At 66.1% G+C, this 56183-nt stretch carries 55 protein-coding genes and 1 pseudogene (2 of these 56 running past the window's edge); 25 read left to right on the top strand and 31 right to left on the bottom strand.

The genetic code is table 11. The features are described 5' to 3' along the window. On the top strand, positions 1-43 hold the final stretch of the coding sequence (locus ACW173_RS18585; RefSeq protein WP_492081572.1) for a carboxylesterase/lipase family protein. Its footprint begins 1625 nt before the window's first position; 43 of the gene's 1668 nt are visible here — the last part of the coding sequence; the start codon falls outside the window, past its left edge; the stop codon is at positions 41-43. 121 nt (positions 44-164) lie between these two features. Beyond that, positions 165-821 (top strand): hypothetical protein, encoded by a 657-nt coding sequence (locus ACW173_RS18580; RefSeq protein WP_492081571.1) that lies wholly within the window; start codon positions 165-167, stop codon positions 819-821. Positions 822-1419: 598 nt separating this feature from the next. Here the strand turns inward: ACW173_RS18580 and ACW173_RS18575 are convergent. The 5 genes from ACW173_RS18575 to ACW173_RS18555 all read right to left on the bottom strand — a co-directional run bounded on the left by ACW173_RS18575 (position 1420) and on the right by ACW173_RS18555 (position 8648). Further along, positions 1420-2913, bottom strand: coding sequence for a CehA/McbA family metallohydrolase domain-containing protein (locus ACW173_RS18575; protein ID WP_492081570.1), 1494 nt, complete (start codon positions 2911-2913; stop codon positions 1420-1422). Between the two features lie 140 nt (positions 2914-3053). Then, positions 3054-5945 (bottom strand): TonB-dependent receptor, encoded by a 2892-nt coding sequence (locus ACW173_RS18570; protein ID WP_492081569.1) that lies wholly within the window; start codon positions 5943-5945, stop codon positions 3054-3056. 121 nt (positions 5946-6066) lie between these two features. Next, on the bottom strand, positions 6067-6993 hold the full coding sequence (locus tag ACW173_RS18565) for a FecR family protein (protein ID WP_492081568.1): 927 nt from the start codon (positions 6991-6993) through the stop codon (positions 6067-6069). Next, complete coding sequence (locus ACW173_RS18560) at positions 6990-7493, bottom strand: RNA polymerase sigma factor (protein WP_492081567.1); 504 nt, start codon at positions 7491-7493, stop codon at positions 6990-6992. The genes ACW173_RS18565 and ACW173_RS18560 overlap by 4 nt, the downstream gene beginning before the upstream one ends. Before the next feature lie 600 nt (positions 7494-8093). Continuing rightward, positions 8094-8648, bottom strand: a complete 555-nt coding sequence (locus ACW173_RS18555; RefSeq protein ID WP_492081566.1) for a glycerophosphodiester phosphodiesterase family protein — start codon at positions 8646-8648, stop codon at positions 8094-8096. Here ACW173_RS18555 and ACW173_RS18550 point away from each other — a divergent pair. Continuing rightward, on the top strand, positions 8631-10460 hold the full coding sequence (locus tag ACW173_RS18550) for a TonB-dependent receptor (RefSeq protein WP_492081565.1): 1830 nt from the start codon (positions 8631-8633) through the stop codon (positions 10458-10460). The genes ACW173_RS18555 and ACW173_RS18550 overlap by 18 nt on opposite strands. A 97-nt stretch (positions 10461-10557) precedes the next feature. On the opposite strand, the gene ACW173_RS18545 is transcribed toward ACW173_RS18550, so the two are convergent. Further along, complete coding sequence (locus ACW173_RS18545; RefSeq protein WP_492081564.1) at positions 10558-11682, bottom strand: alpha/beta hydrolase family protein; 1125 nt, start codon at positions 11680-11682, stop codon at positions 10558-10560. Positions 11683-11789: 107 nt separating this feature from the next. Further along, positions 11790-12683 (bottom strand): LysR family transcriptional regulator, encoded by an 894-nt coding sequence (locus tag ACW173_RS18540; RefSeq protein ID WP_492081563.1) that lies wholly within the window; start codon positions 12681-12683, stop codon positions 11790-11792. Positions 12684-12808: 125 nt separating this feature from the next. Here ACW173_RS18540 and ACW173_RS18535 point away from each other — a divergent pair, with 125 nt between their 5' ends. The 5 genes and pseudogenes from ACW173_RS18535 to ACW173_RS18515 all read left to right on the top strand — a co-directional run. Beyond that, the gene (locus tag ACW173_RS18535; protein ID WP_492081562.1) at positions 12809-13405 is read left to right on the top strand and encodes a flavodoxin; all 597 of its coding nucleotides are present in this window, start codon (positions 12809-12811) and stop codon (positions 13403-13405) included. A 22-nt stretch (positions 13406-13427) separates the two neighbouring features. Continuing rightward, positions 13428-14426, top strand: a complete 999-nt coding sequence (locus ACW173_RS18530) for an aldo/keto reductase (RefSeq protein ID WP_492081561.1) — start codon at positions 13428-13430, stop codon at positions 14424-14426. Between the two features lie 12 nt (positions 14427-14438). Further along, entirely contained in the window at positions 14439-15563 is a 1125-nt protein-coding gene (locus ACW173_RS18525) for an aldo/keto reductase (protein WP_492081560.1), read from the top strand. Between the two features lie 28 nt (positions 15564-15591). Next, positions 15592-16776 carry a (R)-mandelonitrile lyase gene (locus ACW173_RS18520; RefSeq protein ID WP_492081559.1) on the top strand — a complete coding sequence of 395 codons (1185 nt, stop codon included), beginning with the start codon at positions 15592-15594 and terminating at the stop codon, positions 16774-16776. Positions 16777-17040: 264 nt separating this feature from the next. After that, positions 17041-17408: pseudogene (locus ACW173_RS18515) on the top strand (transposase); the annotation flags it as partial. A gap of 115 nt (positions 17409-17523) precedes the next feature. On the opposite strand, the gene ssb reads toward ACW173_RS18515, so the two are convergent. From ssb to flbT, 11 genes are all read right to left on the bottom strand, one after another. After that, positions 17524-18033, bottom strand: coding sequence for a single-stranded DNA-binding protein (ssb, locus tag ACW173_RS18510; RefSeq protein ID WP_492081558.1), 510 nt, complete (start codon positions 18031-18033; stop codon positions 17524-17526). A 159-nt stretch (positions 18034-18192) separates the two neighbouring features. After that, a complete protein-coding gene (locus tag ACW173_RS18505) occupies positions 18193-18594 on the bottom strand; it encodes a hypothetical protein (RefSeq protein WP_492081557.1) in 402 nt (133 codons plus the stop codon). Between the two features lie 21 nt (positions 18595-18615). Continuing rightward, positions 18616-19302 (bottom strand): hypothetical protein, encoded by a 687-nt coding sequence (locus ACW173_RS18500; protein ID WP_492081556.1) that lies wholly within the window; start codon positions 19300-19302, stop codon positions 18616-18618. Between the two features lie 57 nt (positions 19303-19359). Next, positions 19360-22224, bottom strand: a complete 2865-nt coding sequence (locus tag ACW173_RS18495; protein WP_492081555.1) for a hypothetical protein — start codon at positions 22222-22224, stop codon at positions 19360-19362. 79 nt (positions 22225-22303) lie between these two features. Then, positions 22304-22858: a UDP-4-amino-4,6-dideoxy-N-acetyl-beta-L-altrosamine N-acetyltransferase gene (pseH, locus tag ACW173_RS18490; RefSeq protein WP_492081554.1), complete on the bottom strand. Its 555-nt coding sequence runs from the start codon at positions 22856-22858 to the stop codon at positions 22304-22306. 65 nt (positions 22859-22923) lie between these two features. Continuing rightward, entirely contained in the window at positions 22924-23760 is an 837-nt protein-coding gene (locus tag ACW173_RS18485) for a flagellin (RefSeq protein WP_492081553.1), read from the bottom strand. A gap of 184 nt (positions 23761-23944) precedes the next feature. Next, positions 23945-24301 (bottom strand): flagellar protein FlaG, encoded by a 357-nt coding sequence (locus tag ACW173_RS18480; RefSeq protein WP_492081552.1) that lies wholly within the window; start codon positions 24299-24301, stop codon positions 23945-23947. A 113-nt stretch (positions 24302-24414) separates the two neighbouring features. Next, complete coding sequence (locus ACW173_RS18475; protein WP_492081551.1) at positions 24415-25236, bottom strand: flagellin; 822 nt, start codon at positions 25234-25236, stop codon at positions 24415-24417. 276 nt (positions 25237-25512) lie between these two features. Next, complete coding sequence (locus tag ACW173_RS18470; protein WP_492081550.1) at positions 25513-26334, bottom strand: flagellin; 822 nt, start codon at positions 26332-26334, stop codon at positions 25513-25515. 248 nt (positions 26335-26582) lie between these two features. Beyond that, positions 26583-26945, bottom strand: a complete 363-nt coding sequence (gene flaF / locus ACW173_RS18465) for a flagellar biosynthesis regulator FlaF (protein ID WP_295106582.1) — start codon at positions 26943-26945, stop codon at positions 26583-26585. Further along, complete coding sequence (gene flbT, locus ACW173_RS18460; RefSeq protein ID WP_492081549.1) at positions 26905-27330, bottom strand: flagellar biosynthesis repressor FlbT; 426 nt, start codon at positions 27328-27330, stop codon at positions 26905-26907. Before flbT ends, flaF begins: the two co-directional genes overlap by 41 nt. 200 nt (positions 27331-27530) lie before the next feature. Between flbT and ACW173_RS18455 the strand changes: the two genes are divergently transcribed. From ACW173_RS18455 to ACW173_RS18440, 4 genes are all read left to right on the top strand, one after another. Continuing rightward, on the top strand, positions 27531-29324 hold the full coding sequence (locus ACW173_RS18455; protein WP_492081548.1) for a tetratricopeptide repeat protein: 1794 nt from the start codon (positions 27531-27533) through the stop codon (positions 29322-29324). A 126-nt stretch (positions 29325-29450) separates the two neighbouring features. Further along, complete coding sequence (gene pseH, locus ACW173_RS18450; RefSeq protein ID WP_492081547.1) at positions 29451-30038, top strand: UDP-4-amino-4,6-dideoxy-N-acetyl-beta-L-altrosamine N-acetyltransferase; 588 nt, start codon at positions 29451-29453, stop codon at positions 30036-30038. Between the two features lie 93 nt (positions 30039-30131). Further along, positions 30132-31001 carry an AAA family ATPase gene (locus ACW173_RS18445; RefSeq protein ID WP_492081546.1) on the top strand — a complete coding sequence of 290 codons (870 nt, stop codon included), beginning with the start codon at positions 30132-30134 and terminating at the stop codon, positions 30999-31001. A 120-nt stretch (positions 31002-31121) separates the two neighbouring features. Further along, on the top strand, positions 31122-31937 hold the full coding sequence (locus ACW173_RS18440; protein ID WP_492081545.1) for a hypothetical protein: 816 nt from the start codon (positions 31122-31124) through the stop codon (positions 31935-31937). 10 nt (positions 31938-31947) lie between these two features. On the opposite strand, the gene ACW173_RS18435 is transcribed toward ACW173_RS18440, so the two are convergent. Next, on the bottom strand, positions 31948-32325 hold the full coding sequence (locus ACW173_RS18435) for a hypothetical protein (protein ID WP_492081544.1): 378 nt from the start codon (positions 32323-32325) through the stop codon (positions 31948-31950). 34 nt (positions 32326-32359) lie between these two features. Further along, positions 32360-33172, bottom strand: coding sequence for a universal stress protein (locus tag ACW173_RS18430; protein ID WP_492081543.1), 813 nt, complete (start codon positions 33170-33172; stop codon positions 32360-32362). Positions 33173-33276: 104 nt separating this feature from the next. Between ACW173_RS18430 and ACW173_RS18425 the strand changes: the two genes are divergently transcribed. Both ACW173_RS18425 and ACW173_RS18420 read left to right on the top strand, forming a co-directional pair. Continuing rightward, positions 33277-33921 (top strand): YfbR-like 5'-deoxynucleotidase, encoded by a 645-nt coding sequence (locus tag ACW173_RS18425; protein ID WP_492081542.1) that lies wholly within the window; start codon positions 33277-33279, stop codon positions 33919-33921. After that, entirely contained in the window at positions 33918-34898 is a 981-nt protein-coding gene (locus ACW173_RS18420) for an NUDIX hydrolase (RefSeq protein ID WP_492081541.1), read from the top strand. Before ACW173_RS18425 ends, ACW173_RS18420 begins: the two co-directional genes overlap by 4 nt. A 6-nt stretch (positions 34899-34904) precedes the next feature. Here ACW173_RS18420 and ACW173_RS18415 read toward each other — a convergent pair whose 3' ends face one another. The 3 genes from ACW173_RS18415 to ACW173_RS18405 all read right to left on the bottom strand — a co-directional run bounded on the left by ACW173_RS18415 (position 34905) and on the right by ACW173_RS18405 (position 36980). Beyond that, positions 34905-35924 (bottom strand): sterol desaturase family protein, encoded by a 1020-nt coding sequence (locus tag ACW173_RS18415; RefSeq protein WP_492081540.1) that lies wholly within the window; start codon positions 35922-35924, stop codon positions 34905-34907. Next, entirely contained in the window at positions 35924-36307 is a 384-nt protein-coding gene (locus ACW173_RS18410) for a hypothetical protein (protein WP_492081539.1), read from the bottom strand. The genes ACW173_RS18415 and ACW173_RS18410 overlap by 1 nt, the downstream gene beginning before the upstream one ends. Before the next feature lie 139 nt (positions 36308-36446). After that, the gene (locus tag ACW173_RS18405) at positions 36447-36980 is read right to left on the bottom strand and encodes a porin family protein (protein ID WP_492081538.1); all 534 of its coding nucleotides are present in this window, start codon (positions 36978-36980) and stop codon (positions 36447-36449) included. Positions 36981-37219: 239 nt separating this feature from the next. On the opposite strand from ACW173_RS18405, the gene ACW173_RS18400 reads away from it, so the two are divergent. Continuing rightward, on the top strand, positions 37220-38335 hold the full coding sequence (locus tag ACW173_RS18400; RefSeq protein ID WP_492081537.1) for a beta-ketoacyl-ACP synthase III: 1116 nt from the start codon (positions 37220-37222) through the stop codon (positions 38333-38335). Here ACW173_RS18400 and ACW173_RS18395 read toward each other — a convergent pair. Then, on the bottom strand, positions 38332-38796 hold the full coding sequence (locus tag ACW173_RS18395; protein ID WP_492081536.1) for an SRPBCC domain-containing protein: 465 nt from the start codon (positions 38794-38796) through the stop codon (positions 38332-38334). The genes ACW173_RS18400 and ACW173_RS18395 overlap by 4 nt on opposite strands. 43 nt (positions 38797-38839) lie before the next feature. Beyond that, complete coding sequence (locus ACW173_RS18390; protein WP_492081535.1) at positions 38840-40033, bottom strand: M48 family metallopeptidase; 1194 nt, start codon at positions 40031-40033, stop codon at positions 38840-38842. A 169-nt stretch (positions 40034-40202) separates the two neighbouring features. On the opposite strand from ACW173_RS18390, the gene tcyJ reads away from it, so the two are divergent. The 5 genes from tcyJ (at position 40203) to recG (ending at position 44958) form a co-directional block, all read left to right on the top strand. Further along, positions 40203-40985, top strand: a complete 783-nt coding sequence (tcyJ, locus tag ACW173_RS18385) for a cystine ABC transporter substrate-binding protein (RefSeq protein WP_492081534.1) — start codon at positions 40203-40205, stop codon at positions 40983-40985. A gap of 6 nt (positions 40986-40991) precedes the next feature. After that, positions 40992-41651, top strand: coding sequence for a cystine ABC transporter permease (tcyL, locus tag ACW173_RS18380; RefSeq protein ID WP_492081533.1), 660 nt, complete (start codon positions 40992-40994; stop codon positions 41649-41651). Then, complete coding sequence (locus ACW173_RS18375; RefSeq protein WP_492081532.1) at positions 41648-42385, top strand: amino acid ABC transporter ATP-binding protein; 738 nt, start codon at positions 41648-41650, stop codon at positions 42383-42385. The genes tcyL and ACW173_RS18375 overlap by 4 nt, the downstream gene beginning before the upstream one ends. Positions 42386-42533: 148 nt before the next feature. Continuing rightward, positions 42534-42836, top strand: a complete 303-nt coding sequence (locus tag ACW173_RS18370) for a hypothetical protein (protein WP_492081531.1) — start codon at positions 42534-42536, stop codon at positions 42834-42836. Between the two features lie 40 nt (positions 42837-42876). Further along, positions 42877-44958, top strand: coding sequence for an ATP-dependent DNA helicase RecG (recG, locus tag ACW173_RS18365; protein ID WP_492081530.1), 2082 nt, complete (start codon positions 42877-42879; stop codon positions 44956-44958). Here recG and ACW173_RS18360 read toward each other — a convergent pair. Beyond that, positions 44955-45902, bottom strand: a complete 948-nt coding sequence (locus ACW173_RS18360) for a DUF808 domain-containing protein (protein WP_492081529.1) — start codon at positions 45900-45902, stop codon at positions 44955-44957. The genes recG and ACW173_RS18360 overlap by 4 nt on opposite strands. A gap of 106 nt (positions 45903-46008) precedes the next feature. Here ACW173_RS18360 and ACW173_RS18355 point away from each other — a divergent pair, with 106 nt between their 5' ends. Further along, entirely contained in the window at positions 46009-46974 is a 966-nt protein-coding gene (locus ACW173_RS18355) for a phosphotransferase family protein (RefSeq protein WP_492081528.1), read from the top strand. Next, entirely contained in the window at positions 46971-47345 is a 375-nt protein-coding gene (locus ACW173_RS18350; protein WP_492081527.1) for a DUF6285 domain-containing protein, read from the top strand. Before ACW173_RS18355 ends, ACW173_RS18350 begins: the two co-directional genes overlap by 4 nt. Here the strand turns inward: ACW173_RS18350 and ACW173_RS18345 are convergent. The 5 genes from ACW173_RS18345 to kdsA form a co-directional block, all read right to left on the bottom strand. Beyond that, positions 47316-48458 (bottom strand): DUF3089 domain-containing protein, encoded by a 1143-nt coding sequence (locus ACW173_RS18345; RefSeq protein ID WP_492081526.1) that lies wholly within the window; start codon positions 48456-48458, stop codon positions 47316-47318. The two genes, ACW173_RS18350 and ACW173_RS18345, sit on opposite strands and share 30 nt — an antisense overlap. Before the next feature lie 61 nt (positions 48459-48519). After that, a complete protein-coding gene (locus tag ACW173_RS18340) occupies positions 48520-49722 on the bottom strand; it encodes an acetyl-CoA acetyltransferase (protein WP_492081525.1) in 1203 nt (400 codons plus the stop codon). 9 nt (positions 49723-49731) lie between these two features. Then, complete coding sequence (locus tag ACW173_RS18335; RefSeq protein WP_492081524.1) at positions 49732-51198, bottom strand: OB-fold domain-containing protein; 1467 nt, start codon at positions 51196-51198, stop codon at positions 49732-49734. Positions 51199-51284: 86 nt separating this feature from the next. Then, entirely contained in the window at positions 51285-52286 is a 1002-nt protein-coding gene (rfaD, locus tag ACW173_RS18330) for an ADP-glyceromanno-heptose 6-epimerase (protein ID WP_492081523.1), read from the bottom strand. Positions 52287-52289: 3 nt separating this feature from the next. Continuing rightward, positions 52290-53153: a 3-deoxy-8-phosphooctulonate synthase gene (kdsA, locus tag ACW173_RS18325; RefSeq protein WP_492081522.1), complete on the bottom strand. Its 864-nt coding sequence runs from the start codon at positions 53151-53153 to the stop codon at positions 52290-52292. 60 nt (positions 53154-53213) lie between these two features. Between kdsA and ACW173_RS18320 the strand changes: the two genes are divergently transcribed. The 3 genes from ACW173_RS18320 to ACW173_RS18310 form a co-directional block, all read left to right on the top strand. Next, complete coding sequence (locus tag ACW173_RS18320) at positions 53214-54653, top strand: cryptochrome/photolyase family protein (RefSeq protein WP_492081521.1); 1440 nt, start codon at positions 53214-53216, stop codon at positions 54651-54653. Positions 54654-54692: 39 nt separating this feature from the next. Beyond that, on the top strand, positions 54693-55934 hold the full coding sequence (locus ACW173_RS18315) for a class I SAM-dependent methyltransferase (RefSeq protein WP_492086010.1): 1242 nt from the start codon (positions 54693-54695) through the stop codon (positions 55932-55934). A 173-nt stretch (positions 55935-56107) separates the two neighbouring features. Next, positions 56108-56183, top strand: the 5' end (the start) of a protein-coding gene (locus ACW173_RS18310) for a cysteine synthase A (protein WP_492081520.1). The gene runs 923 nt beyond the window's last position; only the first 76 of its 999 coding nucleotides appear in the window; its start codon is at positions 56108-56110; its stop codon lies beyond the right edge, outside the window.

Genomic DNA, 56183 nt, shown 5'->3' with positions numbered 1-56183 from the left:
CGCCTTATGGACGCGCTTCTTCGCGACGAACGACGCCTGGTGACGGCGACGCCATCGGATACGACACACTGGTTGGAAATGCGAAGAATCGGAACCAAGCATTCTTCAGCGTCCTGCTTGGCGAGTACCGCACTCTGTTCGAGCGTCGCGCGGCGCTGCAGATCATGACCCGCATGGCCAAGGCGATGGACAGTCGAGCCTACGCTCAGGTGACGTCATATCCCGAACATGGCCTGCGGAAGGGCGTGCTCCGTCGTCTGATCCAACTTCTGAAGGTGCATCGCGACCACTTCTTCGCGAACAAGGACGCTGCGCTTCCGCCGCTTTCGATTATCATCACAACACTAGCTATGCAGGTCTACGAGCACTGCGTAACTTCCTATCCCTACGATAACGAGCTCGACTTAGTGTGCGACACAATCAGGCTGATGCCGGTGTTCATCGAGCGAGCAGTTTCCCAGGGGCGCGTGATCTTCATCATCACCAACGAGACCACCACAGGTGAGAACTTCGCGGAACGCTGGAACCAAGATGCTCGGCTGGCACCGGCATTCTATGCTTGGCAAGAGCGCGCCCTCGCGGACTTCGAGGCAGTGGCGCAATCCGAAGGCCTGGACCAGCTGCAGAAATCGGTGGGCGACGCGATCGGCGAAGCGCCCGTACGTAGAGCCGCTGATGACGTGATCGACAGCTTCGCTCGTGCGCGGTCAACAGGCCTACTCGGCGTTGGCGCTGACTTCGCCCCCGCTCAACGCGGCGCATTGCTTTCCTATTGCCGATTGCAACGGCCGTCCGCGTTTATAATGCAACGGCGAAATTAGGCCCTAAGAGAAAATTTCCCTTGCTGGGCTTATACTTGTTGGCTGCAACACTCGGCGAACATGCAGTTTCGGAAGAAAGATGCGCTGCCTGTCAGGTGTCTTCTGCTGTTGTCACGGATCATATTTGATGACGCGGTTGTCCTTGATCAGGGGATCGGGGCGCCATCACTCCCCTCCCCCAAAGGCGCCGCCCCAATCGGCGTCATCATGGTCAGGTCGAACCGGCGTGGAGCGCCCTATCCACTGCCCCAGCCGCGGCTCGCGCGATAGACAGCCGTTCGAGCTGACGCGCCGCCTGCGTCGATCGCCCCGCGGCATCCTGAATGATCCGCTCGGCCTGCGCGGTGGCGTGTTGAAGGGTCTCGCGGTGAGGGCGGTTCTTGCCCGCCTCCCCCCGCCCCGCGGCGCGAGGCACTATACAGCCACAGCGTCAGGGGCGGCCCCTCGCGAAAACGGCTCAGCGGGACCGTGACATAGCCGCGCCCTCCAATACGGACATAGAGGTGGGAAGGTCGCGCGGATCGTACTTGGCCTTGATCTCGCGCGTCCCGGCGATGAATGCCTCGGCGAGCCCCACCGGGCCCGCCGAGCATCGTCCTCACTTCACGGCGATGAAGATCGGGTTGGCGTAGAACCACAGGTCCGACCAGGGATCCTCGCCCAGCGGATCGGGCTGTGGCTCGACCTCCGAACCGCTGGCGCCGCGCAGGCGAACATATGTCGAGTGGCGCACGTCCTTGAGCACATAGACCATCGACAGCACCTCGCCTTCGCGCACCCAACTGGCGGGCGTGAAGCTACGGATGACGCGGGTGGTCGGGTTGGCGTCCAGGGTGCGGTCCACCGCCGTTCCGACGATGTCGCCCTGGATCAGGTCGATCCGCGCCACCTGCGGCGATTGTCCGCCGAAATTCTTGCCGGCCGGATCACGCACGCGGATGACCACGGTGACGTCGCCGCCAGCCGGAACCTCTAGTAGTCCGCCGATTTCGGCCTTGCGCGCGCCGTCGGCGGTCATGGCGGTGACATCGACTTCCGAAACCAGGTCGCCCAGAGTCACGAACACCCGCCCGTTGCGCAGGCCGTCCAGCACGTCGTCGTAGGTCTTCGCGGCTTTGACATAGGTCTTGGAATATTCGCCAGGCCAGAAGTCGCTGCCGCCGTCGGTATAGTGGCGGTGAGAGTCCGAGGTCGAGGTGATCCACCAGCGACGTCCCTCGCCCAGCATGGCGTCCCAGAACCCGCCGACGCGCGCGGTCATCTGGTCGAAACCGCCCATTGTCGGCGCACGCGAATAGCCGCCGCGGTCGCCCTTGGGATCCAGGGTCCCGTCGCGCTTCAGGCTCGACGCCTGATGGCCGGGCGCGCCTTCCATGCCGACGGCGACGTCGGGCGCGGTGTCGTTCCAGTTCCGAAGTTCCGACGGCGAGACCAGGCCATACTTCCCCACCTCGGTCGCCGTGCGCGACGGGTGGTTGGCGATGACCACTGGCGGCCGAGGCAGCGCCTTCATGTGGCGCAGCGCCTCCAGCATGAAGACTTCTTCGTCGCGCGCGGGATCGGCCGGCCAGGGCTCGCGGCGATTATACCGGCTCTCGATGCCGAACAGCGCGTCGCGCTCGGCCGCCGAGCGCGGCAGGATCACGCTGGAATGCTCGGCCGCCGGCGTGTCCAGCTCCATGCCCCAGAACTGCAGCAAGCCGGGCGTCTGCCGCCGCGAGCGTACGAGTTCGGGATAGGCCTCGTCGCGGTTCAGCTTGGAATGATTGGGGCCGCCGTGGTCGGTGGCGACCATCCAAGCCAGACCATGCTTCGCGGCCTGCTGGGCGTTGGTGGTGATCGGGTTGCTGGCGTCCCCGGCCTTGACCAGCACCGGCGGTTGTCCGGGTTGGTCCGAGGGCTTTACCGAGACGCTGAACCAGCTGTGCACATGGTGGTCGCCCGCCAGCCAGCGCCGCTCCGACGGCTTGGCCAGACGGGCCGGGCCATGCTTGGGCGCGACCGGCTGAATGGCGTGGCCCGGATGGGCCGACGCGACGGAGGCCAGGCCGAAGGCGGCGATGAGGGCGGTGAGCGATGAGGTTCTGCGCATGGTCAAAGGCCCTAAAGGCGAATTGCGACACTTCCGTCTCGAGCCCCGCCTGGCGAGCGGTCGGATCTATCCGTGACCGGAAGAAAAAGCGACCCGCGCGACGGCGCCGCGCGGATCAGTCTAGGGAATAGAGGAAGGTTTTAGAACTTGGCGCGCAAGCCGACGCTCACGGTGCGCCCGTACTTGGTGTAGCCGCCGAACCAGCCGCCTTTGACGAACTGCCACTGGGCCGCATCGGTCAGGTTCTGGGCCTCGACCGCCGCCGTGATCTGGGGCGTGATCTTGTAGCTGACGCTGGCGTCCAGCGAGCCGAAGGCGCTGTCGTTCAGCGCCGACAGGCCCGCCCCGCCCACGTCCTGCAGCACGTCGTCGACCCAGCTGTAGCTGGCCCGGGCCGCGAAGCGATCCTTCTCGTAGAAGCCGGTGACGTTGAAGCTGTTCTTGGCGACGTTGACCATCTCGTCCTTGAGGGTCGGCGAGTAGGTCGCTTCGGTGTCGGTGTAAGTATAGTTGGCCAGGAAGCCCAGACCGTCGAACGGCGCGGGCAAGCCCTTGAACAGGTGCTGATAGGCCAGCTCCACGCCCTTGATCGTCGCCTTGCCGCCATTGGTCGGCGAGGTCAGTTGATAGGTCTGGCCGTCGACCACGATGTTGGTCTTCTGGCTGTAAACGAAGGTTGTGATGTCCTTGTAGAACGCGCCCGCGATCAGGGCGCTGCCCGGGGCGAAGTACCACTCCACGGTGGCGTCGTACTGCCAGGCCTCGAACGGCTGGAGCTCGGGATTGCCGCCGACCGCGGTCAGAACCGTGCCTGACGAGTTCAAGGTCAGGCGCGGCGCCAGGTCGGCTAAGGATGGCCGGGTGATGACCTTGGCCGCCGCGACGTGGGCCTGCAGGGTGTCCGACATCTCCAGCACGAAGTTGGCCGTCGGCAGGACGTCGCTATAGGTCTTCTCGTAACGCACCGGGATCGCCGCCGTGCCGTTGTCGGCATGGCCGGCCGAGACCTGCCTGGTCTGCGCCAGACGCATGCCGACCTGGCCCCGCAACCCCGCGCCGAACAGGTGGGACTCGATGTCGGTCAGGGCGTAGGCCGCGCCGATGTCCTCCGACACATGGTAGGAATTGCGCTGGTCGGCGCGCGCCGTGCCCTTCTGGGTCTTGTCGGCCAAGGCCCAGAACGCGGCCGGATCGGGCATGGCCCAGGTCGTCGGCAGGGTCCCGTCGACATCGCCCAGGAAGTCGCTGACCGGGAAGGCGTCGAAATACTCGGCGCCGAAGGTCTTGTTGGCGAGGTTCGTGGTGAAGTTGATGTCGGCGCGATTGTAGTCGCGCGAGCGCTCGCGGTACTTCACGCCGAACCGCAAGCGGGTCAGCGGCCCCCACGACACCGGGCGCTCGGCGTCGAACTGGATGGCGGTTTCATCATCGGTGGAGTCGTTGACGCGCCATTCGATGCGGCGGAACGGCAGCAGCGACGGATTGTTGAGATCGGTGGTCAGCAGCTTGACGCTGGGCGCGGCGTCGTCGTCGGCCTTGGTCATCGCGAAGGTCGTCTGGCCGATCGGCCCCAGCAGGCGGGTGCGGGTGATCGGGTTGGACGTCTCCGAATAGGCCCGGGCATAGGCGACGTCGGCGGTCAGGGTCCAGTCATCCAGCTTCTGGCGGATCTTGCCGGCGACCATCAGGTTGTCGTGCGCCAGATCGCTGACCTCGCGGCCGATCTGGCTGGTCGAGGTCACCGTGCCGCCGACCAGCGTGCCGTCCTTGATCACCGCCGAGCCGGGAACCAGCGTGCTGACGGTCTGATCGACCGAATAGGTCAGCTCGTCATAGTGGTCGTCCAGCTTGGTGTAGATGGCGTCGAAGGTCACTTCGGTCTCTTCGGTCGGACGATACTGGGCCGACAGGACCACGCCCCTGCGCTCGCGGTCCTCGCGCTCGAGGGTCGGGCGGATGGCGGTGGGATAGAGGTTGATCCCCTGGGCGATCAGGCTCTTGCCCAAGGCCGTGGCCGGGTCCGAATAGCTCCAGCCCACCCCGGTGATACGGTCCTGGCGCAGGGTGCGCTGGTCGTAGACCGCCGCGGCCAGCACGCCGAACGTTTCGGCCTGGTTGGTCCAGCTGATCAGGCCCGAAACACGCGGATCGGTCTTGTCGGCCAGTTGCGGCATGCTGGCCGTGGCCGACAGGGCCACGGTGCTGCGGCCCAGCTCCAGCGGGCGGAAGGTCTTGATATCGACCACGCCGCCGATCGCGCCTTCGTCCAACGAGGCCAGCGGCGTCTTGCCCACCGTGACGCCGGCGACCAGTTCGGACGGCAGGGTGTCGAAGCGGAACTGGCGGCCGCTCTGGCCGCTGTCGCGCATGTTCTCGTTCACCGCCGCGCTGCGCCCGTTCAGGGTGACGATCTGGAAGTTGGGACCCAGGCCCCGGACGCGCACGAACAACCCCTCGCCCCGGTCGCGGGTGATGGCCACGCCCGGCACGCGCTGCAGGGCCTCGGCGATGTTGTTGGACGGGAACTTGCCGATGTCCTCGGCCGAAATGCCATCGACCACATTGGTGGCCTTGCGCTTGTCCGATAGCGCCCGGGCCAGCGAGTTGGCGAAGCCGCCGGTGACCACGATCTCCTCGACGGTGCTGGCCGCCTCCCGCGGCGCGTCGGCGACCAGCGCGGCCAATTCGGCGCGGGGCGAGGGCGCGGTCGAGATCTTCTGGGCGGCCGGGCGCAGGATGGCCGCGCCGCCGCTGCGCACATAGGTCAGGCCCGTGCCGCGCAGCAGCTGGGTCAGTCCGGTATCGACGTTCAGCTCGCCGGTGACGCCGCCGGCGCGCTTGCCCGCCAGCAGGGCCGGATCGGCCAGAACCTGCATGCCGGTGGCGCGCGAGAACGCCGGCAGGGCCGAGGCTAGGTCACCCGCCGGAATGGCCAGGACAGGCTTGGGGGGCGGAGCCGCCAGTGCGGGCGCGGCGGTCAGCAGGGCGACGGCGGACGCCGCGCCAAGCCAGGCAAAGGTTTTGGAGGTCATCGTCATCCCCGAATTCGCGCGGCGCGTTCGCCGGCTTCGGCGGGGAAGACGTCGGTCAACGCCTTTCCAGGACAGAGAATTTTGTGAAGTTTCCGCGACGTCCCAATCCTCGGCGAGGTGGTCAGCGAGACAACGCCAAGCTTCCGGCCTCTTCGCGCACCTGAAAGCCGTGGACCAGCGCCAGATTGCGAACCAGGGCCTCGGGCTCGTCGAGGCGGAACCGTCCCGCCACGCGCCGACGGCCCAGGGCGGGATCCTCGATGACGATCGACCTCGTCGAGGCGCGGTTGAGCCGCTCGACCAACCGCGCCAGCGTCACGCCGTCGGTCTCCAGCCAGCCCGAGCGCCAGTCGTCCGCCGACGGATCAAAGACGCGCGGACGCGAAAGACGGCCTTCCTTGGCGAAGGCCTTCTGACCCAGCGTGAGGTCGGCGGTGCGCCGGATCAGGCCCGCCGGCGCCAGGCGCACCTTGCCGCGATGCACCGACAGCTCCAGCTTGCCGTCGCCGCGCTCCAGATCGAAGGCCGTACCCAGCACCCGGGCCGAGCCCTCCGGCGCGCTGACGGTGAAGGGCCGCGCGGGGTCGTGGGCGACATCGAAATAGGCTTCGCCGTCCACTAGGCGCACCTCGCGGCGGTGCGAGCCCAGCCGCGCCTCGAGCCGGCTGGCGCCGTCCAGGGTCACCTTCGAGCCGTCGGCCAGGGCTACGGTGCGGATCTGACCCGGCTTCGTCTGGAAGGTCACCGGCTCCACGGTCATCAGCTGCAACCGCGGCCAGGCAAGGACCAGGGCGACGGCGCAGGTCGCCAGGCCACCGGCCAGGGCCGCGATCGGCGCCCAGGCCGGTCGCCGGACGGAGCGGCGCTGAACATCGAGGGCCATGGCCTCGATCAGCGCCGCGTCCTGCGCCGTGGTCCACATCTGGTCGAAAGCCGCGCTGTTGCCGGCGCCGGCCGCGCGCCAGGCCTCGAAGTCGCGGTCGTCGCGATCCTGACGGTCCAGGCGACGCGCGACCCAGACGGCTGCCTCTTGCCGGGCCCGGCTCATGGACGGCCTCCCGCGCGACGCTCGGCCTTGGCCATCTCGCGATGCAGCTGCTCCAGCGCCCGCACCACATGCTTTTCGACCGCCGCCTCATTCATGTTTAGCTCGGCCGCGATCTGGCGGGTGGAGTGACCGTGCAACCGCCGCCGAATGAAGACGTCGCGCCGCAGCGGCGGCATGGCGTCCAGCACCTTTCCGAACACCTCGACCTTTTGGCGATGCATCAGGATCTGCTCCGCGGCGGGGGCCTCGCAGGGAATGTCGTCGGCGAGAGCCTCGACGGGCCGGCGACTGCGGTGACGGAAGTGGTCGCGGACCAGGTTCAGCGCGATCTGGTAGCCCAAAGCCGCCCGATCGACGACAGTCCGCGCGCGCTCGTAGGTCATCAGGCGCAGAAGCGTTTCCTGCGCCAAATCATCGGCGGCGGCCGGGTCGCGCGTGCGGCGGACGATGAAGTGGTAGAGGTCGTGACGCTGGGCGCGCAGGCTGGCGAGGTCGCTCATCCGCGCCCGCCGCGAGCGCCCGGGTCGAGAATAACAAAGCTACGCGCGCGCATTGCGATCATCGGGCGGCGCTAACACGCCTTGATGACGGTTTTGCGCACGGCCATTGCTTTCACGCGGCCGCATAGGCCCGAACAGGCAACCCCGCGCGCCATAAAACGCGACAGCATTCGCGTGCCCAGCGGAGCCCCCAAGGGTCACGCTTTTTCCTCAGCCGCCTTGTCGGCCGACACTCGCCGTCCGCTCGCCTGATCTTCGCGGATTATGTTGGGGTTTTGCTGGCAGGAAAGCTCTGTTCGCAGACCCCGCTGTCGGAGGCTAAGGCGACCGCGCATAACACACGCGCCGCACTAGACTGGTGACCAACACTTCACAGGTCGATCCGCTCGGACACCTCCAGCGCGTCGTCGACCTCAATGCCAAGTTATCGGACCGTACTCTTGAGCTTCCTGTGTCCGAGTAGAAGTTGGCTGGCGCGTAGAAGCGGCAGGTCGAAGATAATGTTGGAGCCGCGGCGATCGGGCGCCGGACAGCGCGGTCATATCAGAGTGGCCGATCAACGACGTGGGCCGGGCGTCGCGGGGTGAAAGACCGAAAAATTCAGCCCGCTTTGGCCAACGGACACGACCGCGGCGAGGTCGATCCCGCCGCCCATGCCTCTAGCCCCTCGGACCGCACCTTTACCAGCATGTCCGGCGCATCGCTGAACGCGCCGTCGATCCCCGCCGCGAACAGCCGGCAGGCCTCGGTTTCGACGTCGCCCAGTTGGTGATCGAAGCTTGCCTTGCCCGGATCGCCGCAGCGCAGATCGAGCGGCAGGTCCAGGTTTTCCGGATTGACGCTCCAGACATGGACTTTCAGCCCTGCCGCGTGGGCGTCGGCCACGAAGGCGCTGGGCGGCAGGCTACGACCTTCTGCGTCGCGCGGCAGGATGATCTGGGTCTCGGGCCCGACAATGTCGGCGAAGGCGGCTTGGCCCTCGAACCCGTACGCCCGCGCCGTGCCGGCGTTGGTGGTCACGAAGGTCGAGCCGCGCTGCTCGCGGGTCTGGAAGTTGTCGTAGTCGTAGTAGTAGAGCGAGCCGTCCTGGGCGACGGCAAGCCCGGCCTGCGCCTCTACGACCTGGACCACATCGAAGTGCTCAAGGGTCCGCAAGGCACCCTGTTCGGCTCCAGCTCGATGAGCGGCACCCTGCGCGTCATCACCACCAAGCCCGACCTGAACGATTTCGGCGGCCGCATCTCGGTTGGCGCGGCCTCGGTCAAGTCCGGCAACCCCTACTATGACGGCAACGCCTCGCTGAACGTGCCGATCATCGATGACAAGCTGGCCCTGCGGGTCACCGGCTGGTCGGAAAGCGGCGGCGGCTATGTCGACCAGACGGTCAATGGCGTCCTGCACAAGAACAACGACGCCCACGTGAAGGGCGGCCGCGCCATCCTGCTGTTCGAACCCACTGACCGCCTGACAATCACCGCCACGGCGACCCACCAGGAGATCGATGTCGACGGCACCCAGGCCTGGCACACCGCCAAGGGTCCGTACAACAACCCCTCCCCGACGATCGAATTCTACCGAGACAACTACAACCTCTACAACGTGGTGGGCGAGTACGACCTGGGCTTCGGCACGGTCACGGCGTCCAGCTCGTATACCAACCAGCGGGTCGTGAACCCCAAGGACAGCACCCCGACCGCCAACGGCTTCGGCCTGACCGGTTCGACCCTGTTCGTCCCGACCGCCGAGTTCAAGGACTGGGTCTCGGAACTGCGCTTCTCGTCGAAGTGGGACAGCCCGTTCCAGATCGTCGCCGGCGGCTACTACGAGAACAGCCAGTCAGTCTACCAGACCAACTCGGTAGTCGCGACCAGCACCGGCGAGGCGCTATGCTACACCTACAGCGAATGCGTCGCCAAGGGCCTGCACAACCCCGGCCGCGGCAACAGCGTCTACGAGTTCGGCACCAACACCAAGCGCAGCGTCGGCCAGTACGCCCTGTACGCCCAGGCTGACTACACGATCACCGACACCCTGACGGCGACCCTGGGCCTGCGCTACTTCAAGGCCCAGATCCACGACGTCATCACCAACCTGCAGACGGTCTATCCGGACTTCATCTTCGGCCGCGTCACCACACCGTCGAAGACCGGCGACAGCCGCGGCAGCAACGACAAGCCCAGCTTCAACGTCGCCCTGATGTGGAAGACGACGCCGGACATCAGCGTCTATGCCCGCGCCGCCTCGGGCTTCCGCATCGGCGGCGTTAACACCGCCACTTCGCTCGCCCAGCAGGCTGGCGTCGTTTTCCCGGGCACTTACAAGCCCGACAGCCTGTGGAACTACGAACTGGGCGTGAAGAGTTACTGGCTCGACCGCAAGCTGTTCGTCGACGCGGCCCTCTATCACATCGACTGGAACGGCCAGCAGCTGTCGGCCCAGGCGCCCGGCGCCTTCGCCTACACGATCAACGCCGGCAAGACCGAGGTGAACGGCGTCGAGGTCAACTCGACCTTCAAGCCGCTGCCGGGGCTCAGCATCAGCGGCAGCGTCAACTATGTCGACGCCAAGCTTGCCGCGGACCTGCCGGCCGACGTGATCGCGGCTGGCACCTTCGGCTACGATGGCGACCGCGTGCCGCTGACGCCGAAGTGGGCCATGAGCCTGCAAGCCGAGTACGAGACAGACCTAACCGCCGACGTCCGGGGCTATGCCCAGGCGGGCATCAACTACCGGGGCGGTTCGACTACCTCGTTCAACAACCGCAACACCTATAACACCAAGCTGCCGGCCTTCTACATGATCAGCGCCAAGCTGGGCGTGCGGAAGGATGCCTGGGACCTCAGCCTGTTCGGCGACAACTTGACCAACAAGGCCGCCTATCTGGGCGTGGTCGAGTCGCTGGACGGCATCCGGGTCTTCTCGCCCCGTCCGCGCACCGTCGGCGTACGGATCAGCAGCACCTTCTAGCGCCGCCAGGCGGTCTCGAGGCAGGCTCCGGACGAACGTCCGGAGCCTTTCTCATTTGGGCAGATGCCCAGTACCAAATCCGCACGCCGGTGTTGCGCTAGTTGGACCGCTTTACCTGTTCCTCGATCCATTTGAGGACGATATCAGCGATCTGAAGGTTGTTCTTATCCTGCATCAGCATGTGGCTGTTGCCCCGGATGCCAAGGTCCCCCGTCGCGACAATGTCCGCTCGCCCGCCGGCCGCCTTGATACGAGCTGCGTAAGCCCGGCAGCCGTCGAGCCTGTTTTGCCACGTCATCGCGCCCAACCCCGTGGGAGCCGCGAGGTTGTCGCCGAACACCACGAGAGTGGGGACCTTCGCCAGTCTAGCGATCTGCTCGTCGGTGTAGCTCGCCCGGCAGGCTCCCGGCTCGAGAGCGACAATCCCGGCGACGCCCTTCGGCTCGATCAGCGCCGCGTCCATGGGAAACGGACCAGACTGCGAGTGACTGATCAGGACCGCGCCGTCCAGGTCGGTCGCCAGATCCGACAGCGCCTTGAAGGTCGGATTGGGCGACGGAACCTGCGAGGTCAGGTCGGGGATGGCCTGCTTGGAAAGCTCGCCGACAGCATCCACCGGGAACTGCTCTCCTGGGAACGCCTCGCCGAACTTCGGCCCGAAGCGGAAATTGGTCCAGACGCCGACGCGGTCGCCGAAGCGGAACGCGCCCTGCCCCATCGCTGTCGGCGCGCCAGGCGCGGTCGGCGTGACAGACCCCAAAGGCGCGCTGCTTGCGCCGGAGAGCCGGTTGTTGATCGTGGCCTGATTGAACCCCGAGCGCGCGCGACCGACCTGATCGACGACGTAGGTCGGATGGGCCTCGCGGACGAAATATTCGAACCAGCCCATGCGGCCGTCGGGCGTGGTGTCGTAACTCTTGCCGCTAAGACCCGCGCCGTGGATCAGCACTACCGGAACCTTGGCCTGGCCGGTCGGGACCATGTACTCGACGTACATCTGATCGACGGTGACGCTGTCGTCGGGCCCCAGCAGGATTTCACCGGCTTTCTGCTCGACCGATCGACCGCCGACGAAGAAGCTGCCTCGAGCCTTGAGGACCAGAGGCTTGTCCGGGATCTGGATGGACTTGAGGGTCTGCGCCGATGCCGGGCTCGCGAAGGCGAAGATCCCGCAGAGCGCCATGACGGTGGCGCGGGACGAAAAGCTGGCGGTCAGGCCCATGATGCATATCCCTTCGTTATCGAAGGCAGACTATCGCGACGCCAGACCCTCGATTAGCGGGTGGAAACGACTTGGTCCTTTTAGCGGGCCTAATAAATAGACTCGGATCAGCGATCCTTGAACCGCAGCGCCTCGATCAGCAGCGAGAATGCCGGCGAGGCGTGGCGGCGGCTGGGATAGTAGAGGTGGTAGCCCGAAAAAGGCGGACACCAATCCTCCAGCACCCGGACCAGTTCCCCCGACGCGATACAGGGCGCGGCGACGTCCTCGGGCATATAGGCCAAGCCCAGACCCCGCAGCGCGGAGTCCAGCCGCTGGCGGATGGTGTTGAAGATCAACTGGCCGTCGACCCGCACCTTCACCTCGCGGTCGTCCTTTTCGAACTCCCAGGGAAACAGCCCGCCATAGGTGGGCAGGCGCATGTTGATGCAGTTGTGGTCGGTCAGATCCTGCGGGCTCAGCGGCTTGTCTCGCTTGGCGAAATAGGCCGGCGAACCGACCACGGCCATGCGCATGTCGGGGCCGATGCGCAGGGCGATCATGTCCTTGGCCACCTGCTCGCCCAGGCGCACGCCGGCGTCGAAACCCTCCGACACGATATCGACCAGGCCGTAGTCGACGACGATCTCGACACGGATGTCGGGATAGTTCGGCAGCAGCCTGGCCAGGCCCGGTTGCAAGACCGAGCGCGCGGCATGCTCGCCGGCGGTGATGCGGATCGTGCCGGCCGGCCGCTCACGTGTCTCGGCCAAGGCGACCAGCGCCTGCTCGATTTCCTCGAAACGCGGAGCCACCGTCTGCAACAGGCGCTCGCCGGCCTCGGTCGGCGCGACGCTGCGGGTCGTGCGCGTCAGAAGGCGCACGCCCAGCCGGCCTTCCAGACCCTTGATCGTCTGGCTCAGCGCGGAGGGCGACACGCCAAGCTTGGCGCCCGCGCGCGTAAAGCTGCGCTCCTTGGCCACGGCGGCGAAGGCGGCCAGTTCGTCGAAACCTTGAGCCATTTGTTAGCCCTACTAAAAGCGACATCGCGATTATGGGGCCTAATCGCTGGAACGAGCCAGGCCTATCTTGCTGACCATGCGAAGGCGCTGGGGGCTCCGCGTTCGCGAAACGTGAGGAGCACCGTATGGAAAAGCGCACGTCGGCCATGTCGCGCCGCACCGCCCTCGGGGCGCCCGCCGCAATGGTGCTGTCCGCCGGCGCCAGCGCCTGCGCGGCCGAGGATCAGAAGACGACACGCGGCGGTTCCCGCACGCTGATCGCCTATTTCACCCGCTCGGGAAACACCCGCGTTATCGCTGCCCAGCTGCATAGGGAACTGAAGGCCGATCTCTTCGAGGTCCTGCCTGCCAGACCCTACCCCGAGGACTACGAGGAGACGGTCGAGCAGGCCCGTCAGGAACGCGACGCCGGCGTCCGGCCGCCGCTGAAGGCGACGGTTCCGAACATCGCCGCCTACGACACCGTGTTTCTGTGCTTTCCGATTTGGGGCGAGACCGCCCCGCCGATCATCCGCGCCTTCCTGGCCGCGCACGACCTGTCGAGCAAGACCATCCGGCCAGTGATCACGCACGGTGGCTACGGCCTCGGCGACAGCCTGGCCATCCTCAAAGGCCACGCCCCGAACGCGCGACTGGCCCCGGCGTTCTCGATGGAAGCCGACCAGGAACGCCGCACCATGACCCAGGTCCGCGACTGGCTAGGCGCCATCGCTCGCACCTGACGCCATTCCCAGGAGAACAAGTATGCAAAAGCGCAAACTCGGCCAGGCCGGCTTGGAGGTCTCCGCCCTCGGCTACGGCTGCATGGGCCTGAGCGCCGCCTACGGTCCGGCGACGCCTCATGACGAGGCGGTGGAGGTCATCCACGCGGCCTTCGACGGCGGCGTCACCCTCTTCGACACGGCCGAGGCCTACGGCCCGTTCGCCAACGAGACGCTGCTGGGCGAGGCCGTCGCGCCGTTCCGCGACCAGATCGTGATCGCCACCAAGTTCGGATTCGACATCGACCTAGCGACCGGGGCCCGGACCGGCGGCCTGAACAGCCGCCCCGACCACATCAAGGCGGTCGCCGAGGCCCAGCTCAAGCGCCTGCGCACCGACCACATCGATCTGCTTTATCAGCACCGGGTCGATCCGGCCGTGCCGATGGAAGACGTCGCTGGGGCCGTGAAGGACCTGATCGCGGCCGGCAAGGTCAAGCACTTCGGGCTCTCGGAGCCGAGCCTGGACTCGCTGCGCCGCGCCCACGCCGTGCAGCCGGTCACCGCGCTGCAGAACGAGTATTCGCTGTGGACGCGCGATGTGGAGCACAACGGCGTCCTGGCCGCCTGCGAAGAATTGGGCATCGGCTTCGTCCCGTTCAGCCCGCTGGGCGCGGGTTTCCTGACTGGCAAGATCGACGAGACCACCAAGCTGGATCCGACCGACTTCCGCTCGATCTCGCCACGCTTCGCCGCCGACGCCCGCGCCGCCAACATGGCGCTGGTCGAACTGCTCAAGGCCATCGCCGAGCGCAAGCAGGCCACGCCGGCCCAGATCGCTCTGGCCTGGCTGCTGGCCCAGAAGCCCTGGATCGTGCCGATCCCCGGCACCACCAAGCGTCCTCGCCTCGCCGAGAACCTGGGCGCGGTCAGCGTCGAGCTGACGCTCGAGGACCTCGCGGCGATCGAAGCGGCCGCCGCGAAGATTCCGATTCAAGGGGCGCGCCTGCCCGAGGCCGTGCTGGCCCAAACTGGCCGCTAGGAGAAGACGACCATGCGCGACCAACCGAGCAGCGGCATCGATCGCCGCAACCTCCTGGCGCTGGGCCTGGCCCTGCCCGCCGCAGCCGCGGCCCAAGGCGCCCAGGCCCAAACCAAGACCACGGCGCCCGGCAAGCGCCGCCTCGGCAAGCTGGAAGTCTCCAGCGTCGGCCTTGGCGTCCAGAACATGAGCCGCACCTACCAGACCACGGTCCCGTACCGGCCGGAGATGATCAACATCATCCGAGCGGCGCACGATCGCGGCGTGACCTTCTTCGACGCGGCCGAGGCCTATGGCCCGCATGAGGTTGAACGCATCCTGGGCGAAGGCGTGGCCCCCATCCGCGACAAGGTGGTGATCGCCAGCAAATTCGGCTGGAACATCGACCTGGAGACCGGCAAACGCGGCCCGGGCCTCAACAGCAAGCCCGAGCACATCAAGCTGGCGGTCGAAGGCATGCTCAAGCGCCTGCGCACCGATCGCATCGACCTGCTCTACCAGCACCGGGTCGACCCGGCCGTGCCGATCGAAGACGTCGCCGGCGCCATCAAGGACCTGAAGGCGCAAGGCAAGGTGCTACACTGGGGCCTCTGCGAGATGGGCCAGCAGACCTTGCGCCGCGCCCATGCCGAGCTGCCGGTCACCGCCGTCCAGAACGAATATTCGCTGCTGTGGCGCGGTCCGGAAAAGTGGGTCGTCCCCACCTGCGAGGAACTGGGCATTGGTCTGGTTTGCTGGAGCCCGCTGGGCGTCGGCTTCTTGAACGGCGCGATCGACGCGGGCACCCGCTACGCCGACGGCGATATCCGCAAGATGGAGGGCCGTTTCGCGCCGGAGAACATCCAGAACAACCTGGCTTTGGTCGCCCTACTCAAGACCTGGGCCGAACGAAAGCAGGCCACGCCGGGTCAGATCGCCCTGGCCTGGCTGATGGCCCAGAAGCCCTGGATCGTTCCGATCCCGGGCACGACCCAGATGGCGCACATGGTCGAGAACACCGGCGCGGCCGACATCCGCTTCACGCCCGGCGAACTCGTCGAACTAGCCGCCGCCGTCTCGGCGATTCAGATCCAGGGCCTGCGGCTGCCGCCGGGCGTCCTGGCCTTCTCCGAAGTCGAAGCGCCCCCGAAGACCTGACGCCCATCCCTCCTGGAAGGAGTTTCCCATGAAGCCCGTTGTCGCAGCCATGGCGGCCCTGAGCCTGACGACCCCGGTCGAGGCGCAGGAGCGCAAGTCGGTCGCGCCCAAGGCCATGCAGGCGGTCGCTCCCCGCCTTGCCGGTTACACCGACGATGTCCTGTTCGGCGATGTCTGGGTCAGCCCCGCGCTGAGCCCGCGTGATCGCAGCCTGGTGACGGTGTCGGTGCTGATCGCGACCGGCAAGACGGCCCAGCTGACGGGGCACTTGGGTCGCGCGCTCGACAATGGCGTCAGGCCCGCCGAGATCGCCGGCGCCGTCACCCATCTGGCCTTCTACACCGGCTGGCCCAATGCGGTGTCGTCGCTGGAGGTCATCGAGAAGGTGTTCAACGACCGCGGCGTCGACATGGCCGCCCTGCGCGCGCCGACGGCGGCGAGCCTGCCCCTCCCTGCCTCGGACCCCGCTCGGGCACAGGCGGTGACGACGACGGTTGGTCCCGTGGCGCCCAAGTTGGCGGCGCTGACCAACGACGTGCTGTTCGGCGATCTGTGGCGGCGACCTGACCTCAGCCCCCGCGACCGCGGCCTGGTGACCATCGCGGCGCTGGCCGCGAACGGCGATGAGGGCGGCCTAGCCTTCCACATCCAACTGGGCCTGCGAAATGGCCTTACGCGGGCGCAGATCGGCGACGCCCTGACCCACCTTGCCTTCTATGCCGGCTGGCCCAAGGCGATGGGCGCGGTCGCCGTGGCCGACAAGGCGTTCAAGGGCCTGGACGCTGCGACCGCGTCACCCTCCGCGGAAGGCGTCAAGCTCACCTCGCCAGGCGTGCAACCGACCCCCGGGCCAGCCACGAACTTCACCGGATCAGTCATGGTGACCTCGCCGTTCAAGGGCAGCGGGGAAGCGCGGCTGGGCGGCGCCACCGTCACCTTCCAGCCGGGCGCCCGGTCCAACTGGCACACCCATCCGCTCGGCCAGCTGCTGATCGTCACGGCGGGCGAAGGCCTGGTCCAGGCGCGGGGCGAACCCGTCCGGCGGGTCAAGCCCGGCGACGTTGTCTGGACCCCACCTGGCGTCAAGCACTGGCACGGCGCGACGCCCGCCAGCGCCATGACCCACGTGGCCGTGGCCGAGGCCCTGGAAGGTGCGAGCGTGGCCTGGCTGGACCCGGTGACCGACGCCGAGTATCGCGCGCCGTCCCAATAGCGGGGCCCTCGAACCCACCCTCGGGGCGACGACATAGCCCCAGTCCACGATGGTGTTCCCGATGACCAGCGGCGGCATCGGCAAAAGGGGGCGGCAGTTCCTTGGCGCTTCGGCGCTCGTCCTTTCAGGCTCAGTCCTCGGAGTTTCGGCAATGAGCACGACCTCCGCCGCGGCGGCGGCCGAAACCGGCAATCCCTTCACCCTGATCTACCCCTGATTTTTTCCTCCACGCGGAGCTAGAGTCCGCCTCTTGAGAGGACGGACATGAAGCGAGCGAGATTTACGGATGAGCAGATCATCGGGATCCTCCGGGAGAACGAGGCCGGGGCGAAGGCGGGTGATTTGGCCCGCAAGCACGGCGTGTCGGAGGGCGCCATCCACGCCAGGAAGGCCAAGTTCGGCGGGATGAGCGTGTCGGAGGCCTAGCGGCTGAGGGCGCTAGAAGACGAGAACCGGCGGCTCAAATCGCCGTTGACCGGCGCCATGCTCGACAGGGCGGCGTTGAACGAGCCGCTCAAAAAATGGTAGGGCCCGCCGCCATGCGCGAAGGCGTCGCCCATCCGCGGACGGTGTTCGAGATCAGCGAGCGACGGACCTGCTCCATCGTCAAGGCGGACCGCAAGGTGGTGCGCTCTTGGTGGATTTTCCCCACGTTATCGCGGTCGATCTCGAGGCGGCGGATGCAATAAAAAACGGCCGGCTCCAAAGGGAACCGACCGCTATTTACAATTCTAGCCTTGTTCGGCTCTAGAACGGGATTTCGTCGTCCAGGTCAGCCGAGAAGCTCTCGCGCGGACCGCTGGGCTGGCTGCGCTGGCCGCCGCCTCCGAAGCTGGAACCGCCGCCGCCCGAATAGCCACCGCCGTACTCGTCACCGCCGCCGGCCGAGGCGCCCGCGCTGTCGCCGCGACCGCCAAGCATCGTCAGTTCGCCACGGAACTTCTGCAGCACGATCTCGGTCGAGTACTTCTCGACGCCGGTGTTGTCGGTCCACTTGCGGGTCTGGATCGCGCCCTCGATGTAGACCGTCGAGCCCTTGCGCAGGTACTGCTCGGCCACCTTCACCAGGTTGTCGTTGAAGATCACCACGCGGTGCCACTCGGTCTTTTCCTTGCGCTCGCCGCTGGTGCGGTCGCGCCAGGTTTCCGACGTCGCGATGCGGAGATTAGCGACGCGGTCGCCCGAACCGAGGCTGCGGATCTCGGGATCGGCCCCGAGATTGCCCACCAGAATGACCTTGTTGACGCTGCCAGCCATCGCTCGCCCTTGCTCTCGCCCGGCGACCCTCGCGCCGGAATCTGAGGGCGGACGTTAACGAGAGCTTACTTCGGACGCAAGTTTTGTTCTTGCAACGTTCTTGTGGACGGGAAAAAGGACTGTGGAAGGACAAAGCGTCCCTGCCCTCTCGCTCAGGCTCTACTGGGCAGGCTCGCGGCGGATGGCGCCCGGCACGGCCAGGCGGCCGTCGCCAGTGCGCACCAGCGACATGAAGCGCGGGCCCTCATAGGTCTGGCCGACGTAGATGCCTTCTTTTTCGAGGAAGAGGAACGAGCCTTGATAGGCGCCGACCATGCCCTGGCTGTTGGACTGGCCCATGCGGACGAAGCGCATGCGCATTCCCTCCAAGGCGGCGGCGCACAGCTCCATCTGAGCCACGTTACGTTCCACAGGATTGTAGCGGAGCGTGCCGTCCTTGTTGGTGGCCACCTGGAAGCAGACACCCTGCTCGAACGGCGCCTTGGTCTGCTTCTCGCATCCCACGAGCGCGAGGCTGGAGACGGTCAGGATGGCGGCGGCGGCGAGGACGGCGTGCTTCATGGATTACACTTATAAAACCTATCAGCCGTTCGGGATAGAGCAGTTGGGGCCCTGATCAAACGCGGTGTGGAAGCTGCGGTTGTCCGACGAGATCTCGACGCGCCCAGGCACCAGGCGCAGGGTTTCCTCGCCCCAGCGGCCATACGTGGCGCCGCCCGACCGCTCGCAGCGGCCGCCGAACAGCTGCTGGGCGCAGGCGTTCAGGGTGATGTCGCCTGGCAGCCGTCGCCACTCGTTGCCGGCATAGCGCCAGCAGGCGGCGAGCGGGGTGTTGCTCGAGACGTTCGTCGGGTTCGATGGCGCGGACGGGTTCGACGGCGTGGCTACCGGCGGCGCGCTGACGGTCGGGGCCGGCGGCAGCGGGGTCAGAACGGTGCCGGCCTGGTCGGCGGCCGCCAGGGCGCCGGTCTCGTCGACGCCGACGTCCAGGGCGCCGGTGGCGACACCGTTCTTCTTGGCGCATTCGGCCAGGGTGATCTCGCCCGCGAAGGTCCCGCCCACGAAGCAGCGCAGCGGGCGCGCCGGGTCCAGCTTGGAGTCGTCGTCGCGTCCGGTCTCGACGATCAGGCCGCCGCGCGAGGCCGGCGGCTCCTCGGCCGGCTTCTTGTCGTGGCCTGACATCAGGGCCACGGCGATGCCAAGACCGGCCAGCAGCGCGAGCGTCGCGCCGCCGCCGATGATGATCCGTCGATCTTTCAGAAAGTCCATGGTCCCTGGCTACGACGCGTCGATGACGCTTTCAAGCTCGGCGACCTCGGAAAAGGATTAGCCACCGCCCGTTAGGCGGCTCAGGGCTGCTTGATAGTTCGAGATCTGGGCGGTCAGATAGGCCGGCACCGTGCCGTTCGTCTTGCCCGAGCTCGAGCCGTCGTCGCTCTTGATGCCCATGGCGGCGTCGGCGATCTCACGATAGGCGCTGCGGATCGCCGACATGGCGCGGGTGATCACGACATTGGCGTTCTTTCGCCCCGCGTCAGAGGTCAGGTCCAGCTCCGGCGGCAGTTGCAGGCCATACATCGGGCCGCTGCCGTCGGCCGAAACGGTCTTGCCGTCATCGGTCTTGGTGGCGCGCACGACCCCGCCGACCAGACCGATCGACTTCAGCACGTCGGTGCCGCCCTTGCCCGCCACGACCTCGATCGTCGAGGTGTTCGAGGCGGGGCTAATCTTCAGCACGCGGCTGTTGCCGTTCGACACGACCTCGACCTTGGCGCGGTAGCCCGAAGCCTTCTTGACCTTGTCGGCCAGGGTCTCGAGCGTGTCGTTGGCGTCGATCTTGATTGTCGTCAGCGTGCCGCGCTCGCGGGTGCGGATCTGGAAGGTGTCGCCAGCCCGCGCCGCGGTGGCCGAGACGATGCGGTCGGACTGCGAGAAGTCCATCTTGCCGCTGGGCAGGCCGAACAGGTCCAGGCTGGAGGCGCCCGCCGAGGACACCGCGACCGAGGTTGGGGTCGCGTAGCCGTCCTTGCCGGTCAGACGCTGACTCCAGTCGACGGCGCCGGTGCCGACGTTGAGCTGGGCGATGTAGCCGTCCTTGCTGCCGACCGTCGATTGGCCATCCAGATTGGCGCCGGCCGAGCCGACTACCCAGGCGGCGCCGTTCTTGACGTCGAAGCCGGTGACCGTGTCGTCGCCGGCGCCGCCGTAGTAGGTCATCGCGTCGCCGCCGCTGTCGGCGAGATCCAGCGACATGCGGCCGACGAAGGCGTCCATGCCGCCCGACGCGCCGGTCGTTCCACCGCCGATCGACATCGAGCCATTCGCCGTATAGCCGCCGACATAGAGCTGACCGCCGTCGATCTTCAGCCCGACCATCTCGCCCCCCTTCAACGAGCCTAGGTCGCGAACAGCGCCGGCGGTGACGGTGGCGGTCTTGGTGTAGGTGACCGGCACGCTCTGGTACGCGCCGTACTGGTCCAGCTTTGTGACGTTCTCGGTGACGACGTTCGGCGTCACATCGAAGCTGCGAAGCATCGCCTCGCCGTTCTCCTTGGAGCCGACGATGACCTGCGAGCCGTTGACGACAATGTCAGAGACGGAGTCGTTCTCGGCGGTGCCGAACTTCTGGGTGAACAGCGCCTTGGGTTGGCCGCTGGCGTCCGTGGCGAAGGCCGATAGATAGGCGTCATAGCCACCGCTTGGGTCCGTGCCGACCGCGCCCGGCAGATCCGACTTCGCACGACCGCCAACATAGAGGACGCCGTCCGACCCGAAGGCCAGGGCTGTGGCTTCGTCTTCCTGCAGGCCGCCGCGGCGCACCGTCCACTGCTCGTCGCCCTTGGCGTCGTAGCGGGTGACGAAGCTGTCGGTGGTGGTCGAGCTGTCGCCGTTGTTGATCGGGCCGTTCACGGCGCCGGCCAAGCGACCACTGACCGAGCCGGCCACCGCGACGCTGCCGTCGTCAGCGACCGCCAGCGACAAGCCGTTGGCCTCATCGGTCGCGCCTAAGGTGCGAGCGTACAGCAGGTGACCAGCGCTATCATACTTGAGCAGGGCGACGTCGCTCTCGCCCTTGATGACCTGACCGTTGAGGTCGGTCTTGCCGTCGACCTCGGTGGCGACGTCGGCCAACATGTAGATCGAGCCATCCGCGCCGGTCACCGACTTGCGGACACTCGAGATCGTACCTTGCAGGGTTTCGGTGAAGACCTTGCCGCCAGGCGCGCCGGCGTTGGCGCCGCCGTTGGTCCCCGCGGCGCTGTACTTGGTCAGGGTCGTTTCATAGACCCCGTCGTCGGTCAGCGGATCCTTGTCGGGATTGGGATCGCCGGACTTGGTCGTGACATAGACAGCCGGCGCGGTCGTCGGGGCGCTGAAAGTCAACTGCTCGACAGAGTCGCCGTTGATCTTCAGGGCGAAGTCGTCGCCGGTCGCCGGCAGGGTCACGGGCTTACCGTTGACCTGGACTGTACGTTCCTGGCCCGTCGTGCGCTGCAGCGCGAAGGTCGTATTGAACCCGCCCGCCTTCAGCTTGTCGTTCATATAGCTGATGACGTTGGACATGGTCCGGGGCTTCGAGCCCATCTCGGACAGATCCATGGTCACGTCGGTGGTGACGCCAAAGCTTTTCACCGCGACGTTGAACGATACGTTGCCCTGGAACTTGGGCACCTCGTCGTCGATCTGGCCGCTGTAAAGGGTGTCGGTCGTGTAGGAATAGGTCGCTTTCGGGACACCCACGGTCGACTTGTCGCTGGTCATGACCTGACCCGTGGTCAGGCGCATTTGATCCAGCGACAGGTTCTGGACGTAGGTTCCGATCTCGCTCAGACCCTTGCTCAAGGTTGTCTGCAGCTTGGTCAACTCGCCGTCGGTGACCCCCTTCTCGCCGGCGCGAGCGGCCAGGGCCGACAGGGTGTTAAGCGCCTGATAGGTGGCGAATAGCTTCTTGTAGTCGGGGCTGACGCCCTTCAGGGCCGAGGTGTTGGCGCCCTCGTCGAGCAGCTTGCGGCCGCTCAGCGCCGAGCGGACCAGCTCGCTGGCCGGCGTGGCGTCCGCCAGCCAGGGCGCCTTCGGGACAACGGCTTTGGAATTGGAAGCCGAGCTCGTCGTTGCGGACGCGGCGGCCCCCGTCACGCCCGCGCGGGCCTGATAGTAGCTGAGCAGAATGTTCGAATCGAACGAGATCACGGCCAATCCTGTGCGGGACGCAAAGTCCCCCGCTCGTACCTGTGCCAGAGGATCGCTGACGACTCGTTAAGAGTCGCTGTTAAGCGGCGATAAGGTTGGCGTCGGAGAGCGCGCGGCGGGCGCCCTCCCGCAGCTCCTGCCATTCGCTGGCCAAGATGCCCAGCAGCACCACGTCGCGCGGCTGGCCGTCCTTCAAGACGTGCCCCCGCAGATACCCCTCCCGCCGGAAGCCGGCGGATGACTGCGCCTTCAAAGCCGCGTCGTTGTCGGCCATGACCTCGGCGAACACCTTGTGCAATCCCAGCTCGCCGAAGGCGCGGTCCAGGCCCAGGACCTGGGCGGCGCGACCGACGCCCCTGCCCCGCGCTTCGGCGGAGCCCAGGAACCAGTTCCAGCTGGCGCGGCGATGGTGGCTGTTGAGACCGGTCAGGGTGAGCAGACCCATCGGGACGTCGCCACGCGTGATCATCCATCCGCGCATGTCGGGATCGACGCGCAGCGCTTGGAACCAGACGGCATGCGCCTCCTGGCTGGGCAGGTCGGCGTCCGACATCCAGCGGTCGACCTCGGGCTCGGAACGCCACTGAAAGAGGACCGCCTCGTCTTCGTCCCGCAAGTCGCGCAGCTCGATCATGCTCGTCGCCGAATCCCAAGCAAACCCTAGGGAAGCTTAGCCCGTGCACGCCCGCGGACCTAGCGCTAGCCGCCCTTGAACAGCGACAGGATGATCTCCGGCGCGCTGTTGGCGATCGACAGGGCCTGGGCGCCAAGCTGCTGCTTGACCTGCAAGGCCTGCAGGCGGGCGCTTTCCTTGGCCAGATCGGCGTCGACGAGGTTGCCCACGCCGGTTTCCAGCACGTCCGTCAGGCGCGAAACGAAGCTGTTGTGAGCGTCGATCTGCTTGGACTGAGTGCCTATGTTGCCGACAGCCTGGTTGATCGCGCTCATCGTGGAGTCGAGGCGCGCCAAGACGGACGTGGCGTTGGCGGACGTCAGGATGTCGTCGGTGGCCGTCAGGGTGTTGATCCCGCCGCCCATCGTCAGATTCTGCAGGCTCAACGTAATGGCCTGGGCCGCGTCGGCGTCGGCGAGGAAGGTCATGTCGGCGGCCTGGCTGCCGTCCAGCAGGTTGGCGCCATCGAACACGGCGCTGCTGATCACCTGCTGCAGGTTCTTCAGCAAGCCCTGGAAGTCGGCGTTCAGCGACTGCAGCGAGGTCGAGGTCAGGGAGGTGTCTTTGGCGGCCACCACCTTCTCGCGCATCAGCTTCAGCAGGTCGGAGACGGATTCGCCGGCGGCCAGGGCCACGTCCGCGATCGAGGTCGCGCGGTCCAGACTCATCTTCACGGCCCCGAGCGCGCTCATGTCGGCGCGCTGCTCCTGGGCGATCGACCAGATGGCCGCGTTGTCCTTGGCGGTCGAGATCGACTCGCCCGTGTTGATGCGGGTCTGCGTCGCCTGCATCTGATCGTTGGTGCGATTCAGGTTCTGCAGCGCGATCAACGCGGGCTGGTTCGTGTTGACGCTCAGCGTCATGCGCGGCCTCCGACTGGCTTTTGCCGTTGGTTGCGACCGCGCGCGATTCGGCGAGCGATCTACTCGCCGCCCAAATTGGGATCAGAAGGTAAGATTATGGTTAACGCATATAAACCATATCCATTTACCGGTGCGGCCCGCGGTCGCACCCTCCCCGGTTTCCTTGAACCGGTCTTGTCAGCCCTCAGGCCTGGCCGTCGAAGACATCGCCCGATGCGTAGTGGGCTTCCTCACGCAACTTCAGGATCTGCTCGCGCGGATACTGATTCAGCGTCTCGCCCGTACGACGGTCGACCGTCTTATAGATGTAGTCGCCCGTGCCATCATCCTGCTCGATCACCAGGCGCAGGTCGCCCGGCCGGGGACCATCGTCGACGGGCGAGGCCAGTTCGGCCTTTTCGGTCTCGCGGACCTGTTGCGGCTCAGCGGCCTGAGCCTGCCCCGAAACGACACTTTCGCCCTCGGACAGGTCCGGGGCGTTCGCGGGAGAAACGGGAGCGATGAAGTCTCTAATGGCCGACAGTGCGGCTTTTGGTTCCATTTTCTGATTGCCGGCGCTTGTGAGCCGACCCCTCCTATTTTTCGTTGAAGACTCCTGACTTGGACCGAAGGAAAGGCGGAGGCGAGCCACGCGGACTCGCCTCCTCCCGTTCCTTAGCGGAACAGGCTCAGGATCGAAGACGAAGACTGGTTCGCGATCGACAGCGCTTGCACCCCGAGCTGTTGCTTGGTCTGCAGCGATTGCAGCTTGGCGCTTTCCTTGGCCAGGTCGGCGTCCACCAGGTTGCCAACGCCAGCGTCCAGGCTGTCTTGCAGCTTGCCGACGAAGGTCAGGTGGGTGTCCAGGCCCGTCGACGACGTGCCCAGCGAGGCCAGCTTGTTGGTGGCGGTGCCGATGGCGGCGTCGATCTGGGCGATCATCGACTTGGCGTTGGCCGCCGAGGCGAAGGTCGTGCCGGCCGAGAGGCCGATGCCAGCCAGCGTCAGGCTCTTGGCGTTGACCGTGAAGCCCGAGCCGTCGGTGTTGGCCAGGAAGGTCAGCTTGGTGGTGCTGCCGTCAGCGATGCTGATGCCGTTGAACTTGGCGTTCGTGGCGGCCTTCTCGATCTGGTCGCGCAGCGAGCCGAAGTCGGCGACCAGGGCGTTGAACGAGGCGGTGTTCAGCGAGGTGTCGGAAGCGGCCAGGGCCTTTTCCTTCATCTTGCCGAGCAGGTCGGTGATCGTGTCACCGGCGGCGAGCGCCACGTCGATGGTGGATTGACCGCGTTGCAGCGAGTCCTTGACGGCGTTCAGCGACGAAGCCGTGGCCGATTGGTTCTTGGACATGGCCCAGATGGCGCCGTTGTCCTTGGCGCTACCGACCTTCTTGCCGGTGTTGATGCGCTGCTGGGTGACCTGCAACTCGCTGTTGGTCGAGTTCAGGTTTTGCAGGGCGATCATAGCGCCGGCGTTCGTATTGATGCTGTTCAGCGGCATACGAGTAGATCCTTTTCAAGGTATCCGACGCCATTTTGGCTGCCGGGAGCGTTTTGCTCGAAAAGGTCTGTAGCAATTGCCGGGCCAAACCTGCCTAGCATTGAGCCCCAAGCTAAACTTCTGAAATTACTACGTTATAGGTCCATTAACGACGAAGCCTCCCGGCAATTTTTGCCGGGAGGCTTTCGACATAGGCAATTGTTGCCGGGCACATAATGCGCACCCAGCGGAAAAGAGGCGCCGGACGGCTTTTGATGGCCGTCCGGCGTATCGGGCTCACCCCTTGAACAGCGACAGGATCGACTGCGGCGTTTGATTGGCGATCGAGAGAGCCTGCACGCCCAATTGCTGCTTGGTTTGCAGCGACTGAAGCTTGGCGCTTTCCTTCGCCAGGTCCGCATCGACGAGGTTGCCCACGCCGGCGTCGAGGCTGTCCTGCAGCTTGCCCACGAAGGTCAGGTGAGTATCCAGACCGGTCGAGGACGTGCCCAAGGAAGACAGTTTGTTCGTTGCCGTCTGCAACGCGTTGGTCATCTGAGTGATGATGCTCTTCGCGTTAGCGGCCGACGTGAAGGTGAAGGTAGCCGACAGCGACAGACCTTCGAGATCGATGGTCTGGGCATTCACCGTGAACGTGCCCCCGTCCGAGTTGGCCAGGAACGAGAGGCTCGCGGTGCTGCCGTCAGCCAGGCTGACGCCGTTGAACTTCGCATTGTCCGCGGCCTTTTGGATTTGGTCGCGGAGCGATTCGAAGTCGGCCTTCAGGGCGTTGAACGAGGCGGTGTTCAGCGAGGTGTCGGAAGCGGCCAGGGCCTTTTCCTTCATCTTGGTGAGCAGATCGGTGATGGTGTCGCCTGCCGCGAGAGCAACATCGATCGTCGACTGACCGCGTTGGAGCGAATCCTTCACGGAGTTCAACGAGCTCGCGCTCGCGCTTTGCATCTTGGCCATCGACCAGATCGCGCCGTTGTCCTTGGCGGATCCAACCTTCTTGCCGGTGTTGATACGGTTCTGGGTGGTCGAGAGCTCCGAGTTGGTGGCGTTCAGGTTTTGGAGCGCGATCATGGCGCTCGGGTTCGTATTGATCGAGTTCAGCATTTGATACCTACCGTTTTGGTGGGATTTGTCCGGCGTATTGCCGAGCGGGCGTTTTGCCCGCGTGAACCGTCGCAAACCGCGGGCCAACCGACCCGCGCTCGGCGCCAACCCTCAAGCCGCTGATTTTGCTGGAATTATTGAATCACCCGCGCCCAAAACGAAACCGCCCGGCGAATGCAACATTCGCCGGGCGGCAGGTTTTTCCGGAGCTGGTAGGCAAGACGTTCAGTCTTGTGAAAGCCGAAGAATCAGGCCGCGTCGGCGCGTCCAGACAGGCCCTGCATGATCATGCGATTGATCTCGATCAGCGGCTCGAACTCTTCCTCCTTGCGCATCACGGCGCTGGAGTGACGACCGACCCACAGGCTCAGCGAGATGATGCTGGCGCGCAGCTGCATCGGGAGCTGGTTTTCAGGCAAGGCGCAGTCGGTCGCCAAGGCCGACCAGACCTTGCGATTCCAGTCCAGCGCATCGATCCGTGTCGCGAAGTCGTCCGTCGGAGCCTGTGACGCGTCCATGAGGGCGCGCGTCACCTGACCGAACAGGCGGTACTCCATTTCACGGGGATTCTCAGCTCGCGTCGCCGCCTGCTGATACGCCCGAAGAGACATGCCCCAACCTCTCGTCTTCGTATTCAATCAACTTACGGCTCAACATCAGAGCCTTGTAGTACTCACGCGCCATCACGTGTTTCGAAATGGCGATGCAATCCTGGAGAACCGTAGGATTACGCACAACCCCCATAAAATCGTTAAGGCGGGTGGCGAATTCCTCATAAAACTTTTCAGCATTCCCCTCCTCCAGGTACATCATCATCACCGGGAAATAGATCCGACGCGAGGGCGTCGTAACCTGGTCCGGCTGCATGATGTCCTTCTCGCGAAGGACGGAGGCCTTGTTCTGGAGCACCAGAACACCGCGCCGATCCCCATTCTGGACCACGGCGCCGTTGAGAACGAATTTTTCGCCGGGCTTCAGCGACAGCTTCAAAGGCACTTAATGCCGCTCCTTTGTTGACGCCGCTTCGCCCCGTTCCGCCGATGTCGACGGGTTCGAGCGGAAAGCTAGACGCGCACGTGTTAACGCTGTCTTGCCGCCCCACGATCGGCGTTGCGACCGTGAGACGCAGCTTAGGACTCGATTAAGCATAGCGCCTCAAAACATGGTTAACACCAGAGTGTAAGGTTTCGCCCCGCATGTCCCGTAAACGCGCCCTCGAAATGTCCGCCAGCGGCCTCGCTCAGGCCGACGTGGTCGGCGCCGCGCCGATCCATACCGGACAGATGACCAGCACCATCGGTGATTCCGCGTCCGCCGAGGCGTTGGACCGGCTGAAGCGCGCCGTCCAGGACGTCAAGAATGCCGAGAACGGCAAGATGCTGGGCCGGGCCATTCAGGCCGTACACGCACAGGAGTTCGACAAGGCCGATAAGTTGGCCCTGAAGCTGCTCAATGCCGACGAGCAATTGGGTCTGGCCTGGCACGTTTTGGCCATCGCACGTGAAAAGAAGGGCGACTACGCTTCTTCGCTGCGCGCCTACGAGGCGGCGTTGAATCTGCTGACTGATCACGCTTCGGTCGCCGGCGACCTCGGGCGCCTGGCCTTGCGCATGGGCATGCCGGAATTCGCTGTCGGTTTCTTCGCCCACTTCCGCCAAGCCCGTCCCACCGACGTCGAAGCTTCCAACAATCTTGCTTGCGCCCTACGGGAACTGAACCGTGAGGGCGAGGCGCTTGAGGTGCTGAAGGAAGCCATCGCCATAAATCCCGGCAGTTCCGCCCTCTGGAACAGCCTCGGCACGGTGCTCTGCAACACCGGCGACGCCGCTGGCTCACTCGTCTTTTTCGACGAGGCGCTACGCCTGGATCCCAAATACAGCAAGGCTTGGCACAACCGCGCCTTCGCCAAGTCGGACATTGGCGACGTCGAGGGCGCGCTGGCCGATTGCGACGAGGCGATGGGCCGCCCCGCCCCTCCCAATGATCGGGCGATCATGGAGTTCGCGCGCGCCACGCTGCTGCTAGCCCTGGGTCGTCTCGATGAAGGCTGGAAGGCCTACGAGGCTCGCTTCTCGCGCGAACTGACCGATGCTCCGCTCTTCTATATCGCCGGGACGCGCTGGTCGGGTCAGGATCTGAAGGGCAAGCGCCTGCTGGTCAGCGCCGAGCAAGGCTTGGGCGACGAAGTCATGCTGGCCAACATGATGGCGGACATCCAGGACCTGGTGGGACCGGACGGTAAGGTGACCCTGGCGGTCGAGCGGCGCCTGACGCCGCTGTTCCAGCGCTCGTTCCCGGACATCGAGGTCACGCGCCACCGCACTGTGTCCTACGAGGGCCGCGTCTGGCGCACGCTGCCGGAGATCACGGACTTCAGCCGCTTCGACTATTGGGCCGCGATGGGCGATTTCCTGGCCAGCCTGCGCGGCGCGGTCGACGCCTTCCCCACTCGCCGCGCCTTCCTGACGCCCGATCCCGAGCGCGTCGCCCATTGGAAGGCCGAACTCGGTAAGCTGGGCCCGGCGCCCAAGGTCGGCATGCTGTGGAAGAGCGCCAACCTGTCCTCCGAGCGGGCGCGCCAATTCTCCGCATTCGAAGAGTGGGAGCCGGTGCTGAAGACGCCGGGCGTCACCTTCGTCAATCTCCAATACGGCGACTGCGAGGAAGAGATCGCCTACGCCAAGGAGGCCTTCGGCGTCGAGATCTGGCAACCACCAGGCATCGACCTGAAGCAGGATCTGGACGACGTCACCGCCCTGTGCGCGGCGATGGACCAGGTTGTCGGCTATTCGAACGCCACCATGAACCTAGCCGGGGCGGTCGGCACACCCTGCTTCATGTTGACCGGCTCGGCCTCGTGGACGCGCCTGGGCACCGACTACTACCCCTGGTACCCCAGCGTGCGCTGCTTCGTCACGCAGCAATACGGCCAATGGGAAGAGGCCATGGGTAAGATGGCGAAGGCCCTGGCTGAATTCGCCGTGGGATAGTTGCGTTCGGCCACGGGTTTGTTGCCGGCCCGACATGGACCTTCCGCATTTCCGTGCCGATTTATGGCGTAGCTGCCGCACCTAGTCGGCCGCTTTGTGTGTGCGCGCCGGAACGGGGTTACGGCGATGCGTAAGACGGAAGTGCGGTTGCGTGACGTGCGCGAGGGCGACCGCGGTCGGCTGCTGGACTGGCGCAACAGCGCCGAGGTCGCCGCCTACATGTACTCCGACCACAGGATCGGTCCCGACGAGCATGACCATTGGTTCGACGTCGTGCGCCACGAAACGCGTCGCCGTTACTGGATCATCGAGGCGAACGGCGAGCCCGTGGGCTTGGCCAATCTGGCAGACATCGACATCATCCACCGCCGCTGCGCGTGGGCCTACTACCTGGCCAGCTCAGAGGTGCGCGGCCTGGGCGTGGGTTCGTTCGTCGAGTTCGCCGTCATCGAACACGTTTTCGGCGAGCTGGCGTTGAACAAGCTGTGGTGCGAGGTCCTGATATCGAACGAGAGCGTCTGGCGGTTGCACGAACTGTATGGCTTCCAGCGCGAGGCGCTGTTCCGCGAGCACGTGATGAAGAATGGCCACGAGATCGATGTGGTGGGCCTGGGCCTGCTAGCGCACGACTGGGCCGAGCGTCGCGAGGCCATGGCCCAGCGGCTGCGCGACAAGGGGTTCGACATCCCATCGGCTTCATCCCGGGCAGCCTGACCTCCTCCTTCCCCATCGTCAGACTTGCCAAGCGCGGAGACGCCGGTAGTTTGGTTCGTTCATTTGAACAACTGTTCGAACCGGATCCGACTCATGAGCCAGCGCTTCGAAGGCACTTCCGACTACGTGGCGACCGACGACCTGAAGGTCGCCGTGAACGCCGCGGTGGCTCTGGAGCGCCCGCTTCTGATCAAAGGCGAGCCGGGCACCGGCAAGACCGTGCTAGCCTATGAGGTCGCCAAGGCGCTGAATGCGCCGCTGATCACCTGGCACATCAAGTCGACGACCAAGGCCCAACAGGGACTCTACGAATACGACGCCGTCACCCGCCTGCGCGACAGTCAGCTGGGCGACGAGCGCGTCAAGGACGTCAAGAACTACATCAAGAAGGGCAAGCTCTGGGAGGCGTTCGAGAGCGAGCAACGCCCAGTGCTGCTGATCGACGAGATCGACAAGGCCGACATCGAGTTTCCGAACGACCTCCTGCAGGAGCTCGATCGCATGGAATTCTACGTCTACGAGACTGGCGAAACCATCAAGGCCAAGGTCCGGCCGGTGATGATCATCACCTCGAACAACGAGAAGGAATTGCCGGACGCCTTCCTGCGCCGCTGCTTCTTCCACTACATCCGCTTTCCGGAGACCGAGACGATGCAGGCCATCGTCGACGTCCATTTCCCAGGCATCAAGCAGAAGCTGGTCTCCGAGGCCCTGCGCATCTTCTATGACATGCGCAAGGTGCCGGGCTTGAAGAAGAAGCCCTCGACGTCTGAGTTGCTAGACTGGCTGAAGCTGCTCCTGGTCGAGGATGTCGACGATGCGGTCCTGCGCGAGAAGGACCCGACCAAGCTGATCCCGCCGCTGCACGGCGCCCTGCTGAAGAACGAGCAGGACGTCCATCTGTTCGAGCGTTTGGCCTTTCTGGCCCGCCGCGAGGGTTCGGGCGCGCGTCCGGGCCAGTAGCCCCCTGGGGCCATCGCGGTCTAATCGCCGTTACTTGGATTTCACTGGACGCGCGTGGAGCGCGCGCCCACCTTTCCGCGCAACATCACCCGCGCAACGTGGGAAGGCCCCGGGGTACCTATGCTTCATTCGAAATGGCTGGCCGCGACGCTGATGATCGGCGTCTGCGCGATGGCGCTCACCGCCTGCCACCGAACGCAATCCAATCCGCAGGACCACCACGAGCGCCGCCTTGGTCGCCGTGAACCTATCCGAGTCATCGACAAGCTGGATTGCCCGGAGCGCCAAGGCGAATTGACCCTCGAGGCTCGAAGCGCCGACGGTTCGGCCTGTAGCTACAGCTCCAAGGACGCCGTGGTCACCCTGCGCCTCGTGAAGCTAAACGGCGGGGACGCCGAGGCGGCCTTGGCGCCGATCGAGGCAGAGTTGAAGGAAGTCATGCCCGCTCCTCCGGCCGCCCCCAAGCCCGTCGAAGGCAAGAAGAACGGCAAGAATCGCACCAGCATCCACTTGCCCGGCATCAATATCGACGCCAACGACGATGGCGCCGATATTCGGATCGGCCAACTCACCATCAACAGCGACGGCGGCGCGGCCGAGGTGAAGGTCAACAAGAACATCAATATTCGCGGCGACGACACGCATGGCGCGGTCAATGTCTCAGCCAATGACGAGCACGAAGGCGACGTCACCATCAAGGCCGACGACCATGGCGCCGAGATCCGCGCCAGGAAGGGGGGCGACGCCGTGCGCTCGACCCTAATCCTGGCGAATGACAAAGCGCCCAAAGGCTATCGCCTGGCCGGCTACGAGGCCCGCGGACCCAAGGGCGGCCCGCTGGCCGTCGCCGTCGTCAAGGCCAAGACCCGAGACACCGACGACCACGACATCTTTCGCGACATGAAGGCCCTGGTCCGCCACAACGTGGGCGGCTGAGGCGCCCGGCCTACTGCGTGACCGGCTCGACCTGCATCACCTTGTAGGTCAGCGGTCGTCCTTCATCGTCGGTTACGGTGACGTATTCGCCCAGCGCGAAGCGGTGCTCGCCCAGGCGGTGCAACGGTTCGTCGTCGGCGACATCCTCGTCGTCATAGTCGAAGAACCAGCGCGCGCCGCGTTTGTTCAAGCGACCATCCACCGCATCCTCATCGGGGGCGAAGCGGCGCACGCTGCAGGCGCCCTTCACCTTGGCGTATTCACTCTCGTCGATATGGCCATCCTCGGTCAGCGGCGCGGTCAGCGAATAGCCGCGATGGTCGTCGCCGCCGGAGAATTCCGTGCCCGGATTGCGCGCAAGGCGCATGACGATGCGAGACAGAGACATTAAAAGTCTCCCCTTCTTTTGAAGTTTCAGCTGCTTAGTGCGACAGGAAAAGGGAAGGACCGTCGCTGTTAAGCAGCGTGCGGGTCGTGCCCCCGAAGATGAATTCCTGCAGCCTGGGATGACCGAACGCGCCGGCGACCAGGAGGTTCGCGCCGGTGTCCGTGGCCGCGCCCAGCAACAGGCCGGCGGCGTCGCCATTGCCCTCCAGCGTCTTTACGGTGGCGCGAACGCCGCGCGCGGCGAGGAACTCCACCAGGCGATCAAGGTCAAAAGCCCGCGAGGAAGCGCCGGGGGCGCCAGCGATGATCACCGAGCCAGCCTTCTGCAACAGCGGTAGCGCCGTGCGCATGGCGCGGCTGGCCTCCTTGCCGCCATCCCAGGCCACCAGGGCCACGCCATCGACCCGGAAACCAGGGCGGGCAACCAGGGTCGGGCGCTGTTCGTCGGCGACAAGTTGCTGGAAAGACTCCGCCAGGGGCCCTTTCCCGCGCGCCGAAGCGTCGTCGAAGACGATGACGTCCGACAACCGCCCTTCCATGGCCAAGCCGGCCCAGACTGGTGATTCCAGCGAAATGAGGCGCGTACGAGGATAGCCGGTCTCGGCCGCGAGCTTGCCGCAGGCCCTCGCGCCTTCCTGTGCGGCTTCCTTCAGGCTTTCCAAAGCGGTCACCTGCACTCCGCCCATGAACCCCTCGCCCATCCAGGGCATGAGGTCCGCCATGTCGGCGGGGGCGTGAACACAAGCCAGTTCGGCCTGAAAGGCGCTGGCCAGCGCCGCGGCGGAGGTCAGGACACCCTTGTCGTTCGGGGTTCCGGCCAGCGGAACCATAATTCTCGCCCAACTCATGATCGAACTCCCTTCAAGGGCATTTCCACAGATGACGGCGACGGCCACATTGATCTTTCTCAATCCATGGGCCAGTCAACACCTTCACCGTAAGGAACGATCTCGTGGCCAAAGGGCTGCATAGGGGCGCACCGCCCCGCGCGTGGCAAAGAATGCTCTCCGGACGACGGCTCGACCTGCTCGATCCGTCGCCGATGGACATCGAGATCGAGGACATCGCCCATGGCTTGGCCCGCGTCGCGCGCTGGAACGGCCAGACCGTTGGCGACCACGGCTTTTCGGTGGCCCAACACAGCCTGGTGGTCGAGGAGATCGCCGCGCACATCAAGCCAGACCTGGAGCCGCGCTGGCGCCTAGCGGCCCTGCTGCACGACGCCAGCGAATATGTGATCGGCGACATGATCAGTCCGTTCAAGGCGGCGCTGGGGGTGAGCTACAAGGATTTCGAGGCTAGGCTGGAAGACGCCATCCACATCCGCTTCGGACTGCCAGTGAAGACTCCCGCCCCGATCAAGAAGCTGATCAAGCAAGCCGATCGCGCCTGCGCCTTCTTCGAGGCCACCCAACTGGCGGGCTTCGAGCATGCGGAATCATTGCAGATCTTCGGCGCGCCGCCGGCCGGCTATGATCTGAAGATCACGCCGCAGCCGCCCTTCGAGGCCCAAGCCCGCTATGTCCAGCGCTTCCACGTGCTGTCGCGGGCGGCGGGTTTCGAGTCGGCGCCCGGCGCGGCATTCGAGACCGAATGACCACCTCGGTCGTCATCGGCCTGTCGGCGGTGGTTGTCGCGATCCGCGACGGCGAGGCCGTCGTCCTGACGGTGCGACCGCACGACGCGATCACCGACATCGCCTCGCCGCTTTCTGGCCTGCCGTTCGGCCCGTTCGATCCAGAGGCGCATCGCACCTTCGAGCTTGGCCTGCGCGCCTTCGTGACGGCCCAGACCAGGTTCCAACTGGGTTATGTCGAGCAGCTTTACACCTTCGGCGACAAGGGCCGAGACGCTCCACGCGCAGAGGTCGGGGCTGGTGCGGCGCGCGTGGTCTCGGTCGGCTATCTGGGCCTCACCCCCAAGGCGGTGGACACCGACGCCCCCGACACCGCCTGGGCCCCCTGGACCCGGTTCTTCCCCTGGGAGGACTGGCGGCTGGGTCGCCCCGCCCTGCTGGACGAAGCCATCGCCCCGGCCCTGCGCCGCTGGGCCGCCGACGACGCGGCCAAGTGGTCGCGCGCGCGCCTGGCCTTCGCGCTGGAGAACGCGCCGTGGAACGAGGAACGGGTGCTGGAGCGCTATGAGCTGCTCTACGAAGCCGGACTGGCGCCCGAGGCGGCTCGCGACCGGGATCGCGCTGATGGCCACGACCCCGCGGAACCCGAAGCCCTGTCGGCCGCGCTGGGCGAGCCGATGATCTCGGATCACCGGCGCATCCTGGCCACGGGCCTTTCGCGCCTGCGCGGTAAGATCAAGTACCGCCCCGTGGTGTTCGAGCTGACGCCCGCGGAATTCACCCTCTCGACCTTGCAGCGCACCGTCGAGGCCATCGCTGGCGTCCAGTTGCACAAGCAGAACTTCCGCCGCGTGGTCGAGCGCGAGGAGTTGGTCGAGGGCTTGGGTCGCCTGGACGCCGAGACCGGGGGGCGCCCGGCCGAGCTGTTCCGCTTCCGCCGCGAAATGCTGGCCACGCGTCAAGCGACGGGCCTGTCGCTGCCGTTGTTGCGGGACTGATAGGCCTCAGGATCGAAGGCGATCGTGGGACGTCCGCGAGTCGGCCTCACCCCAGCCGCCAACGGACTCCTCGGCCTCATGCGGCACGTCCAATTCCGCGATCATGCGCGAAGGGCCAGGCGGAATCGGATGGTCGATCCGAGCCCGCCATTTGGCCTTCAGCGTGTGGGAGGTGTCGCGCGAGCCGTCGGGGCTCCAGCCGGGCGGGCCGAAGACATAGCCCAGCGCTTCGCGCGGCGACTTGGAGCCGGCCAAGTCCTTGGCGATGCCGATCCACTCGTGGAAGACGTTGTGCAGGATGTTGAAATTGCCAAGGTTCTTCACCGTGCCATAGCGGCAAGGCTCTTCGTCGACCTCGGGGATGAAGGTGCCGAACAGGCGATCCCAGATGATCAGGATGCCGGCGTAGTTGGCGTCCAGATAACGGGCATTGCGGGCATGGTGCACGCGGTGATGGGACGGCGTGTTGAACACCGCCTCGAACCAGCGCGGCATGCGTTTGATCGCCTCGGTGTGGATCCAGAACTGGTAGACGAGGCTGACCCCTTTCTGGATCGCCACCATCGCCGGCGGAAAACCCAGGAAGGTCATCGGCAGCCACAGCAGCCACGTGCCCGCGACGCCGCCGGTCCAGGTCTGCCGCAAGGCCGTCGACAGGTTATAGTGGGTCGAGGTGTGATGATTGACGTGGCTCGCCCACCAGAAGCGCCGCTCGTGCGCCAGGCGGTGGAACCAGTAATAGGTTAGGTCCTCGAGCAGGAAGAGGACGACCCAGGCCCAGAGAGCTGTCATCGGAATCGTGAAGATCCGGTGGTTCCAGACCCAAACCGTCCCCGCGAATATCACGCCGCCAAACAGCAGGCCGGCGACGGTGCTACCGAACCCCATGCTCAGCGACATGGCCGTGTCACGGGTCTCGTAATTGGCCCTGGCCTTGCCAAAGCGCCCCAGCAGGATTTCCAGGACGATGGCCAGCACGAAGAACGGGATGGCCAGCTGGACAGGATCGAAGGCGGCTTTCAGCATCAGGCGAGCTCTTTCGGCGGCCAGGCGTCGTCCTTGACGGCCAGGACGGGACGGGCGTCGGACAGGCGCAGGGTGAGCCGGCCGTTGGTCGGTTTCAGGGCGGCAATGGTGGACCACGGCAGGTCACGGGCGACATAGCCGTCGCCGCGCCGGTACAGCACCAGGGCCAGAGCGCCCTCGCGAGCGATCAGCCCGGCGCCGTCGGCGGCGATCCAGACGGCCTCCGGACGGCGATCGGGGAATTCCAGATCCAGCAGCGCCCTGGCCGATTCGGTCTCCAGCGGCGGGGTCGCCCTCGGCACTCCCAGCCACGCCGCGAACATCACAAGCAGACCCACGGCCGCGATCGAGCCGCCTAACTGAATCAATAGCGCCTTGTCCAAGACTGACGCATCCCCCCGTAACTTATTGCCGTTTAGATTGCCGGGCGCGGGGCCGTCGTCAAGGCGCTCCCATCAGGGCGTCAATGAAAACGGCGCGCCCCTTGCGAGGCGCGCCGCTCTCCAGGTCACCAGGACCACGTCAGAAGCGGCGGACGTAGCCCACCGACATGGTGTTCGAGCTCATATCGCTCTTGGTATATTCGGACTTGGTCCAGTCGGCGCGGATGCCGTTCTTGTCGTCCAGCTTGTACTCGGCGCCGACGCCGTAGTTCCAGCTGTCGCGGCTGCCGTCGAACTCCGTGGCCGCCGGGTTCTTGGTCTCGAACTTGGTCGTGCCATAGCCGACACGGCCCAGCAGGTCGAGTTTTGGCGTGACCGGCAGGTAGCCTACAGCATAGGCGGCGGCCTGGTGTTCCATCTTCACATTGGCCGCGCCGCCGGGCGTATAGACCTTGTCACCATCGACGCCGCCGGCCACTTCGGCCTCAACGCCGAAATTAGGCGTAAACTTGGCGCCCACGCGCCCTTGAATAGCACCGGTGTCGGTGCCGCGCGTCCGAGTTTGACCATAGTTCACCGAACCATAGACCTCGGTCGAATTCTGAGCCTGAGCGAACATCGGGGCCGCGAGAACCGAACCGGCGACCAGGGTGGTGGCGATGAGAGTCTTCATTGTTGTACTCCTATTCTACTCGTAGTCTTCAGCTCCCTCAGCCAGCCTAGGGCTAGGCGGATAACGCGGCGGGCATGGGGCGGTTCACGGCCCTGTTTGAGGCCGTTGGGTGTCGTTGCCGAAAAGCCACGGGGATGACGGCGCCGGCATCCATGCTATCTACGGGCTCAAACAAGCGTCAGAACGCGGGCCCGCCCTCATAGCGGACGAGGCCCGCGCGTATCATCGGGACCGCCGTCTTGCCGCAAGCCGTCATCGCCGCCACGGGGCTCTTTACCCCGCCCCACAGCATTTCGAACGCCGAACTGGTCGAGGCCTTCAACACCTTCGTCGAGCGTTTCAACGCCACAAACGCCGAGGCCATCGCGGCCGGCGACGTGGTCGCCCTGGCCCCTTCCTCGCCCGAATTCATCGAGAAAGCGTCGGGCATCAAGTCGCGCTTCGTGATGAACAAGGACGGCATCATCGATCCGGACCTGATGCGTCCGGTCCTGCCCGAGCGCTCGAACGACGAGCTATCGATCCTGGCCGAGATGGCGGTCGAGGCCGCCAAGCAGGCTATCGAACGTTGGGGCAAGCCAGTCAGCGAGATCGGCGCGGTGATCTGCGCCGCCTCGAACATGCAGCGCCCCTACCCGGCCATGGCCATCGAGATCCAGCAGGCCCTGGGCATTGAGGGCTTTGCCTTCGACATGAACGTGGCCTGCTCGTCGGCCACCTTCGGCATAAAGACCGCCGCCGACTTCATCGCCACCGGCAGCGCCAAGGCGGTGCTGATGGTCAATCCGGAAATCTGCTCGGGCCACCTGAACTTCAAGGATCGCGACAGCCACTTCATCTTCGGCGATGTGGCGACCGCCGTGATCGTCGAGGACGCCGATCAGGCCAAGGACGGCTGGGAAATCCTGGGAACGCGCTTGAAGACGCAGTTCTCGAACAACATTCGCAACAACTTCGGCTTCCTCAACCGCGCCGCCCCGGAAGGGATCGACGGCAAGGACAAGCTGTTCGTCCAGGAGGGCCGCAAGGTGTTCCGCGAGGTGGTGCCGATGGTCAGCGAGATGATCATCGAACACGCTCAGGACCTGGGGCTTGATCCCTCGACTCTGAAGCGCCTGTGGCTGCACCAGGCCAATATCAACATGAACGAGATGATCGGTCGCAAGGTGCTGGGTCGCGACCCCGCGCCGGGCGAGAACGTCATCATCCTGGACGAGTACGCCAATACCAGCTCGGCCGGCTCGATCATCGCCTTCCACACCGCCAATGACGACTTCGAGGCCGGCGAGACAGGCCTGATCTGCAGCTTCGGCGCGGGCTATTCGGCTGGCACGGTGTTCGTGCGCAAGCGCTAGGCTGTAAGCCGGAATTCGCGCTCGAAGGTCGCCAGGATCAGCGGCCAGCCGTGGACCGAGGCCATCCCCTTGGCCACGGAGGCCGCGCCCTCGACATGCTTGTCCAGGTCGTGATGATCGAGGACGACCAGCGTATCGTCGGCCTGGGCCTCGAAGGTCACCTCGACTTCGCTCTGACGCTCGGGCGGTTCCACGCCCTGGTCGGGCCGGATGTTGAAGCCCAGCACCAGCCGATGGCCCGCGTCATAGGCGCGGACGTCACCCCACGAGCTCTCATTCCCCACCTGGTCGGTCTCGTACCAGCGCCCGCCGACATGCGGCTCGATGAACGCCCCGGCGAACTTCGCGCCCGAGCGGCTGTAGCCCATCGGCCACCAGCGGCTGAGCTCGACGAAACGGGCGAACACCTGGGCCGGCGCGCCGTGGACGCGGACCTGGCAGCGGATCGGATCGGTGGTCATGCGCGTCTCCTCAGGGGCTGTCCGAGACAACGCGCAAGGCCGATCAAGGCTTCGGGTGCGTCGCCTTCCAGTCCATGGCGCGACGAACGCGGACGCCGACCGCCGGATGGTCATAGAACAGCACTTCTTCCAGCTTCGACGGCGTGGCCGCGCGGTACTCGATGGTCTTGACCAGAGCCTTGGCCAGGCCGTCGGGCTCGTTGAAGTGGACCAGGCTGTAGCGGTCGGCGTCGCTCTCGACCTCGCGGACCAGGGTGTTGGTGATCGGTCCGCCGATCAGGCCCAGCACCGCCATGATCACCGCCAGCACCGGCAGGCCGGCCGGATCAGCGATGCCGGTCACGCCCGTGGCGTTCAGCGCCGATGCGAACCACGGGAACACCCGGTCGGCGATGAAGAAGGCCGCAACCGCCAGCACGGCGAAGATGGCGGTGATCCACAGGCTGTGCTGGTGGGCGTAGTGGCCCATCTCGTGGCCGACCACGCCGCGCACCTCGGCGATGTCCGCGCCCTTCTTGAACATCACGTCGCTCATCGCCACCCGCGCCGAACCGCCCAGGCCGGAGACGTTGGCGGTGTAGGCGTTGGACTGCTTGGAACCGTCATAGACGAAGATCTTGTCGTGCGGGATGCCGACCTGCTTGGCCATGGCCACGACCTCGTCGCGGACGGGGCCGGCCGGCGCGGGTGTATATTTGTTGAACAGCGGCTCGATATAGATCGGCGCGATCAGCATCCCGAAGATGATAAAGCCGGCCGTCAGCCCGCCCGCCCACAGCCACCACAGGCGCCGCGCCCGGCGGATCAGCAGGTAAAGCAGCGCCAAGAACAGGGCCGTGAACACCACCGAGATCGCTGTGCCTATCAGGTTCTCGCCCAGCCAGCCGCCGAAGGGTTGGCTGGTTAGGCTGTACTGCTTCTCCCGCCACCAGTTCGAATAGATCGACCAAGGCAACTCCAGCAGCCAGCTGAAGGCCACATAGACCGCCCCCACGACCAGGCTGGCCAGGAACGGTCGCGCCTTTTTGCGCTCAACGCCCCGCTGGACCTTGGCCAGCGCCCCAGTGCGGATGATGAGCCAGGCGACCACCACCGAGACGATGAAACCCCACAGCAGCAGCCAGTGACCGCCCTGGGTGTAGGCCTGCGCCTTGGCGTGGGCTTCTGGCGACAGCTGCGCCAGATAGACGGCCGTCGCGGCCGCAGGATCGAATGCCGGATCGAATGATTGAGCCATGTCCCCTCTTCCCCGGAGATTGAAACTGGAAGCAGGCCGCGAGTCCCGGCTTTGCGCAGCTTAAATCGTGGTCATGCTCCGCACACGGCGAACATGACGATGTTCGGACTGGCGAACGGCGCTGCCGTGTATAGAACTGCGCAGGATTGTTTCGCCTGAAGGTCCTCCGATGCGATTCCCTGCCCGCCGCACCGTTGTCGCCGGTCTTGGCCTTGCCCTTCTGGCCGCCTGCGGCAAGAAGCCCGAAGTCGGTAGCGGCTGGGACCGGATCAAGGCGTCCGGAACCTTGCGGGTCGGGCTGGAAGGCACCTATCCGCCGTTCAACTTCCAGGACAAGGACGGCCAGCTGGCCGGCTTCGAGGTCGACTTCGCCAAGGCCCTAGCCGCCCAGCTGGGTCTGAAGACCGAGTTCCACCCCGCGCCGTTCGCCGGCCTGTTGGGCGCCCTGGAATCGGGCCGGGTCGACGTGGTCATCAACCAAATCACCATAACCCCGGACCGCCAGGCCAAATACGATTTCTCCGAGCCCTACACGGTCTCAGGCATCCAGATCATCAAGCTCAAGGACAAGCCGGGTCTTGAAAAGCCCGAGGACCTGGCCGGCAGGAAGGTCGGGGTGGGCCTGGGCACAAACTACGAGCAGTGGATCCGCGCCAACGTCCCGACCGCCGACGCGCGCACCTACGACGACGACCCCACCAAGTATCAGGACCTGAAGGCGGGCCGCATCGACGCGGTGCTGAACGATCGGCTGGTGGCCGCCGAATTCATCAAGACCTCGCCGGAGTTCGTCGCCTCGGGTCCTCCGTTCGCGGCCCAGGGCTCGGGCGTGGCGATGAAAAAGGATCCCGGCCTGAAAATCGTCATTGACCAAGCCATCGACGCCCTGCGTAAGAGCGGCGACCTAGCGTCGATCTCGCAGCAGTGGTTCGGCCAGGACGTAACTCGCTAAGCTCCCATGGAGACATGCCTCGACCTTCTGCGCCAGTCGGCGCCGCTGCTGGCGAAGGGCGCCGGCTATACGGTGCTGCTCAGCGTCATCGGCATGGGCGTGGGCGTCGCGCTGGGCTTTACCCTGGCCCTGATGCGTTTGTCGCGCACGCCGCTGCTGCGCTGGCCGGCCGGCGTCTACGTCTCGGCCTTTCGCGGCACGCCGCTGCTGGTGCAGCTCTTTTTGATCTACTACGGCCTGCCGCAGTTCGGCCTGGAGATGCCGCCGCTGCTCGCCGCCGGCATCGGCTTCTCGCTGAACGTCGCCGCCTATGCCTGCGAGATCCTGCGCAGCGCCATCGCCGCGGTCGACAAGGGCCAGTGGGAAGCCGCCAGCGTGCTGGGCATGAGCCGTGGCCAGACCCTGCGACGAGTGATCCTGCCCCAGGCCGCCCGCACCGCCGTTGCGCCGCTGTCGAACAGCTTCATCGGCCTGGTCAAGGACACCTCGCTGGCCGCCACCATCCAGGTGCCGGAGCTGTTCCGCCAGGCTCAGTTGATCACCGCGCGCACCTACGAGATCTTCACGATGTATCTGGCCGCGGCGGCCATCTACTGGATCATGTCCGCAATCCTGGCCACTGTTCAGGCGCGCCTCGAACGCCGCGCCTCGGAGGGCCGCCGATGAGCGCGATCGACGCCAAGGGCGTGAAGAAAAGCTTCGGCGACACCCCCGTCCTGGCCGGCGTCGACCTGACCGTCTCTCCCGGCGAGGTCGTGGCCGTCATCGGCCCCAGCGGCTCGGGCAAGAGCACCCTGCTGCGCTGCCTGGCCGGCCTGGAGCCGATGAACGCCGGAGACTTGACCATCGCGGGCGTCACGGCGGGCGGCAAGGCGCCGCTGGCCAAGACCCTGAACGGCCGGGTCGGCTTCGTCTTTCAGAACTTCAATCTTTTCCCGCACAAGACCGCGCTGGAGAACGTAGCTGAAGGCCCGATCGTGGTCCGCAAGGCCGACCCCGCCCAGGCACGCGCCAAGGGTCTGGCCCTGCTGGAGAAGGTTGGCCTGGGTGGCCGCGCCGACGCCTATCCCGCCGCGCTCTCGGGCGGCCAGCAGCAGCGCTGCGCCATCGCTCGCGCCTTGGCCATGGACCCCGAGGTCATCCTGTTCGACGAACCGACCTCGGCCCTCGACCCCGAGCTGGTCGGCGAGGTCTTGGCCGTGATCCGCGACCTAGCCGCTGAAAAACGGACCATGGTCATTGTCACCCACCAGATGGATTTCGCGCGAGATGTGGCCGATCGCACGATTTTCATGGACGGCGGCGTGATCGTGGAGCAAGGACCGTCACGTCAACTTCTCGCCTCGCCGCGCGAGGAGCGGACCCGCCGGTTTCTGGCCAGGTCGGGCGTCCTGCGGTAGTCCCTTGGCAGCCATAATTTGGCCCACGGGACGCTTCACGTCGTGGTATCGCGTTAGGCGAATGCGTAGGCGGCCTCGCTGCTCATAACGCGCTCTAAAACATTGAATCCAAAGCCCTACGCCGGGTGGCTTTTATGGCGAGGACAGCGTGAAGCCTTATATCGAACTCAAGGGCGCCTCGGGCGCCGTCTACCGCTACAAACTGGCCGAGAATGGTGACCCCAACACCACGATCGCCGGTAACTATGTCTATGTGGACTCCAAGGGGACCGTGATTTTCGCGGGCGAGGCCAACAACCTCATCGATTCCAAGGCCCGCTGGTCCGAGGCCTATTCCCGCCACGGCGCGACCTGGCTGTACACGCGCCTGAACGTCTCAGGCGCCTCGCGCGCCGACGAATATTCCGACATCGTCATAGCGCTCCAGCCCGTGATGAATCAGGGCGACTAAGGGCTGCTACCGGGGGCGGACGCGGCTAAGGTCGCGGTGAATGCGCCCGGAGATTCTTTTCCCTCTCTTCACCTCGGTGTCCACGCTCAAAGGCGTGGGCCCAAGGGTCGCGCCGCTGGTCGAGAAACTGGCGGGCGCGATCACCCGTGACGTGCTGTTCACCGCGCCGACGGGCCTGATCCGGCGGAGCATCACCACGGTCGACCAGGCCGTCGAGGGCCAGGTCCAGACCTTCGTCGTCACCATCGATCAGCACCAACCGCCGGGTCGCCTGGGCATGCCCTGGAAGATCCGCGCCTGGGACGGCACGGGCTTTATCACGCTGGTCTGGTTCAAGGGCCACGGTCCGCACCTGGAGCGCCAGCATCCCAAGGGCGCTCGCCGGGCCGTCAGCGGCAAGGTCGAGCGACCAGACGGCTACGCGTCCGAGCTCCAGATCGCTCATCCCGATTACGTCGTCGCCGAGGAACGGGCCGGCGACATTCCCGAGATCGAGACGGTCTATCCGGCCACTCACGGCCTGCCGTCCCGCACCTTCCGCAAGTTCGCCCTGGAGGCCTTGGAGCGCGCGCCCGAACTACCCGAATGGCAGGACGCCGCCTGGCGCGAGCGCGAGAAGCTGCCCGGTTGGCGCCAGGCCCTGGCGGCCATGCACGCCCCGACCAGCGAGGCTGACCTCTCGCCGCTGGCCCGCCCGCGCCGACGCCTGGCCTATGACGAGCTACTGGCCCACCAGCTAGCCCTGGCCCAACGCAAGGCCTCGCGCCGCGCGACGCCCGGTCCGCGCATCTCTTCCGGCGACTTGTCGGAGGCCGCCGAGAAGGCCCTGCCCTTCAAGCTGACCGGCGCCCAGATCCGCAGTCTGTCCGAAGTTCGCGGTGACCTGGCCTCCGGCGAGCGGATGAGCCGGCTGCTGCAGGGCGACGTCGGCTCGGGCAAGACGGTGGTGGCCATGCTGGCCATGGCCGACGCCGCCGGCGCCGGTTTCCAGTCGGCGCTGATGGCCCCGACCGAGATCCTGGCCCGCCAGCATTTCGAGACAATCGCCGCGCCGCTCCAGGCGCTGGGCCTGTCGGTGATCCTGCTGACTGGCCGCGACAAGGGCGCGGGGCGCTCGGCCAAGCTGCTTGGCCTCGCCGACGGGACCCATCATGTAGCCGTCGGCACCCACGCGCTCTTCCAGGACGACGTCATCTTCGACCGCCTGGCCCTGACCATCATCGACGAACAGCACCGCTTCGGCGTCAATGAACGCCGCCGGCTCCAGGACAAAGGGGAAGGCGTCCACCTCCTGGCCATGTCGGCGACACCAATCCCGCGCACGTTGGAGCTGACCGTCTTTGGCGACCTCGACGTCTCGCGCATCGATGAGAAGCCGCCAGGCCGCACACCGGTCGCCACCCGCGCCGCGCCGACGCCGCGTGTGCCCGAGATCGTCGAACGCCTGCGCAGCGCCATCACCAGCGGCGCCCAGGCGTTCTGGATCTGCCCGCTGGTCTCGGAGTCCGACAAGGTCGAGCTGCGCGCCGCCGAGGACCGCGCCGCGGACCTCGCCCGCCACCTGCCCGGCGTTGGCCTGGTCCACGGCCAGATGCCGCCCGCCGAGAAGGACGCGGTCATGCAGCGTTTCGTCGAAGGCGAGGTCAGCGTGCTGGTCGCCACGACCGTGGTCGAGGTTGGAGTCAACGTCCCCAACGCCAGCATCATGGTCATCGAGCACGCCGACCGCTTCGGCTTGGCCCAACTGCACCAACTGCGCGGCCGCGTCGGCCGAGGCACGCGCGAGAGCTCCTGCGTCCTGCTCTACGATCCGCCGCTGTCGGAAGTGGCCCAACAGCGCCTCGACATCCTGCGCCGCAGCGACGACGGCTTCGAGATCGCCGAGAAGGACCTGGAACTGCGCGGCGGCGGCGACCCGTTAGGCCTCAAGCAGAGCGGCTTTCCGGCCTACCGCCTTGCCGATCCCGTGGCCCACCGCGACTTGATCGCCGTCGCCGCCGACGACGCCAGGCTGATTCTAGCCCGCGACCCGGACCTGACCTCGCCGCGTGGTCAGGCGCTGCGGACTATGCAGGAACTGTTCGACTGGAAACCGACCTCGCCGCTGAACGAAGCGGGCTAGTGCTCGGCCGCCGCGCCCTTGCGATGATGCCACAGGTGCATGAGACCAGCCAGGACGCCGCCGACGACCAGGCCCACGGCGGCCGACCCTAGCGCGAAGGCCAGCCAACCGGTGACGGCGCCGATTCCCGGAGCGCCGTGCGCCCAGTGCGAGAAGCCTTCGACCCAATGCGGGATCGGCGTCAGGTGGAAGTGCTCCAGGCCGTGGACGATGATGCCGCCGCCGACCCACAGCATGGCCGCCGTGCCGATCACGGTCAGGGCTTCCATAGTCACCGGCATGGCCTTGACCAGGCCGCGGCCGAAGGCCTGGGCGCCTTTGTTCTCGCGGCGCGACAGGTGCAGGCCGATGTCGTCCATCTTCACGATGAGCGCCACCGCGCCATAGACGACGATCGTCAGCAGGATGCCTACTAAGGCTAGCGCCGCCGCCTGCATCAGCAGACCCAGATGCGCGACCTCGGCCAGGGCGATGGCCATGATCTCTCCGGACAGGATGAGGTCGGTGCGGATCGCGCCGTCGACCTTCTGCTTCTCGAGTTCGGGACCGCTGAGCGCCAACTCCTCGATCGCTTCGCCCTCGGCCTGCGGAGTGAAGGCCTCAAGCACTTTTTCGGTGGCTTCGAAGGCCAGATAGGCGCCGCCGACCATTAGGATCGGCGTCACCGCCCAGGGCGCGAACGCGCTAAGCAGGAGCGCGCCCGGCAGCAGGAACAGCAGCTTGTTGCGCAGCGAGCCTAGCGCGATCTTCCAGACGATCGGCAGTTCGCGGTCGGGCGTGAAGCCCATGGCGTAGCCGGGCGTCACGGCCGCGTCGTCGACGACCACACCCACGGCCTTGGTCCCCGCCTTGCCGGCGGCGGCCCCAACATCGTCTAGCGAGGCGGCGGCGAGCTTGGTGATGGCCGCGACGTCATCGAGCAGCGCGGCGAGACCGGAAGGCATGAAAGATCCTGAACAGAGTGAACCTCCTGTGCGTAAGGCGCGCCGGGCTCGTCGTAAAGTCGCGAGCCCCTTGCATGACGCTGCGTGAGGGTTGGAAGCTCCCGGCATGGACGTCACCGCCGCCCTCGACCGCCTCGCTCCGCGCCTGTCGCCGACCGCGACCGGCGCCGTGAACGTCCGGCGGCTGTCGGGCGGCGCCAGCCTGGAAACCTGGGCTTTCGACCTGGACGATGGGACGCCGCTGATCCTGCGTCGCCGCCCGGACGGCGCGGCGATGCGCGAGACCGCCCTGCCCCTGGCCTCGGAAGCGGCCTTGATCCGCGCCGCGGACAAGGCCGGGGCGCCGACGCCCAGCGTGGTTCAGGTTTGCGAACCCGGCGACGATCTGGGCGAGGCCTATGTCATGCGTCGGCTGGAAGGCGAGACCCTAGGCCGTCGTATCGTCCGCGACGAGGCCTTCGCTAGTGTGCGGCCCGGCCTGGCGCGGCGCTGCGGCGAGGTGCTGGCGCGGATCCACGCCGTGCCGACCCACGGCTTGCCGGACCTGGCGACCTCCGACGCGCGCGGCGAGCTCGAGCGCTACGAGGCCATCTATCGCCAGCTGGACACCAGGCGACCGATCCTGGAGGCCGCCTTCCGCTGGCTGAGCGACATCGCCCCGCCGGCGCCAGAGCGAACGGTCCTGGTGCATGGCGACTTTCGCAATGGCAATTTGATGATCCACCCGACCAAAGGCCTGGTCGGGGTGCTGGACTGGGAACTGGCCCATCTGGGCGACCCGGCCGAGGACCTGGGCTGGATCTGCGTCAACTCCTGGCGCTTTGGCGAATGGCGCAAACCCGTCGGCGGGTTCGGCGACTATGCCGACCTGCTCGAGGGCTATGGCGGCGGGACCTCGCTGGATCGGATCCGGTTCTGGCAGGCGCTCGGCTCGCTGAAGTGGAGCGTCATGTGCCTAATGATGTACCAGAGCTTCGCGACCGGACAGGACCGCTCGATCGAGCGCGCCATGATCGGTCGGCGGACCAGCGAGACCGAGATCGACCTGGTCGCGCTGATGGAGGGCGCATGATCAGTCACCCGACCGCCGCCGAGCTCTCCGAGGCCATCGCCGCCTTCGAGGCCGCGCCCGCCGTGCCCGGCGACGCCCGCCAGGCGTTCCTGACGCGCGTGACTGAAAATGCCCGCGCCATCTTGGCCCGCGAGGCCGCGCACGGCGCGCGGCTCGAGGCCGAGGCGGTCGAACGGCTCAGCGCGCTGCTGGACCAGACCGGCGACTATGCGGCGCTCAATGCCAAGCTTTGCGAGAGGCTGCGGGCCGGCGCGATCGATCCGCTGGATTCGGTCTTGCAGGCCCACCTGCGCGCCACGGCGATCGGCCAGGTCGCCATCGACCAGCCGACCTATGGCGGTCTAGCGGCCCTGCTCGACGGCCAGGGCTAGCGGCCGGCCCGTCATCGCGGCGGCCCGCGCCAGGGCGTCGGCCTCCAGATCGGCGTAGAACAGGTTGTAGGCGTCGACCTTGCGCCGGTCGGCCCATGAGCCGCTGTCGCGCAATGAGCTGGACTTCGGCTTGCTGGTGCGCAGCACGCCGTTCTCGCAACGGGCCGAGACCTGGCGTTGCAGAAAGGCCGGCCTGGCGCCCCAGTCCAGACCCGTGGCGTTGGTCGCGCCCAAGTTCACCCGCGCCGGCGCCTTCTCCAGCGAGACGCCACCCAGTAGCGGGTTGAAGCACAACGGCGTGCGGCCCTCTAGGTTCACCAGTTGGTCAGAGCGGTCCCAGACCAGCGAGCGGCCGATCAGCTCCTGCACACGCTGGAAATCACCCTCCGGCGCCGAGATCCAGGCGGCCACGCACTCGGTCTCGGCCTTGCGTTCGCAGGCCGGCAGCGGCGCATCGGGCGCGTATTCGTCGGCTGGGACGGCGGTCTCGATCAGATAGGCCGCGACCAAGCGGTTCTTCAGCCCGGGCTTGCCGGCGATCTCCTCGCGCAGCAGGCGCGCGGCCAAGGAACCGCCCTGCTCGACCCCGACCAGGATGAACGGCCGGTCCTGTCCATAACGGACACGGAAGGCGCGGAAGGCTTGCAGAACGTCGCCATAGGCGAAGCGCCGCGCCTCGCGGGCGTCGTCGCGCAAGGTCAGGTAGGTGTAGAGGCTGGCCTGCCGATAGCGTGGCGCGAACACGCGGCCCACGCGGTCGAACGGCCCGGCATAGTTGGGGATCACCACCCGCGACAGGAACCGCTGGGCCTTGGGCTGGTCGATACCACCGTTCCAGTCCCGGCCGCCGTCGAAGGTGGTCGGATGGACGAAAAAGACGTCAACGGGCCGATCGACCGGCGCGGGACCGTCCTCGGGCAGCAGCGCCCACGACTCGGGCTTGCCATAGTCCGGGGCCGGCGGCGGACTGTAGGTCAGGAACGGCACCTTGGGGTCCAGGGCGTTGCTGAGGATGTCGTAGCGGAAGATGAAGGCGGCCGCGACGAACAGCGTGACGAACAGCGCCAGCCCCCCGAAAATCCAGCGCTTGAAGCCTTTGAACGTGCCGCCCATGCGTCTTGGGTTACACCAAGGTCCCCCAAGTCTCCAAGGGGCGGCCTTAACCCCTTTTGGCCTAGGCTCCCTCTTGGCCGATGATGGCTACGGAACAGACATTACTAGCCGGCGCGCCGCCCAGGTTGTGGGTCATGCCGAAGACCGGGTTGGCCAGCTGACGCTCGCCCGCGCGCCCCCGCAGCTGCAGGTACATTTCGTACAACATCCGCAGGCCCGAGGCGCCGATCGGGTGGCCGAAGCATTTGAGGCCGCCATCGATCTGGCACGGCACCCCGCCATCGGCGTCGTAGAAGCCGTCCAGCACATCGCGCCAGCCCTGCCCCTCGGGCGAGATGAACAGGTCTTCCATCGTCACCAGCTCGGTGATCGAGAAGCAATCGTGCACCTCCATCATCGAGATCTGCTCGCGCGGTCGCTCGATGCCGGCCTCCCTGTAGGCCTTGCCAGCGGCGATGCGGGCGGTGTGGAAGTGACTGCCGTCCCAGCCGTTATATTGGCTCTCGTAGCCGTTCGAGACCGACAGCTGCAGGGCCTTCACGGTGACGAGGTCGTGCTTGCCCAGGCCGCGGGCGATCTCGGGCGTGGTCACGATCGCCGCCGCCGCGCCGTCGGAGACGCCGCAGCAGTCGAACAGGCCCAGCGGCTCGGCGATCATCGGCGCGTTAAGGGCCTGCTCGGCGGTGATCGGCTTGCGCAGGTGGGCCTTGGGATTCTTGGCGCCGTTGGCGTGGCTCTTGACCGACACGTGCGCGATGGCGCGTTTGAGGTCGTCCTTGGAGACCCCGTGCTTGGCGCGATAGGCGCTGGCCAGCTGGGCGAAGTTGCCGGGCGCTGACCCGTTCGGCGTCACCTGCGGATTGAGCGTGCCAGGATTGGCGACCGGCAGGCCGCCATAGCCGGTGTCCTTCAGCTTCTCGACCCCGACCGCCAGGGCGATATCGGCCGCCCCGGCCGCCACGGCATAGACGGCGCCCCGGAAAGCCTCCGAGCCCGAGGCGCAGAAGTTCTCGACCCGGGTGACGGCGATGTTGGGCAGGCGCAGGGCGATCGACAGCGGCGTACCGCCCTTGCCCGTACCAATCTCGTCGATGTGGGTCGAGAACCAGGCCGCGTCCAGTTGGGTCGGCTCGACACCGGCGTCCTGCATGGCCTCCAGGTAGGCCTCGACCATCAGGTCGTCGGGCCCGGCGTCCCAGCGCTCGCCAAACTTCGAACAGCCCATCCCGAGGATGGCGACCTTGTCGCGGATACCTTGTGGCATGGTCGCCTCCTATTCCGCCGCTTCAGCGGTTTGGTTTGCGATGGCCGCGCGGTCCGGCGTGGCCTTCCAGAAGTAGCGGACGAAGCCACGCTTCTCGTCGACCTCCTTGATGCGGAACACCATCCGCACTGGCAGGCCGGTCTCGACGTCACCCGGCGCGACATCGGTGATGTCCATCATGATCCGCCCGCCGCCCTCGAAGACGATCATGCCGTAGTGATTGGGCGGGGCCATCGAGAAGGTCAGGTAGTCGGCCGAGTAGCTGAGCACCGAGGCGCGGCGCTCGGCGAAGCGGTACGGCTCCTGGGTGTCGACGGCGGGGTTGTTAGGCGCGACCGAGATGCGGGTGCGCGGGAACTGGACGACTCCAGTCTCGCGACAGCGGCCGCCGACCAGACCCAGGATCATGTCTTCGTTGCGATAGAGCGTGGTCAGGGCCGTCTTGTTGTCCTTCTCGGCCCGCATGCCCTTGTCCCACTCGACCAGTCCGTTGAAGGTCAGGAACTTCAGGTAGTTGGTCTCTTCCTGGCGGTCGGCCAGCGAACCGGTGACGCCGCGCGCCGGGCGCTGCACCTGGCCGGTGGCGCGGAAGACCAGCGCCTCGGCGCCCTGGCCGAACTGGGCGACCAGGATCACCTGGCCAGCCTTGGCCTCCTCCAGCGCGTGCGCCAGCATGATCGGCCCGTGCGCGCAGCCGGCCTCGCCCATCACGGCGGCGAGGTTGTCGCGGACGGCTCCTGGCTTGATCCCGACCGTCTTGGCCACGGTCGCGGCCATTCCAGCGAAGGTCGACGGGAAGCAGAAATGGTCGACGTCATTGGGACTTAGGCCAGCGACTTCCAGCGCCTTACGGATCGCCGGCGGGACGAGCTTGACGATGCCCTCGTCGCGGATCCAGCGCTCTTCCCAGTAATAGTCGAAGCCGCCGTCGTCGCCGCGAAAGTGGTCGACGAAGTCGTCGGTGACGCCGCCACGTCCCAGCAACTCGGCCGCGCCAGGATCGTCGGTGATCACGAAGGCCGCCGCGCCGTCGCCGAAGTCCAGCTCCTGGGCCGAGACCGCGCGCGCCTTGCGGTGCTCGCCTACGGCGACAAGCGCCGTACCGCCCGCAGCCAGCGCCTGGCCCAACGCCGTCAGGCCGCAGCGCTGCGAGCCGGTGACGTCGCTGGCGGTGATGCTCTTTTCGAGCGTCAGGGCCGCCGAGACGATCCCCGCGTTCAGCCGGTCGGCGAACGGCGCGGTGGTCGAGGCGAAATAGAGGGCGTCGATGTGGCTGCGATCATCGTCTGGCCCCAGGGCGTCGCGGGCCGCCTCCACCGCCATGGTCAGGGCGTCCTCGTCCCAGTTGGCCATCGACCGCTCGCCCTTGCCCTTGGCCTTCAGGTTCGGCGCGACCCAGGCATTGGCCTCGGTCACGGCCTTGCGGCTTAAGCGCAGACGCGGCGCGTAGGCGCCCCAGGCGGCGATGCCGGCCATGACAAACTCCCTGATGTCGAGGTTCGCGCCTCGATCTCAGAGGTCAGCCTACGCCGACGACACAGCCTCGCAACCGTGCCCTGACGTCAGCGAAAAGGGTCCTCGGTGTTCAAATAGCCCGCCACGTAGTCGGCCACGCCGTCCTCCAGCGAGGTCATCGGCGCGTTGTAGCCGGCGGCCCGCAGCCGGCTCATATCGGCCTGGGTGTAGTACTGGTACTTGCCGCGCAGCACTTCGGGCATGTCGATATAGGTGATGTCCGGCTCGCGCCCCGCGGCCTCGAAAGTCGCCAAGGCCAAGTCGCTGAACGAGCGCGCATGGCCCGAGCCCAGGTTGAAGACGCCGTTCACGGCCGGGCTCTTGGAGAGCCACGCGATCACGTCGACCACGTCGCGGACATAGACGAAGTCGCGCAGCTGGCCGCCGTCCTCGTAGTCCGGGTTGTGCGATTTGAAGAGCTTGACGCCTTCGCCGGCGGCGATACGCGGCCAGATCTGGGCCACGACCGACTTCATGCCGCCCTTATGGTCCTCGTTCGGGCCGTAGACGTTGAAGAATTTCAGGCCCGCCCACTGCATCGGCGCGCGCCCGCGATGGGCCTCGCGCGCGGCATAGATATCGAACAGGGCCTTGGACCAGCCATAGGCGTTCAGCGGCCGCAGAGCCTGCAGACTCTCTAGGTCGTCCTTGCCCCCGAAGCCGAGGGCCCCGTCACCATAGGTCGCCGCCGAGGAGGCGTAGATCAAGCGCTTGCCGTGCTGGACGCACCAGTCCCAGAGGTCCCGCGACAGCACGAAATTCGACTGCACGATCTTGTCGGCGTCCTGTTCGGTGGTCGAGGACACCGCGCCCATGTGGACGATCAGCTCGACCTCGGATCCACGTTTGGCCAGCCAGTCGTTGAGCTGCTCGGGCGCGACGAAGTCGGCGATCGGATGCTTGGCGATGTTGCGCCACTTGCCGCTGCCCGCTTCGCGCAGGCGGTCGCAGACCACGACATCGAGGGTCGGATCCTCGCATAGCCGAGCCACGACATTGCTGCCGATGAAACCCGCGCCGCCGGTGACGAGAACGATGCGACGGCTCATGCCTTACGCGCCCTTGGTCAGGGCGTCGTACTTCAGCAGGTTGCCGACCAGAGCCTCGAACTGGCTCATCGGCACCATGTTGGGGCCGTCCGACGGGGCGTGGTCCGGATCCGGATGGGTCTCGATGAAGACGCAGGCCACGCCGACGGCCACGGCCGCGCGGGCCAGGACGGGGACGAACTCGCGCTGGCCGCCCGAGGACGTGCCCTGCCCGCCCGGCTGCTGCACACTGTGGGTGGCGTCGAAGACGACCGGGCAGCCGATCTCCTTCATGATCGGCAACGAGCGCATGTCGCTGACCAGGGTGTTGTAGCCGAACGAGGCGCCGCGTTCGCAGGCCATGACGTTGGGATTGCCCGCGCCCGTCACCTTGGCGATGACATTCTTCATGTCCCACGGAGCCAGGAACTGGCCCTTCTTGATGTTGATCGCCCGGCCCGTGTTGGCGGCGGCGACCAGCAGGTCGGTCTGGCGGCACAGGAAGGCCGGAATCTGGATGACGTCGACAGCCTCGGCCACGATCGGGCAGTGGCTGGTCTCGTGCACGTCTGTCAGGGTCGGCAGGCCGGTGACCTCGCGGATCTCCTGAAAGATCGGCAGGCTGTCGTGCAGACCGATGCCGCGCTGGGCCGAGGCCGAGGTGCGGTTGGCCTTGTCGTACGAAGTCTTGTAGATCAGGCCGACGCCGAGGCGCTCGGCCATCTCCTTCAGCGCATGGGCCGTTTCCAGCGCGTGCTGGCGGCTTTCCATCTGGCACGGGCCGGCGATGATCGACAGCTTCTCGCCATTGCCGATGCGGACGGGCGCGCCGGTCGGAGTCTTAATCTCGACGACGGCATTCGGGGCTACGGCTTGCGGCTGACTCACGGCAACTATTCCGGCGGATAGGGATTTGAGGCGCCCAGAGGTGACCCTTCGGGCGAGGCGGTGCAAGTGCGGAAGAACAGTGACGAGAGTGGGGCCGTCGTCGTGTGGTTCCGCAACGACCTGCGCATAGCTGACAATCCGGCCCTGCGCCATGCCGCCGACAGCGGACGACCGGTGATCTGCCTCTATATTCTCGACGAAACCGAGGACGTCCGCCCGATGGGCGCCGCTTCGCTGTGGTGGCTGGACAAGTCGCTAAAGCGCCTCGGCGAGAGTCTTGAAAAGCTTGGCAATAAGCTTGTGCTGCGCAAGGGCGTCGCCGCCGTGGTGCTTGAGGACGTTATTGCCAACACCGGCGCGACCTGGGTCCTGTGGAACCGCCTCTACGACAAGACCAGTATCGATCGCGACACGCGGATCAAGGCGCGCCTGAAGGACGCCGGCGTCGGCTGCCAGAGCTTCAACGCCAGTCTGCTGAACGAGCCCTGGACGGTCCAGAACGGCTCGAAACAGCCCTACAAGGTCTTCACGCCCTATTGGCGCGCCGCCCGCGAACACCTGACCCATGTGGTCGTGGAAGCCGCGCCCAAGACGTTGAAAGCGCCCGAACATTTCCCGCGCAGCGAAAGCCTGGACGGCTGGGGCCTGCACCCGACCAAGCCCGATTGGTCCAAGGGCTTCAACCTCTGGACGCCTGGCGAAGCCGGGGCGCTGGAGAGGCTAGACGACTTCCTGTCCGGTCCGGTCAACGGCTATGGCGAGAAGCGCGACATTCCTGGCGTCGAAGCCACCTCCGGCCTGTCCCCGCACCTGCACTTTGGCGAGATCGGCCCGCGCCAGGTCTGGCTGGCCGCCCGCAACGCCGCCGAGCATGGTGACGCGCCGGCCGGCGAGGTCGAGAAGTTCCTCTCTGAAGTCGGGTGGCGCGAGTTCAATCACTCGATCCTGTTCCACTGGCCCGACCTGTTGACCAAGAGCTTCCGGCCGGAGTTCGACGCCTTCCCGTGGAAGAGCGATCACGAGGCCTTCGAGGCCTGGACCAGGGGCGAGACGGGCTATCCCATCGTCGACGCCGGCATGCGCGAGCTGTGGGCCACCGGCTTCATGCACAACCGCGTGCGCATGATTGTCGCCTCCTTCCTGATCAAGCATCTGCTGGTCGACTGGCGCGAGGGCGAGGCCTGGTTCTGGGACACGCTGGTCGACGCGGACCTGCCCAACAATGTTGGCAACTGGCAGTGGGTGGCCGGCAGCGGCGCCGACGCCTCGCCCTACTTCCGCATCTTCAACCCCATCGCCCAGGGCGAGAAATTTGATCCGCGCGGGGCCTATGTTCGACGGTGGGTGCCTGAATTGGCCAACGTTCCCGACGATGTTATCCACAAGCCATGGGAGCGGGCCTTGCATCTGCCAGCGGAAGCCAAACGTCTCTATGGCCGACCGATCGTGGACCACGGCAAGGCGCGGGAACGCGCCATGGAGGCCTACCGTAGCCTCTAGCGGAGCCAGGCCTTTACGCATCGGTCGTTAACAGCGTTAATAAACGCGTCACCGGATGCGAGGCCCGCCTTGGATACGCGCTGGAACGATCCCGACCTGAAGGCCGCGCCGACCGCCTTTCGCGCCGCCCTTCGCGTGGTGGCGACCAACTGGGACGCCGGCTCCATCACCTGGATCTTGCCCACTGGCAAGGCGCTGAGGTTTCAGGGCGACAAGCCCGGCCCCGACGCGACGGTCCGGATCAACGACTACAACTTCATCCGCCGCGCGTTCTCGTCGGGCGCGATCGGCTTCGCCGAAGGTTTCGTGGCCGGCGAATGGGAGACACCCGACCTGTCGGCCGTACTCGAGGCCTTCTCGCTGAACTTCGACAGGCTGTCGGGCCTGCTGTCCGGCAATCCGATCATGCGGGCGGCCAATGGCCTCTACCACCTGCTTCATCGCAACAGCCGCGAAGGCTCGAAGAAGAACATCCACGCCCACTACGACCTGGGCAACGCCTTCTACTCGCGGTGGCTGGACCCGACAATGACCTACTCGTCGGCCCTCTACGAGCGGCCCAACCAGCCCTTGCCCGAGGCCCAGCGCGCCAAGTATGCGGCGCTGGCCCGGACCATCGACCTCTCGCCCGGTAAGCACGTGCTGGAGATCGGCTGCGGCTGGGGCGGTTTCGCCGAATTCGCGGCCAAGGAGGTCGGGGCCCGGGTCACCGGCATCACCATCTCGCAGGCCCAGTACGACTTCGCCAGAAAACGCTTGTTCGACCAGGGCTTGGCCGAGAAAGCCGACATCCAGCTGATCGACTATCGCGATGTCCAGGGCCGCTACGACGCGGTGGCCTCGATCGAGATGTTCGAGGCGGTCGGCGAAGCTTACTGGCCAGCCTATTTCGGCAAGATCCGCGAGGTGCTGAACCCCGGCGGCCGCGCGGGACTGCAGATCATCACCATCCGCGACGAGCTATTCTCGACCTATCGTGGCCACACCGACTTCATCCAGCGCTACATCTTCCCGGGCGGCATGCTGCCCAGCGAGGCGCGGCTCAAAGAGGAAACCGAGCGCGCGGGCCTGGAGTGGAGCGATCTCAAGCGCTTCGGCCAAAATTATGCGGATACACTGGCCGAATGGGGCCACCGTTTCGAGGCCGCCTGGAGCGACATCCGCAAGGACGGTTTCGACGAGCGCTTCCGCCGTCTGTGGCGGTTCTATCTGAGCTATTGCGAGGCGGGCTTCCGGACCGAGCGGACCAATGTGATCCAGTTGGGCCTCAGCCGCGGGTAACACCAAGCCCTTCAGCTCAGTATCGTCGCATGGGTTTGTGGATAATCGACCAAGCCCATGGCTAAGCTCGACCTTTATCGAGACGCCTCATCCGCCTTCAGGAAAATTGGGGTTGCGCCGGCGGGCCGCCGCACGATCTACCAGCGATCCAGACGCCCCTACGAAGGCCTATCATGACCGCCCTGCCCAGTGTTCTCGACGCCATTGGAAACACGCCGCTGATCCGCCTCAATCGCGCCAGCGAGGCTA

The organism is Caulobacter sp. ALps2 (assembly GCF_058681635.1).
Note: the sequence above shows the minus strand (reverse complement) of the source record. Positions and strands in the feature narration are given on the sequence as shown.

What these genes read in the sequence shown, in the direction of transcription:
- ACW173_RS18580 (WP_492081571.1), top strand. Translation starts at nt 165, where the DNA reads ATGACCCGCATGGCCAAGGCGATGGACAGTCGAGCCTACGCTCAGGTG.
- ACW173_RS18575 (WP_492081570.1), bottom strand. Translation starts at nt 2,913, where the DNA reads ATGCGCAGAACCTCATCGCTCACCGCCCTCATCGCCGCCTTCGGCCTG.
- ACW173_RS18570 (WP_492081569.1), bottom strand. Translation starts at nt 5,945, where the DNA reads ATGACCTCCAAAACCTTTGCCTGGCTTGGCGCGGCGTCCGCCGTCGCC.
- ACW173_RS18565 (WP_492081568.1), bottom strand. Translation starts at nt 6,993, where the DNA reads ATGAGCCGGGCCCGGCAAGAGGCAGCCGTCTGGGTCGCGCGTCGCCTG.
- ACW173_RS18560 (WP_492081567.1), bottom strand. Translation starts at nt 7,493, where the DNA reads ATGAGCGACCTCGCCAGCCTGCGCGCCCAGCGTCACGACCTCTACCAC.
- ACW173_RS18545 (WP_492081564.1), bottom strand. Translation starts at nt 11,682, where the DNA reads ATGGGCCTGACCGCCAGCTTTTCGTCCCGCGCCACCGTCATGGCGCTC.
- ACW173_RS18540 (WP_492081563.1), bottom strand. Translation starts at nt 12,683, where the DNA reads ATGGCTCAAGGTTTCGACGAACTGGCCGCCTTCGCCGCCGTGGCCAAG.
- ACW173_RS18535 (WP_492081562.1), top strand. Translation starts at nt 12,809, where the DNA reads ATGGAAAAGCGCACGTCGGCCATGTCGCGCCGCACCGCCCTCGGGGCG.
- ACW173_RS18530 (WP_492081561.1), top strand. Translation starts at nt 13,428, where the DNA reads ATGCAAAAGCGCAAACTCGGCCAGGCCGGCTTGGAGGTCTCCGCCCTC.
- ACW173_RS18525 (WP_492081560.1), top strand. Translation starts at nt 14,439, where the DNA reads ATGCGCGACCAACCGAGCAGCGGCATCGATCGCCGCAACCTCCTGGCG.
- ACW173_RS18520 (WP_492081559.1), top strand. Translation starts at nt 15,592, where the DNA reads ATGAAGCCCGTTGTCGCAGCCATGGCGGCCCTGAGCCTGACGACCCCG.
- ssb (WP_492081558.1), bottom strand. Translation starts at nt 18,033, where the DNA reads ATGGCTGGCAGCGTCAACAAGGTCATTCTGGTGGGCAATCTCGGGGCC.
- ACW173_RS18505 (WP_492081557.1), bottom strand. Translation starts at nt 18,594, where the DNA reads ATGAAGCACGCCGTCCTCGCCGCCGCCGCCATCCTGACCGTCTCCAGC.
- ACW173_RS18500 (WP_492081556.1), bottom strand. Translation starts at nt 19,302, where the DNA reads ATGGACTTTCTGAAAGATCGACGGATCATCATCGGCGGCGGCGCGACG.
- pseH (WP_492081554.1), bottom strand. Translation starts at nt 22,858, where the DNA reads ATGATCGAGCTGCGCGACTTGCGGGACGAAGACGAGGCGGTCCTCTTT.
- ACW173_RS18485 (WP_492081553.1), bottom strand. Translation starts at nt 23,760, where the DNA reads ATGACGCTGAGCGTCAACACGAACCAGCCCGCGTTGATCGCGCTGCAG.
- ACW173_RS18480 (WP_492081552.1), bottom strand. Translation starts at nt 24,301, where the DNA reads ATGGAACCAAAAGCCGCACTGTCGGCCATTAGAGACTTCATCGCTCCC.
- ACW173_RS18475 (WP_492081551.1), bottom strand. Translation starts at nt 25,236, where the DNA reads ATGCCGCTGAACAGCATCAATACGAACGCCGGCGCTATGATCGCCCTG.
- ACW173_RS18470 (WP_492081550.1), bottom strand. Translation starts at nt 26,334, where the DNA reads ATGCTGAACTCGATCAATACGAACCCGAGCGCCATGATCGCGCTCCAA.
- flaF (WP_295106582.1), bottom strand. Translation starts at nt 26,945, where the DNA reads ATGTCTCTTCGGGCGTATCAGCAGGCGGCGACGCGAGCTGAGAATCCC.
- ACW173_RS18455 (WP_492081548.1), top strand. Translation starts at nt 27,531, where the DNA reads ATGTCCCGTAAACGCGCCCTCGAAATGTCCGCCAGCGGCCTCGCTCAG.
- pseH (WP_492081547.1), top strand. Translation starts at nt 29,451, where the DNA reads ATGCGTAAGACGGAAGTGCGGTTGCGTGACGTGCGCGAGGGCGACCGC.
- ACW173_RS18445 (WP_492081546.1), top strand. Translation starts at nt 30,132, where the DNA reads ATGAGCCAGCGCTTCGAAGGCACTTCCGACTACGTGGCGACCGACGAC.
- ACW173_RS18440 (WP_492081545.1), top strand. Translation starts at nt 31,122, where the DNA reads ATGCTTCATTCGAAATGGCTGGCCGCGACGCTGATGATCGGCGTCTGC.
- ACW173_RS18435 (WP_492081544.1), bottom strand. Translation starts at nt 32,325, where the DNA reads ATGTCTCTGTCTCGCATCGTCATGCGCCTTGCGCGCAATCCGGGCACG.
- ACW173_RS18430 (WP_492081543.1), bottom strand. Translation starts at nt 33,172, where the DNA reads ATGAGTTGGGCGAGAATTATGGTTCCGCTGGCCGGAACCCCGAACGAC.
- ACW173_RS18420 (WP_492081541.1), top strand. Translation starts at nt 33,918, where the DNA reads ATGACCACCTCGGTCGTCATCGGCCTGTCGGCGGTGGTTGTCGCGATC.
- ACW173_RS18415 (WP_492081540.1), bottom strand. Translation starts at nt 35,924, where the DNA reads ATGCTGAAAGCCGCCTTCGATCCTGTCCAGCTGGCCATCCCGTTCTTC.
- ACW173_RS18405 (WP_492081538.1), bottom strand. Translation starts at nt 36,980, where the DNA reads ATGAAGACTCTCATCGCCACCACCCTGGTCGCCGGTTCGGTTCTCGCG.
- ACW173_RS18395 (WP_492081536.1), bottom strand. Translation starts at nt 38,796, where the DNA reads ATGACCACCGATCCGATCCGCTGCCAGGTCCGCGTCCACGGCGCGCCG.
- ACW173_RS18390 (WP_492081535.1), bottom strand. Translation starts at nt 40,033, where the DNA reads ATGGCTCAATCATTCGATCCGGCATTCGATCCTGCGGCCGCGACGGCC.
- tcyJ (WP_492081534.1), top strand. Translation starts at nt 40,203, where the DNA reads ATGCGATTCCCTGCCCGCCGCACCGTTGTCGCCGGTCTTGGCCTTGCC.
- tcyL (WP_492081533.1), top strand. Translation starts at nt 40,992, where the DNA reads ATGGAGACATGCCTCGACCTTCTGCGCCAGTCGGCGCCGCTGCTGGCG.
- ACW173_RS18375 (WP_492081532.1), top strand. Translation starts at nt 41,648, where the DNA reads ATGAGCGCGATCGACGCCAAGGGCGTGAAGAAAAGCTTCGGCGACACC.
- recG (WP_492081530.1), top strand. Translation starts at nt 42,877, where the DNA reads ATGCGCCCGGAGATTCTTTTCCCTCTCTTCACCTCGGTGTCCACGCTC.
- ACW173_RS18360 (WP_492081529.1), bottom strand. Translation starts at nt 45,902, where the DNA reads ATGCCTTCCGGTCTCGCCGCGCTGCTCGATGACGTCGCGGCCATCACC.
- ACW173_RS18355 (WP_492081528.1), top strand. Translation starts at nt 46,009, where the DNA reads ATGGACGTCACCGCCGCCCTCGACCGCCTCGCTCCGCGCCTGTCGCCG.
- ACW173_RS18350 (WP_492081527.1), top strand. Translation starts at nt 46,971, where the DNA reads ATGATCAGTCACCCGACCGCCGCCGAGCTCTCCGAGGCCATCGCCGCC.
- ACW173_RS18345 (WP_492081526.1), bottom strand. Translation starts at nt 48,458, where the DNA reads ATGGGCGGCACGTTCAAAGGCTTCAAGCGCTGGATTTTCGGGGGGCTG.
- ACW173_RS18340 (WP_492081525.1), bottom strand. Translation starts at nt 49,722, where the DNA reads ATGCCACAAGGTATCCGCGACAAGGTCGCCATCCTCGGGATGGGCTGT.
- ACW173_RS18335 (WP_492081524.1), bottom strand. Translation starts at nt 51,198, where the DNA reads ATGGCCGGCATCGCCGCCTGGGGCGCCTACGCGCCGCGTCTGCGCTTA.
- rfaD (WP_492081523.1), bottom strand. Translation starts at nt 52,286, where the DNA reads ATGAGCCGTCGCATCGTTCTCGTCACCGGCGGCGCGGGTTTCATCGGC.